This window comes from Arthrobacter sp. Sr24, assembly GCF_054511175.1.
The window spans coordinates 1-56,204 of record NZ_JBTNDB010000013.1 but is presented as its reverse complement, the minus strand read 5'-3'; the positions used below and the strand labels follow the sequence as shown (position 1 = coordinate 56,204).

The 56,204-nt window shown below is 60.2% G+C and carries 56 protein-coding genes (1 of these 56 running past the window's edge); 23 read left to right on the top strand and 33 right to left on the bottom strand.

From position 1 onward, the window contains the following. Window positions 1–545 carry the 5' portion of a hypothetical protein gene (locus tag ACX80D_RS10370; RefSeq protein ID WP_459322584.1) on the bottom strand. 112 nt of this gene lie to the left of the window's left edge, so only the first 545 of its 657 coding nucleotides appear in the window; the start codon lies at window positions 543–545; its stop codon lies off the left edge, out of view. 174 nt (window positions 546–719) lie between these two features. Between ACX80D_RS10370 and ACX80D_RS10365 the strand changes: the two genes are divergently transcribed. Next, window positions 720–5,681: an Lhr family ATP-dependent helicase gene (locus ACX80D_RS10365; protein WP_459322619.1), complete on the top strand. Its 4,962-nt coding sequence runs from the start codon at window positions 720–722 to the stop codon at window positions 5,679–5,681. Window positions 5,682–5,707: 26 nt separating this feature from the next. Next, window positions 5,708–6,520, top strand: a complete 813-nt coding sequence (locus ACX80D_RS10360) for a DNA-formamidopyrimidine glycosylase family protein (RefSeq protein ID WP_459322583.1) — start codon at window positions 5,708–5,710, stop codon at window positions 6,518–6,520. A 3-nt stretch (window positions 6,521–6,523) separates the two neighbouring features. On the opposite strand, the gene ACX80D_RS10355 is transcribed toward ACX80D_RS10360, so the two are convergent. From ACX80D_RS10355 to ACX80D_RS10345, 3 genes are read right to left on the bottom strand one after another with little or no spacing between them, the layout of a single operon-like run. Beyond that, window positions 6,524–7,174 carry a maleylpyruvate isomerase family mycothiol-dependent enzyme gene (locus ACX80D_RS10355; protein ID WP_459322582.1) on the bottom strand — a complete coding sequence of 217 codons (651 nt, stop codon included), beginning with the start codon at window positions 7,172–7,174 and terminating at the stop codon, window positions 6,524–6,526. 41 nt (window positions 7,175–7,215) lie between these two features. Next, on the bottom strand, window positions 7,216–8,217 hold the full coding sequence (locus ACX80D_RS10350) for a hypothetical protein (protein WP_459322581.1): 1,002 nt from the start codon (window positions 8,215–8,217) through the stop codon (window positions 7,216–7,218). Next, window positions 8,217–8,585 (bottom strand): PadR family transcriptional regulator, encoded by a 369-nt coding sequence (locus ACX80D_RS10345; RefSeq protein ID WP_459322580.1) that lies wholly within the window; start codon window positions 8,583–8,585, stop codon window positions 8,217–8,219. Before ACX80D_RS10345 ends, ACX80D_RS10350 begins: the two co-directional genes overlap by 1 nt. A gap of 256 nt (window positions 8,586–8,841) precedes the next feature. Between ACX80D_RS10345 and ACX80D_RS10340 the strand changes: the two genes are divergently transcribed. Continuing rightward, entirely contained in the window at window positions 8,842–9,768 is a 927-nt protein-coding gene (locus ACX80D_RS10340; RefSeq protein WP_459322618.1) for an RluA family pseudouridine synthase, read from the top strand. A gap of 44 nt (window positions 9,769–9,812) precedes the next feature. On the opposite strand, the gene ACX80D_RS10335 is transcribed toward ACX80D_RS10340, so the two are convergent. The 12 genes from ACX80D_RS10335 to ACX80D_RS10280 all read right to left on the bottom strand — a co-directional run bounded on the left by ACX80D_RS10335 (window position 9,813) and on the right by ACX80D_RS10280 (window position 18,398). After that, on the bottom strand, window positions 9,813–10,226 hold the full coding sequence (locus tag ACX80D_RS10335) for a hypothetical protein (RefSeq protein WP_459322579.1): 414 nt from the start codon (window positions 10,224–10,226) through the stop codon (window positions 9,813–9,815). Continuing rightward, on the bottom strand, window positions 10,223–10,831 hold the full coding sequence (locus ACX80D_RS10330; protein WP_459322578.1) for an Asp23/Gls24 family envelope stress response protein: 609 nt from the start codon (window positions 10,829–10,831) through the stop codon (window positions 10,223–10,225). The genes ACX80D_RS10335 and ACX80D_RS10330 overlap by 4 nt, the downstream gene beginning before the upstream one ends. Continuing rightward, window positions 10,828–11,397: an RNA polymerase sigma factor gene (locus tag ACX80D_RS10325; RefSeq protein ID WP_459322577.1), complete on the bottom strand. Its 570-nt coding sequence runs from the start codon at window positions 11,395–11,397 to the stop codon at window positions 10,828–10,830. The genes ACX80D_RS10330 and ACX80D_RS10325 overlap by 4 nt, the downstream gene beginning before the upstream one ends. Before the next feature lie 127 nt (window positions 11,398–11,524). Next, complete coding sequence (locus tag ACX80D_RS10320) at window positions 11,525–11,782, bottom strand: GlsB/YeaQ/YmgE family stress response membrane protein (protein WP_459322576.1); 258 nt, start codon at window positions 11,780–11,782, stop codon at window positions 11,525–11,527. A gap of 22 nt (window positions 11,783–11,804) precedes the next feature. Continuing rightward, complete coding sequence (locus ACX80D_RS10315; protein WP_459322575.1) at window positions 11,805–12,446, bottom strand: hypothetical protein; 642 nt, start codon at window positions 12,444–12,446, stop codon at window positions 11,805–11,807. Continuing rightward, window positions 12,443–13,033, bottom strand: a complete 591-nt coding sequence (locus tag ACX80D_RS10310; protein ID WP_459322574.1) for a hypothetical protein — start codon at window positions 13,031–13,033, stop codon at window positions 12,443–12,445. Before ACX80D_RS10310 ends, ACX80D_RS10315 begins: the two co-directional genes overlap by 4 nt. Next, on the bottom strand, window positions 13,030–13,497 hold the full coding sequence (locus ACX80D_RS10305) for a hypothetical protein (RefSeq protein ID WP_459322573.1): 468 nt from the start codon (window positions 13,495–13,497) through the stop codon (window positions 13,030–13,032). Before ACX80D_RS10305 ends, ACX80D_RS10310 begins: the two co-directional genes overlap by 4 nt. Continuing rightward, the gene (locus tag ACX80D_RS10300) at window positions 13,494–13,685 is read right to left on the bottom strand and encodes a DUF2273 domain-containing protein (RefSeq protein ID WP_459322572.1); all 192 of its coding nucleotides are present in this window, start codon (window positions 13,683–13,685) and stop codon (window positions 13,494–13,496) included. The genes ACX80D_RS10305 and ACX80D_RS10300 overlap by 4 nt, the downstream gene beginning before the upstream one ends. Next, on the bottom strand, window positions 13,682–14,215 hold the full coding sequence (locus ACX80D_RS10295) for an Asp23/Gls24 family envelope stress response protein (RefSeq protein ID WP_459322571.1): 534 nt from the start codon (window positions 14,213–14,215) through the stop codon (window positions 13,682–13,684). Before ACX80D_RS10295 ends, ACX80D_RS10300 begins: the two co-directional genes overlap by 4 nt. A gap of 179 nt (window positions 14,216–14,394) precedes the next feature. Beyond that, complete coding sequence (locus ACX80D_RS10290) at window positions 14,395–14,700, bottom strand: hypothetical protein (RefSeq protein ID WP_459322570.1); 306 nt, start codon at window positions 14,698–14,700, stop codon at window positions 14,395–14,397. A 125-nt stretch (window positions 14,701–14,825) separates the two neighbouring features. After that, the gene (gene ppc, locus ACX80D_RS10285; protein WP_459322569.1) at window positions 14,826–17,699 is read right to left on the bottom strand and encodes a phosphoenolpyruvate carboxylase; all 2,874 of its coding nucleotides are present in this window, start codon (window positions 17,697–17,699) and stop codon (window positions 14,826–14,828) included. A gap of 141 nt (window positions 17,700–17,840) precedes the next feature. After that, window positions 17,841–18,398, bottom strand: a complete 558-nt coding sequence (locus tag ACX80D_RS10280; protein WP_459322568.1) for an SRPBCC family protein — start codon at window positions 18,396–18,398, stop codon at window positions 17,841–17,843. Between the two features lie 126 nt (window positions 18,399–18,524). Between ACX80D_RS10280 and ACX80D_RS10275 the strand changes: the two genes are divergently transcribed. Continuing rightward, a complete protein-coding gene (locus ACX80D_RS10275) occupies window positions 18,525–19,334 on the top strand; it encodes a DUF1684 domain-containing protein (protein WP_459322567.1) in 810 nt (269 codons plus the stop codon). Between the two features lie 132 nt (window positions 19,335–19,466). On the opposite strand, the gene ACX80D_RS10270 is transcribed toward ACX80D_RS10275, so the two are convergent. The 4 genes from ACX80D_RS10270 to ACX80D_RS10255 all read right to left on the bottom strand — a co-directional run bounded on the left by ACX80D_RS10270 (window position 19,467) and on the right by ACX80D_RS10255 (window position 22,339). Beyond that, window positions 19,467–20,696 (bottom strand): acyl-CoA dehydrogenase family protein, encoded by a 1,230-nt coding sequence (locus ACX80D_RS10270; protein ID WP_459322566.1) that lies wholly within the window; start codon window positions 20,694–20,696, stop codon window positions 19,467–19,469. Further along, window positions 20,693–21,472 carry an SDR family NAD(P)-dependent oxidoreductase gene (locus ACX80D_RS10265; RefSeq protein ID WP_459322565.1) on the bottom strand — a complete coding sequence of 260 codons (780 nt, stop codon included), beginning with the start codon at window positions 21,470–21,472 and terminating at the stop codon, window positions 20,693–20,695. The genes ACX80D_RS10270 and ACX80D_RS10265 overlap by 4 nt, the downstream gene beginning before the upstream one ends. 247 nt (window positions 21,473–21,719) lie before the next feature. After that, entirely contained in the window at window positions 21,720–22,067 is a 348-nt protein-coding gene (locus ACX80D_RS10260) for a hypothetical protein (RefSeq protein WP_459322564.1), read from the bottom strand. Window positions 22,068–22,069: 2 nt separating this feature from the next. Continuing rightward, window positions 22,070–22,339: a hypothetical protein gene (locus tag ACX80D_RS10255; protein WP_459322563.1), complete on the bottom strand. Its 270-nt coding sequence runs from the start codon at window positions 22,337–22,339 to the stop codon at window positions 22,070–22,072. Between the two features lie 371 nt (window positions 22,340–22,710). Between ACX80D_RS10255 and ACX80D_RS10250 the strand changes: the two genes are divergently transcribed. Continuing rightward, window positions 22,711–23,793, top strand: a complete 1,083-nt coding sequence (locus ACX80D_RS10250) for a glycoside hydrolase family 76 protein (protein ID WP_459322562.1) — start codon at window positions 22,711–22,713, stop codon at window positions 23,791–23,793. 38 nt (window positions 23,794–23,831) lie between these two features. Here the strand turns inward: ACX80D_RS10250 and ACX80D_RS10245 are convergent, their stop codons facing one another. Then, entirely contained in the window at window positions 23,832–24,422 is a 591-nt protein-coding gene (locus tag ACX80D_RS10245; protein ID WP_459322561.1) for a YdeI/OmpD-associated family protein, read from the bottom strand. Between the two features lie 47 nt (window positions 24,423–24,469). Between ACX80D_RS10245 and ACX80D_RS10240 the strand changes: the two genes are divergently transcribed. From ACX80D_RS10240 to tgt, 4 genes are all read left to right on the top strand, one after another. Then, window positions 24,470–25,066: a VOC family protein gene (locus ACX80D_RS10240; RefSeq protein ID WP_459322560.1), complete on the top strand. Its 597-nt coding sequence runs from the start codon at window positions 24,470–24,472 to the stop codon at window positions 25,064–25,066. Between the two features lie 55 nt (window positions 25,067–25,121). Next, window positions 25,122–25,661 (top strand): NUDIX hydrolase family protein, encoded by a 540-nt coding sequence (locus ACX80D_RS10235; protein ID WP_459322559.1) that lies wholly within the window; start codon window positions 25,122–25,124, stop codon window positions 25,659–25,661. A 99-nt stretch (window positions 25,662–25,760) separates the two neighbouring features. Then, window positions 25,761–26,477, top strand: a complete 717-nt coding sequence (locus ACX80D_RS10230; RefSeq protein WP_459322558.1) for an SRPBCC family protein — start codon at window positions 25,761–25,763, stop codon at window positions 26,475–26,477. A gap of 103 nt (window positions 26,478–26,580) precedes the next feature. Then, on the top strand, window positions 26,581–27,927 hold the full coding sequence (gene tgt / locus ACX80D_RS10225) for a tRNA guanosine(34) transglycosylase Tgt (protein ID WP_459322557.1): 1,347 nt from the start codon (window positions 26,581–26,583) through the stop codon (window positions 27,925–27,927). A 130-nt stretch (window positions 27,928–28,057) separates the two neighbouring features. Here the strand turns inward: tgt and ACX80D_RS10220 are convergent, their stop codons facing one another. Next, window positions 28,058–28,783: a queuosine precursor transporter gene (locus ACX80D_RS10220; RefSeq protein ID WP_459322617.1), complete on the bottom strand. Its 726-nt coding sequence runs from the start codon at window positions 28,781–28,783 to the stop codon at window positions 28,058–28,060. A gap of 155 nt (window positions 28,784–28,938) precedes the next feature. Further along, the gene (locus tag ACX80D_RS10215; protein ID WP_459322556.1) at window positions 28,939–29,547 is read right to left on the bottom strand and encodes a hypothetical protein; all 609 of its coding nucleotides are present in this window, start codon (window positions 29,545–29,547) and stop codon (window positions 28,939–28,941) included. 122 nt (window positions 29,548–29,669) lie between these two features. Here ACX80D_RS10215 and ACX80D_RS10210 point away from each other — a divergent pair, with 122 nt between their 5' ends. Both ACX80D_RS10210 and ACX80D_RS10205 read left to right on the top strand, forming a co-directional pair. Then, window positions 29,670–30,911, top strand: coding sequence for an alpha/beta hydrolase (locus ACX80D_RS10210; RefSeq protein ID WP_459322555.1), 1,242 nt, complete (start codon window positions 29,670–29,672; stop codon window positions 30,909–30,911). Window positions 30,912–31,085: 174 nt separating this feature from the next. Then, entirely contained in the window at window positions 31,086–32,312 is a 1,227-nt protein-coding gene (locus ACX80D_RS10205) for a hypothetical protein (protein WP_459322554.1), read from the top strand. A 200-nt stretch (window positions 32,313–32,512) separates the two neighbouring features. Here the strand turns inward: ACX80D_RS10205 and ACX80D_RS10200 are convergent, their stop codons facing one another. Continuing rightward, window positions 32,513–32,674 (bottom strand): hypothetical protein, encoded by a 162-nt coding sequence (locus tag ACX80D_RS10200; RefSeq protein WP_459322553.1) that lies wholly within the window; start codon window positions 32,672–32,674, stop codon window positions 32,513–32,515. Between the two features lie 16 nt (window positions 32,675–32,690). Between ACX80D_RS10200 and ACX80D_RS10195 the strand changes: the two genes are divergently transcribed. Both ACX80D_RS10195 and ACX80D_RS10190 read left to right on the top strand, forming a co-directional pair. Further along, window positions 32,691–34,382, top strand: coding sequence for a plasmid pRiA4b ORF-3 family protein (locus ACX80D_RS10195; protein ID WP_459322552.1), 1,692 nt, complete (start codon window positions 32,691–32,693; stop codon window positions 34,380–34,382). Window positions 34,383–34,546: 164 nt separating this feature from the next. After that, window positions 34,547–34,675 (top strand): hypothetical protein, encoded by a 129-nt coding sequence (locus tag ACX80D_RS10190; RefSeq protein ID WP_459322551.1) that lies wholly within the window; start codon window positions 34,547–34,549, stop codon window positions 34,673–34,675. Window positions 34,676–34,786: 111 nt separating this feature from the next. Here ACX80D_RS10190 and ACX80D_RS10185 read toward each other — a convergent pair whose 3' ends face one another. Beyond that, window positions 34,787–35,569 carry an SDR family oxidoreductase gene (locus tag ACX80D_RS10185; RefSeq protein ID WP_459322550.1) on the bottom strand — a complete coding sequence of 261 codons (783 nt, stop codon included), beginning with the start codon at window positions 35,567–35,569 and terminating at the stop codon, window positions 34,787–34,789. A 631-nt stretch (window positions 35,570–36,200) separates the two neighbouring features. Here ACX80D_RS10185 and ACX80D_RS10180 point away from each other — a divergent pair. The 3 genes from ACX80D_RS10180 (at window position 36,201) to ACX80D_RS10170 (ending at window position 38,430) form a co-directional block, all read left to right on the top strand. Then, entirely contained in the window at window positions 36,201–37,022 is an 822-nt protein-coding gene (locus tag ACX80D_RS10180) for an alpha/beta fold hydrolase (protein WP_459322549.1), read from the top strand. A 71-nt stretch (window positions 37,023–37,093) separates the two neighbouring features. After that, window positions 37,094–37,387 carry a DUF4287 domain-containing protein gene (locus tag ACX80D_RS10175; RefSeq protein WP_459322548.1) on the top strand — a complete coding sequence of 98 codons (294 nt, stop codon included), beginning with the start codon at window positions 37,094–37,096 and terminating at the stop codon, window positions 37,385–37,387. A 317-nt stretch (window positions 37,388–37,704) separates the two neighbouring features. Further along, on the top strand, window positions 37,705–38,430 hold the full coding sequence (locus ACX80D_RS10170; RefSeq protein ID WP_459322547.1) for a hypothetical protein: 726 nt from the start codon (window positions 37,705–37,707) through the stop codon (window positions 38,428–38,430). A gap of 251 nt (window positions 38,431–38,681) precedes the next feature. Here the strand turns inward: ACX80D_RS10170 and ACX80D_RS10165 are convergent, their stop codons facing one another. From ACX80D_RS10165 to ACX80D_RS10155, 3 genes are all read right to left on the bottom strand, one after another. After that, a complete protein-coding gene (locus ACX80D_RS10165; protein WP_459322546.1) occupies window positions 38,682–39,200 on the bottom strand; it encodes a GIY-YIG nuclease family protein in 519 nt (172 codons plus the stop codon). A gap of 20 nt (window positions 39,201–39,220) precedes the next feature. After that, a complete protein-coding gene (locus ACX80D_RS10160; RefSeq protein ID WP_459322545.1) occupies window positions 39,221–39,862 on the bottom strand; it encodes a DMP19 family protein in 642 nt (213 codons plus the stop codon). A gap of 166 nt (window positions 39,863–40,028) precedes the next feature. Then, complete coding sequence (locus ACX80D_RS10155) at window positions 40,029–41,552, bottom strand: helix-turn-helix domain-containing protein (protein WP_459322544.1); 1,524 nt, start codon at window positions 41,550–41,552, stop codon at window positions 40,029–40,031. Window positions 41,553–41,680: 128 nt separating this feature from the next. On the opposite strand from ACX80D_RS10155, the gene aceA reads away from it, so the two are divergent. From aceA to ACX80D_RS10140, 3 genes are all read left to right on the top strand, one after another. Continuing rightward, on the top strand, window positions 41,681–43,003 hold the full coding sequence (gene aceA / locus ACX80D_RS10150) for an isocitrate lyase (RefSeq protein WP_459322543.1): 1,323 nt from the start codon (window positions 41,681–41,683) through the stop codon (window positions 43,001–43,003). An 86-nt stretch (window positions 43,004–43,089) separates the two neighbouring features. Beyond that, window positions 43,090–44,745, top strand: a complete 1,656-nt coding sequence (gene aceB, locus ACX80D_RS10145; RefSeq protein WP_459322542.1) for a malate synthase A — start codon at window positions 43,090–43,092, stop codon at window positions 44,743–44,745. A gap of 184 nt (window positions 44,746–44,929) precedes the next feature. Continuing rightward, on the top strand, window positions 44,930–45,631 hold the full coding sequence (locus ACX80D_RS10140) for a DsbA family oxidoreductase (RefSeq protein ID WP_459322541.1): 702 nt from the start codon (window positions 44,930–44,932) through the stop codon (window positions 45,629–45,631). 114 nt (window positions 45,632–45,745) lie between these two features. On the opposite strand, the gene ACX80D_RS10135 is transcribed toward ACX80D_RS10140, so the two are convergent. The 5 genes from ACX80D_RS10135 to ACX80D_RS10115 form a co-directional block, all read right to left on the bottom strand. Beyond that, window positions 45,746–46,585, bottom strand: coding sequence for a carbohydrate ABC transporter permease (locus ACX80D_RS10135; protein WP_459322540.1), 840 nt, complete (start codon window positions 46,583–46,585; stop codon window positions 45,746–45,748). Further along, window positions 46,578–47,552 carry a carbohydrate ABC transporter permease gene (locus tag ACX80D_RS10130; RefSeq protein ID WP_459322539.1) on the bottom strand — a complete coding sequence of 325 codons (975 nt, stop codon included), beginning with the start codon at window positions 47,550–47,552 and terminating at the stop codon, window positions 46,578–46,580. The genes ACX80D_RS10135 and ACX80D_RS10130 overlap by 8 nt, the downstream gene beginning before the upstream one ends. Before the next feature lie 119 nt (window positions 47,553–47,671). Next, window positions 47,672–48,976 carry an ABC transporter substrate-binding protein gene (locus ACX80D_RS10125; RefSeq protein WP_459322538.1) on the bottom strand — a complete coding sequence of 435 codons (1,305 nt, stop codon included), beginning with the start codon at window positions 48,974–48,976 and terminating at the stop codon, window positions 47,672–47,674. A gap of 483 nt (window positions 48,977–49,459) precedes the next feature. Further along, on the bottom strand, window positions 49,460–50,575 hold the full coding sequence (locus tag ACX80D_RS10120) for a LacI family DNA-binding transcriptional regulator (protein ID WP_459322537.1): 1,116 nt from the start codon (window positions 50,573–50,575) through the stop codon (window positions 49,460–49,462). Window positions 50,576–50,580: 5 nt separating this feature from the next. Next, on the bottom strand, window positions 50,581–51,858 hold the full coding sequence (locus ACX80D_RS10115) for an ROK family transcriptional regulator (RefSeq protein WP_459322536.1): 1,278 nt from the start codon (window positions 51,856–51,858) through the stop codon (window positions 50,581–50,583). Between the two features lie 138 nt (window positions 51,859–51,996). Here ACX80D_RS10115 and ACX80D_RS10110 point away from each other — a divergent pair, with 138 nt between their 5' ends. The 4 genes from ACX80D_RS10110 to ACX80D_RS10095 are packed head-to-tail and all read left to right on the top strand — an operon-like array spanning window position 51,997 to window position 56,097. Continuing rightward, complete coding sequence (locus tag ACX80D_RS10110) at window positions 51,997–52,746, top strand: sugar phosphate isomerase/epimerase family protein (protein WP_459322535.1); 750 nt, start codon at window positions 51,997–51,999, stop codon at window positions 52,744–52,746. A gap of 5 nt (window positions 52,747–52,751) precedes the next feature. After that, the gene (locus ACX80D_RS10105; protein ID WP_459322534.1) at window positions 52,752–53,858 is read left to right on the top strand and encodes a Gfo/Idh/MocA family protein; all 1,107 of its coding nucleotides are present in this window, start codon (window positions 52,752–52,754) and stop codon (window positions 53,856–53,858) included. Between the two features lie 11 nt (window positions 53,859–53,869). Next, window positions 53,870–55,099, top strand: a complete 1,230-nt coding sequence (locus ACX80D_RS10100) for a Gfo/Idh/MocA family protein (protein ID WP_459322533.1) — start codon at window positions 53,870–53,872, stop codon at window positions 55,097–55,099. Next, window positions 55,096–56,097, top strand: coding sequence for a sugar phosphate isomerase/epimerase family protein (locus ACX80D_RS10095; protein ID WP_459322532.1), 1,002 nt, complete (start codon window positions 55,096–55,098; stop codon window positions 56,095–56,097). Before ACX80D_RS10100 ends, ACX80D_RS10095 begins: the two co-directional genes overlap by 4 nt. Window positions 56,098–56,204: the final 107 nt, after the last annotated feature.

Genomic DNA, 56,204 nt, shown 5'->3' with positions numbered 1-56,204 from the left:
GCGCCGATGGCCACAATGGCTGTGGCCAGCAAGTGCAACGCACCACCCCAAATATCGGCACGGATCAGAGCAACTAAAAGGCCTGTCAACACCACACCGGACCCAACGGTCATCAGAAGCCGCAAGCGTTCAAAATAGCCATAGACCACAATGGCCGCGCCCAGTACCAGCCAAGGTCCTGCCCCATTGAGGAATGGCAGGAGGGCGGACAGTAAAACGCCCACCGCTGTTCCAGCGGCAAGATATAGATAGTGGTTACGCGGAGCAATCCACCATGACGGGTGCTTCCACAGCCAAGCAGCACTCAAGGCGCCTACCAGCAGGGTGCCTAGGGCAAAGAAACGAACATCAACACCGTTGCCGCGGTCAGCCACCATACTGAGGGCGCCAGAGGTCAAAAAAAGTAGCGCCAAACCCACTAAGGGAACCCAGTTGTTCCCCACATGCCGTGTCTGCACGATCCCTTGACCTCCCCCAAATTTTCCTCGCAGGAGCACCGTCAGGCACGTTGCAAAGAACGGACCGGCATCGGCAATCGTTGCCACTCCTACCGATAGATTACAGCGCGGTACCGACACTGCCCGACCAGAGACCAATTCGTCATGTATTTTTCGGTCAGGAACGGCCTTTCCCAGCATTTTTTCTTCACTTTCTCAACGCCTCGAGCAGCCAATGTCGGTGGCATACGGCATGATGGAGCCGTGGACGCAACAAAACAAATGAGCGGAATGAGCCAGTTCGCGGAACCGACCCGCGAGTGGTTTCTGGGCGCCTTCGGCTCACCCACTCCAGCTCAAGCCGGCGCCTGGGACGCAGTATCTAATGGGGCGCATTCTCTGGTGGTGGCACCCACCGGCTCCGGCAAAACTTTGGCCGCTTTTTTGTGGGCTTTGGATGGCCTCATTGCCAGAAGCAGCTCTCCTGAAGTGTCGGCCACAGCTCCCAAAAAGGGCACGAGCGTCTTGTACATCTCCCCTTTGAAAGCCTTGGGCGTGGACGTGGAACGGAACCTCCGCGCGCCATTGATCGGCATCACCCAAACCGCTGCCCGGCTGGGCCTGGATGCCCCCCTCGTCAGCGTAGGTGTGCGCTCCGGAGACACCCCCACCAATGAGCGCCGCCGTCTACTCAGCCACCCGCCAGACATTCTCATCACCACGCCCGAGTCGCTGTATTTGATGCTGACTTCCAAGGCACGTGAGACCCTCACCGACGTCCACACGATCATCATCGACGAGGTTCACGCCGTCGCCGGTACCAAGCGGGGGGCGCATCTGGCCGTGTCCCTTGAGCGTCTCGATGCTTTGCTGGAAACCCCGGCCCAACGCATCGGGCTGTCTGCCACGGTTGAGCCGCATTCCACCGTGGCCCGCTTCCTAGGCGGGCAGGCCCCGGTCACCATCGTTGCCCCGGCCAGCACCAAGACCTGGAACCTGGGCGTCACGGTCCCGGTCGCGGACATGACGGAACTACCCGCCCTCGCCGCCGCCCACGATCTTGGCCCAGCCTCAGGACTGGCACCCAACGCCTCCATTTGGCCGCATGTGGAGGAGAAGATCGTGGACGCCGTCCTAGCCAAAAACTCCACCATCATCTTCGCCAACTCCCGCCGACTTGCCGAGCGGCTGACTGGGCGGCTCAACGAAATCTACCTAGAGCGGCTGGAGCTGGCAGAGCTGGAAGCACTGGCGGATGGGCCCACGCCAGCGAGGGGCACCGGCCGAACTGGCGAGGCTGGGGAGCTGGTGGGGACCGACGGCGCACCCGCCTCCCCTTCTCCGTGGCGGACCGCGCCGTCCCCCACCCCGCCCGATGCTCCGGCGCCGGGAAACCTTGGAAGCAGCCATCCGGCGTCGTCCCCCACACGTCTGCCCGCAGAAATGATGGCGCAGGCCGGGGCTGTTACGGGCGCGCCCAACGTCCTGGCCAAAGCTCACCATGGCTCCGTATCTAAGGAGCAGCGGGCTCTGATTGAGGACGATCTGAAATCCGGGCGACTGCGCGCCGTAGTGGCTACCTCCAGCCTGGAACTGGGCATCGACATGGGCGCCGTGGACTTGGTGATCCAAGTGGAGTCACCGCCGTCGGTCGCTAGCGGGCTCCAACGTGTGGGGCGTGCCGGACACCAAGTAGGCGAAATTTCCGAAGGATTGCTGTTCCCCAAACACCGGGCAGATTTGCTGCATTCGGCCGTCACAGTAGAGCGGATGCTGGCCGGGGAAATCGAGCCGCTGTCCATACCGGCCAACCCGCTGGACATCTTGGCCCAACAGACCGTGGCTGCCACGGCGCTGGAATCCATTGGGGTGGAGGAATGGTTTGAGACCGTTCGCCGTAGCGCACCCTTTGTGGCCCTCCCACGCTCAGCGTTCGATGCCACGCTGGACCTGCTGGCCGGACGCTACCCCTCCGACGAGTTCGCGGAATTGCGCCCCCGTATTGTCTGGGACCGCACGGCCGGCACCATCACCGGACGTCCCGGCGCGCAACGGCTGGCCGTCACCTCCGGCGGAACCATCCCGGACCGCGGCCTATTTGGTGTCTTCATTATTGGCTCCGAAGAAACCGGCGGCGGAAAGGCAGCCAAGGGCGGCCGGCGCGTGGGCGAACTCGATGAGGAGATGGTCTACGAGTCCCGGGTGGGGGATGTCTTTGCCCTTGGCGCCACAAGCTGGAGAATCGAGGACATCACCTTTGACCGAGTGCTGGTCTCCCCGGCCTTCGGCCAGCCCGGCAAGTTGCCGTTCTGGAAGGGCGATTCCCTGGGCCGCCCGGTGGAGTTGGGCCGGGCACTGGGCGCGTTCATCCGTGAAATAAGCGCTGCCCCACGCAAAAAAGCTCTGGCCCGCTGCGAGGCCACCGGTTTGGATGAATGGGCTGCCAATAACCTGCTCAGCTATCTCGACGAGCAAAAGGCCGCCACCACTTCCGTCCCGGATGACAAGACCCTCATGGTTGAGCGTTTCCACGACGAACTCGGCGATTGGCGCGTGGTGTTGCACAGCCCCTTCGGCATGCCGGTGCACGCACCGTGGGCGCTCGCCGTGGGTGCGCGCCTGCACGAACGCTATGGCTTAGATGGCTCGGCGATGGCCTCCGACGACGGCATTGTGCTGCGCGTTCCCCTCATGGATGATGAGCCGCCCGGCGCCGACTTGTTCATGTTTGACCCCGAAGAATTGGACGGGATCGTCACGGCCGAGGTGGGCGGATCAGCCCTCTTTGCCAGCCGTTTCCGCGAATGTGCCGCCCGTGCGCTGCTGCTCCCCCGGCAGAATCCGGGCAAGCGATCCCCTCTGTGGCAGCAGCGCCAGCGCTCGGCCCAGCTGCTCGATGTTGCACGGAAATACCCGCAGTTCCCGATCGTGCTCGAAACCGTGCGCGAATGCCTGCAAGACGTTTACGATCTCCCAGCCCTAAAGGACATTGCCGCCTCGATCGAGCGGCGCGAGCTGCGGATCGTTGAAACCACCACGAGTGAGCCGTCCCCCTTCGCCCGTTCTCTGCTGTTCGGCTATGTGGCCAGCTTCCTCTACGAGGGCGATTCCCCGCTCGCCGAACGCCGCGCAGCTGCCCTCTCCCTAGACCCGGCGCTGCTCGATGAGCTGCTAGGCCGCGCCGAGCTGCGTGAACTTCTTGATCCTGCAGTTATCGCCGCCACCGCGGCCCAACTGCAGCGGCTGGCCGGTGCCGGTGGCGACGCCGATCGCCGTGTGCGTGGGATGGAAGGTGTGGCAGATCTGCTGCGGCTGTTGGGCCCGCTAAGTGTTGCCGAAGTTGCCGCCCGGCTGCTGCCAGAGGTTCGCCAACCCCAAGAAGCGTCCGACGCCGGACACTCACCCGATGCCGCCGCCTCAGCTGATGCGGTGGCCGAATCGGAGGCTTCGGCTGAATCTGAGGCCCACCTAGCGCTGGCCGAATCGGAGGCCCACCTAGCGCTGGCAGCGGCCCATCTCGCCGGGCTCGTCACTGCGAACCGCGCACTGCGGGTGAACATGGCGGGCCAGGAACGGCACGCCGCCATTGAAGACGCCGCGCGGTTACGCGATGCCCTCGGCATTCCGCTGCCTATGGGTGTTCCGCTGGCGTTTATTGAACCGGTGGCAGATCCGCTCGGTGACTTGCTAGGCCGCTATGCCCGCACCCACGGACCCTTCACCGCCGCAGAAGCGGCTACAAGGCTGGGACTCGGTGTCGCCGTCGTCCATTCTGGGCTGGCCAGATTAGCTGCTGACAGGCGTGTCACCGAAGGCGAATTTTTGCCCCTGCGTGCTGAAAATGGTGCCAGCGAGTGGTGCGATGTTCAGGTGTTGCGGCAATTGCGAAGCCGGTCCTTGGCGGCGCTGCGGGCTGAAGTTGAGCCCGTCGACGCGGCAGCCTTTGCACGGTTCCTGCCAGCCTGGCAGCATGTCACCTCCGCCGCGGGAACCCCTGCTCTGCGTGGTTTGGACGGCGTGCTGACGGTGGTGGATCAGCTGGCTGGCGTACCAATCCCGGCGTCCGCGTGGGAACCGCTGGTACTCGCCGCGCGAGTGGCTGACTACTCCCCCGCCATGCTGGATGAGCTGACGGCCACCGGTGAAGTGCTCGTTTCAGGTGCTGGTTCGTTGGGCTCAAATGATGGCTGGTTGAGCCTGCACATTGCCGATTCAGTGGATCTGACGCTGCAACCATCTACGGAATTCACGCCCACCGAATTCCACGAACGCATCATGGCCGCGCTACACACGGGCGGCGCCTACTTCTTCCATCAGCTGCGCGAAATGACCGCAGATGGCCCAGATTTGCCCGCCTCTGATACCGATCTGATGTCTGCGCTGTGGGAGCTATTCTGGGCAGGACGGATCAGCAATGACACCTTTGCCCCGGTCCGGGCCCTCTTAGCTGGCGGGCATACTGCGCACAAGCAAAAAACCCCGCCTTCTCGACTGCGTCCTGCCCGTTCCGGCCGATACGGGCGTCTGCCGGGAAGGGCCGCAGGCGTGCAACGCGGCGCCCCGCCCATGGGCGCCGGGCGATGGAGTTTGTTGCCTGTTCCTGGCGCCGAAGTGGACACCGCCCAGACCACCCTGCGCAGTCACGCCCTCGCCGAGCTGTTCCTGGACCGGTACGGGGTCGTGACGCGTGGTTCCGTCATGAACCACGGGCTTCCCGGCGGTTTCGGCCTCATGTACAAGGTCCTGGCCCGGTTGGAGGAGAGCGGAAAATGCCGCCGCGGCTACTTCATTGAGCACCTGGGTGCGGCGCAGTTTGCCGTGCCGGCCACCGTAGACCGGCTGCGCACCTTCAGCGAGGACGCATCGCTGAACCCGCGTCCGCCGCATGCTTTGGCTCTGGCCGCGACCGATCCCGCCAACCCCTACGGCGCAGCTCTGCCGTGGCCTCCGTTGGAATCCGGTCACCGGCCCGGGCGCAAGGCGGGCGCCTTGGTGGTGATGGTCGACGGCGTCCTAGTCCTGTATGTGGAGCGCGGTGGGCGCACGCTGTTGTGCTTTAGCGACGATGAGCCCTTGGTGGCACTAGCTGGGACGGCGTTGGTCAACGTGGTCAAACGCGGCGCGATCGACAAGATGGCCATAGAAAAAGTCAACGGCGGTGAGGTTTTGGGCACCCCGCTGGCCGCGGCAATGCTCGCCTCAGGGGCTTACAGCTCCCCACGAGGAGTGCGGATCCGTGCCTGAGACTTGCCGAACATACGGAGGAACCCATGCCTGAGGGAGATACAGTTTGGCGCCAGGCACGGGATTTGCGGGCAGTCCTTGAAGGACAAACCCTGACTGCGACCGATTTCCGCGTGCCAGCATACGCAACGCTAGATCTGTCCGGCTCAGTGGTCACCAGCGTTGCGTCCCGAGGGAAACATTTACTCATGTTTGCAGGCGAGCTCGCGATTCACTCGCACCTGTCCATGGAGGGACACTGGGATATCTATCCCCGAGGCGCTGATGGCCGCACAGCCAAGTGGCGGCGCCCGGCGTTTACCGCACGCGTGGTGCTCACCACCGAACGGGCTGTGGCGGTGGGCTTTTCGCTCGGAACACTGGAGGTCTTGCCAGAGGCCTCAGCAGAGGACGCCGTTGCACATTTGGGCCCCGATTTGCTGGGGTCTGATTGGGATGCCGAGGAAGCATTACGCAGATTGCTGGAGGCGCCGGATCGCGCGGTTGGATTAGCACTACTGGATCAGCGGAATCTGGCCGGAATTGGCAATGTTTACCGCAACGATCTGTGCTTCTTGGGTGGCATTCACCCCACTGCACCGGTACGAGATGTACCGGATCTGCCCCGTATTATCGCCCTATCTAAGCGCCTCTTGGAGGCCAACAAAGACCGTTCGGCCCGTTCCACCACAGGTGGTCCGGCTCGAGGGGAGTCGGCATCGTGGGTCTACGGACTGGCGGGAAAACCGTGCAAACGGTGCGGGGCCCTGATTCGGCATGACAAGTTGGCCGATCCGGCATTTCCAGCACGTGGAGCCCGCGATATTTACTGGTGCCCACGCTGCCAGCCGGTGGTGTGAGGCCTACATTCCGGATTTGCTGAGGCGTTCCTTCAGAGTGTCCACACCAGGGCCTTGGAGATCACCGAGATACGCCGGGCGCCCGGCCAGCACCATGACGAGAGCCAGCGTAGAACCTGTGACGGGTGCGCCGTCGCCCGCGGCAAAGGGTCCGTCGTCTGCTTTTAGGCGCAGGCCTGCGGCATTGCGGCGGCTGGGGACAGCGAAGTCGCGGCGAGCATAGAATTCCGCAACCGCCGTCAGGGCTTCGAGGCCGGGGGTGCGGGCCAGACCCAACGGACGGCTGATGTCTTGGGCGTGCACAACAACTTCCCCGAGGTAAGCGGCGGTGTCAGACGTGGGCGCGGTGGTGCTGTCAACGATAGTGCGGAATCGCGCCAGAGTTTCAGCTGGTGTGGCTCCAAGGTGTTCACGCAGGCGGCGCAGGTTGTGCACGTCGGGGCGAAACTGCGCCCCGATCATGCTGCGGATCCAGCGCCACTGGCCAATGCTCGCTGCTGCTGTCAGATGCGCCAGCACCTGTTCAACATCCCAGTCCCCGCAGAGGGTGGCGTGGTGCCACTGCTCCGGCTCAAGCCCGGCGAGGTCTTCGGCGAGCGCGGCCCGCTCAGCATGCGCCAAGGCCCACAGCTCGTTGTCCAGAGATTTTCCCATGAGTAGCTCATTTCATAGATTGTGCAGAATACTTCGATCGCTCAGCTTTGCGATTTCCGATGAACCTTCACCGATGGGCGATGGACGCGGCGAGCTTTGACGAAGCCGTCAATTGGTGTGGCCACCGCGACGCCGAGGGTCATGAAGGCGGCGAGTATTGCTAGGACACCGCCCGGTGCGATCATACCGGCCCAGTCGGTCCAGCCTGTGCGCTCAAGGAACGCGTGGTTGAGTAGTTGGTCGTTGGCGAAAGCCCACGCCAGCGGAACTCCGAATGCCAGGCTGGGCACGGCACTGGCCAGGGCGAGCCCAAAACTCCAGCGTCCGTGCTTAGCGAGCATGCACCAGAACACGAGCTCAACCGCCAGTGCCCCGACTAGCCACCATTGCAGCCAGACCCAGGTGCTGCCATTGAAGAGCGGCACAGTCTCACCATTGGCATCCCGGAACGGCAGAACGAGTGGGTGAAAGATGATGCCAAGCACGAGCATGACGATGAACACCAGGTGGGCAATGAAGTCGCTGCGCATTTCGTGACGGGGCGCGGCGGTGATCTCCGGCAGTGACTCGGGCTTCCACTCCATCAGTGGCGCGCCCCGGAGGGTCCGTTCCAGGACCACGAAGACGAGCGTGGTCCAGAAGCCGAGGTGCACGGTAAGGGTAATGAGCGTGACGATGGTTGAGCCCACGATCTCGCCCAACGACTTGTGGGCCAGCAGTTGAGCGAAGACGAAGATCGCCCCGACCGTTGGAATGACGGTGAGGGCAATGACGCGAAGGAGTCGTTTCCAGACGGGGAACAGACGCGGGCCGATGAGGAACTGCGGATGGTCCCGGTAGCTCCCAACGAGCAGGTCCGGGTCACCCAGTTCCATCAGCGTCTGATATTCGGCGGCGGCGGAGCTTGTACCAGCCTCGAGGCGAGCATCGATGTCGTCGGCAATGCGCTCGGCGAGTTCTCGCTGGAACTCCTCGCGCTGGGCGTTAGGCATGCCCCGGACAGCGACAGCAAGATAGCGCTCCGTGAGGGTCGAAGTAGTCATCAGAAATCTCCTTTGCGGCTGCCGGCGTCGCCAGCAGTCAGATTGCGGACTGCGGCGTTCAAGCGGATCCAATCCTGGGTGAGGGTGTGGGCCAACTCCTCCCCCGCCGGACTGGTGGTGTAAAACTTGCGGGGCCTGGACTCGTCCGTGTTCCAGCTACTGGCAAGCAGACCCTGCTTCTCGAGCCGACGCAACAAGGGGTACAAGGTATTTGCGTCGACAGCCATGCCGAGGTCCTTGAGGGATTCCAGCAGTGCGTAGCCATAGCCGGGTTGACGCAGGCGCACCAGGCAAGCGAGCACCACTGTGCCACGCCGCAACTCGGCAAGGTGCCCGCTGATGGTCTCTTCGGAGGATGGATCGCTCATATCCATCACTATAGTGTGTCTGACACAGTATTGCCATAGAGGCACTAAGGAGCCGAGTCAGCCACCGTGGTGCGGATGCTGGTCCATGTACCTGCTATTCCCGCAGGGATGGGACCATCGGCCGGCAATGTAACCGTTCGTTCGCCGATCATGAGCCCTGTCCCCGCTGTTGCGCGGAGCACCCCGATGATCTTTTTTCACCTTAGCAAGCCGCGTGGTCACCACCCTCCGCAAGCCTCGGTACCCTTGAAAGGTGATGAATTCTCCCCTTCCCGTGCGTAATGGCGTCAATGCAACACGCGTCCGCATCCCCGACGAAGGTCCGTGGGCAACCGCCATGGACTTTGTGCTGGACAAGTTTGGCCACGTGGATTCTGCTGGCATTGTCGATAGGTTCGTTCGCGGCGAGGTCCGGGCCATTGACGGGGAAATCGTCACACCTACCACCCCCTTGAACGAACACATGTTCATTTGGTACTACCGCGAGCTGCCCGTTGAAAGACGCCTCCCCGTGGAACTATCCATCTTGCATCAGGACGAAAATCTGGTGGTGGTGGATAAACCGCATTTCCTGCCCACCACCCCCGGCGGCATGTATGTTCAGGAATCAGCGTTGGTCCGCTTGCGGGTTCTTCTTGACGCACCAGATTTGGTGCCGATCCACCGTTTAGACCGCATGACAGCTGGCGTACTGCTGTTTTCCGCCAACCCGGAAACCCGTGGCAAGTATCAAATGCTCTTTGAAAAACGGCGCATTGAAAAGACCTACCGCGCCGTGGCTCCGGTGCGCCAGGACTTGGAATTTCCACTGGTAGTGCGCAGCCGCATGATCAAATCGCGTACCTATCTGCTAGCCCAAGAAGTTGAAGGCGAGCCCAATGCGGAAACCCGCATCGAACTCATGGATACCCGCGTGGAGGCCGCCACCGGCCAGACGTTGGGCCTGTACGATCTGGCACCGCACACCGGTAAGACCCACCAACTCCGCGTGCACTTATCTTCCCTGGGCATCGGCATCATGAACGATCCGTTCTACCCCGTGCTGTTCGACCAGGCCCCGGACGATTACAGCAAACCGCTGCAGCTGCTGGCCCACAGCATTTCCTTCACCGACCCGCTGACCCGCGAACCGGTGAAGTACTCCTCAAAGTTAGAATTGTCCGAGTTCCCCGACCACAAGTAGGTGTCTCTCGCACTAAAACAGGGCGGGTTCAGCGTGCAAAACGCTCAAACCCCGATCGCGGAAATCTCTACTACGGCCTTAACCTGAACATTCGGGTGCAGTGCAGCGACAAAGGTGCGGATGGCACCGGCCACCGCCCGAGCCATGGCAGGGGCCGGCAGCGAACCATCGGTACCGATCCGGATCTTGACGGTCATGACTGTCTTGACGGATCGGCCACCTGCGGCACCTCCGTCCCCCAAGGATTCCGCACCCAAGGTGCCGGTGCCACGTTCCTGGGTGCCGACGTCGTCCGCGTCAGAGCACACCACAAAGGGAACCGGCGCCGCGGCACTGCCGGAATCCACCAGAGATCCCAGCTGTTTCAGCGCGCTTAGCCACACCGGGTCAGCGGCATAGACCGTGGCCACACCCTCCAAGGACAACACCAGCTGGTGAATATCGTCTTCTAGGCTCATTGCGACCCCTTTTCTGAGCTACCAAATTCATCAAGGATCGGTGGGCGCATATCCGTAAACGCCACATGAACAGCTGTCACATTAAGCTCGGTTTCCACCATTAACTCGGCAAAAACGGCGTCGCGCAGTTCCTCGGCCAGCGTCGGTAGCGGGTACCCGTAACGGGCCGAGACGTTGATCTTCACTTCCACCGGAGCTCCGGCTACGCTGACGTCGCCATCGAGCTGGCAGCGTCCAATGAGGACCCCGCCCAGCGAGTCGCCCACTGTACGGACCAGCGCAATGACGGCACCTTCGGTTTCGCTCAACTCATCCAGCTCGGCACCAGCCGCGCCACTTCCACCGAGCGGAATGGAACGTCCCGCCCGTGTTTCCAAACGGAGGTTCGCCATGATGCCATCAAGCCAGCCGCTGTCCTCGGAAGCTGCGGAAGCAACGTCCTCGTCCATCATCAATAGCGCGGCGGCACTGAGGCTCTGCAGCCCGGCAAGGTGCGCCTGACACTGCGGGCAATGCTCAATGTGCTCGGCATCGGCTGAGGTGACGTTATCCAAATAGTCGCTGAGGGCTTCGATGTGCCGACCGCAATCATGCGTGGGGTTCATCGCCATTCCTCCATTTCCTTCATAAGCGTTGTCCGCGCCCTGGCCAACCGGCCACGGACGCTGGCGGCGCTAATTCCCAGCACCTGGGCGATCTCCTCATAGGATTGACCACCCATTTCCTTCAAAACCCAGCATCTTCGCTGTTCCTCGGGCAGCCTGGACAGTGCGGTATTCAAGGCTCGACGCGCGGATCCGGCCACCGCTACCTGCTCCGGACTGGGCAAACGGTCTGGCGCTTCAGGCTGGTCATCGAGGTTGTCGTGGGACTTTCGACGCCGGCCAGTGTCCACAGCGCGACGGGACACAATCCGCATGAGCCATGCCTTCGCGGCCGCGCCGTCCTGCAAATGAGTGATGTCTTTCCATGCCGCAATGAGCGCTTCTTGCACAACGTCGTCGGCCTCGGCATGGGAGTTAACCAGGCGCCGGGCATAGGCGCGCATGAGCGGGGCGTGCCTGCGTGCCAGCATTTCAAAGGCGGCAGCATCCCCGTCGCCGGCCCGTTCAGCTAAAACAGCGTCCGGGGCATCGGCAAGTTTGTGGGGCAGGTCCTGCAGTTGTTTCACCGGCGTGTACCTTTCGGGGTTCGCGGGGCGAGTAGGAGCCGCGGGCATGAACACTCACGGACGAGCCTATATGTGCCGAGGGCCGGCAGCGCGAATGCGTCTACCGGCCCCCGGCCGAACATGTTTCTTACTTGCGGCCCTTGATGGCGCCATAGGCTGCTGCAACTACCAGACCGCCACCGATCGACAACAGCCAGGTCTTGATGTTGAAGAACGATCCTAGATCAGCGTTGAAGATGATGGACCCCAGCCAACCACCAACGATGGCGCCAACCACGCCCAAGATGATGCTGGTGATCCAGCCGCCCTGCACCTTGCCCGGCATGATTGCCTTGACGATGACTCCGACGATCAAACCCAAAATGATGAAGCTAATGAAACCCATAAGGTACTCCTAGTGCGATTGTTTATGCCACGCGTTCTGTGCGGGCAAAGAGTGAGCGTGTGCCGGCCTTGATACGGACCAGCACAGGTAGGCGGAAACCTAGAAGATGATCCAGGCCCTCTACCAGATGTTCGACGGCGGCCATCACCTCTACAGGTGAGGCACCTTTCCGGGTTTGGATGCTGATCTTCAACCCGGAGTTGCTACCGCCGCTTGTGTTTTTCCAAGACTTAGTGGTCCAAGACTTGTTATTCCAAGACTGTACGGACGTCGCCAAGACCTGCGTGTTATCAGCCAGCGCAGCCTTGATGGCTTGAGCCGCCACGGCAGTGTCCACGGTGGTCTTGCCTTCGGCGGTCTTCTGTTGAGCCAACTGGTTACTGCGGCCGGTGCCCTGTGAGGCGATCCAGCACACCAGCAACACGGCCACGAGGACGAGCGCGGCAAGAACTCCCACGCTCCACCAGCTAACGTCTGCGCCAGGGATCTTGGCGGCAGCTAAGTTGTCTCGGATTCTGGCCCAAAGATCGGTACCAGTAGCTGTCCAGCGTTGGGCGAATACCGGGCTAGTGCCAGCCAAGATGGCGATGGCTCCTACCGCGGCAAGGACCAATCCGAACACCCCCAACAATGCTCGGTTCACACCGCGACGGGTCCCGTTCATGAACCCACCGCCGTGCTGGTACTCACGCCAACATCCAGAGGCTTGCTCAGCCCGTAGGCCTTCACTTCACGTGCCACGGTTTCCTTGATGGAGTCGGTGTCCACGGCCCGGCCTGAGCTGGGGTGGACGCTCACGTCAATGCGTTTCCGGCTGACACTTGTGGCCACTTGTTCAGGAGCCAAGTGCGCCGCTGTGCGGGCAGCCCGGGAGAGCGCCGACGCGAGAACAGCATTGTCAACCACAACTGCCGAGCGGTTATTGGCAATAATGTGCCGAGCCTTAGTTCCTGGCAGCACCGCCATAGCCATCAGGAAGATCCCTAGCAATGCAGCAGCCACGCCCGCAACAACAAGTGCCCCGGGGACAAGCTGCGTTGCCAGCGACGCGAAACGTCGAGCCAGCTCTGCAGGGCTCATCAAAACTGGTAAATTCTGTGTTGCCGAGAGCACCATTTCAAGAGCCAGCCACAGTGTCACCACCAACAAAACCGCCGCGCCCGTGATGGACACCGCCGCCCGGCTGGAACGAGTTTCACGCATGTTCAGCCTCTTGATGATCCGCGCCTCACGCGCTTGTTCATCACTCATTGGACCCTCCCTGCGTTCCTTTGATCTGGCTCATGAATACCGGTGAAACGGACATCTACCCGGCCCACCGTTGAGCCAGCCAGCGCCTCAATGCCTTGCGCAATACGTTGCCGGCCCGAGGCGGCCCGCTCAAACACGGTGCCACCATTCATGCCAGCACCATCTGCTGCATCAGCGCCAGTGTTCAGTCCGCTGCGGCCGTTCAGTCCACTAGTCCGGTTGAACTCTGCGCCGGGGCGGAGCGTCAAGGGCACGGCGAGCGAGACGCTAACTTGCCCCGATTCGTCGTGCACCCCGGCCCGCACGTCCTTGAGTGGAACGTTGAAGGCGTCAGCTGCAATAGCTGCTACCAACTTCTCCATGGTGCCGGCGGAAATGCTGGTGTACCCGGCACGCAGTTGTGGGCTGCTGCGCACAGTGGATTGCTGCGCCAGCCCCTTAATCTCCAGCGTGCCGGCACTCATGAGGACGTGCGCTTCCCGCGAAGGGCGTCAATGGCACCTCGTAGGTCCAGGCTGCCGTCAATGCTGCGCCCGATCACTGCGCCTACACCCATGAAGAGAGCAACCAGCAGCATGCCCCAAAATCCGAAGGCCAAAGCCGAGATAGCGAGGGTGGCGGCTATTGCCGTACCTGCCAAAGTGGCACTCATGAGACGCGGGTTTCGCGCTGGTGCACCTGATCGTCGGCAGCGCCGTGGGTGCGCTTGTTCGCAGCAGGCTGCTCATCGTCCTCGGACGGGATGTGGATGTCGGTGATGGAGACGTTAACTTCTGTCACTTCCATGCCAACCACGTCTTCAACGGCAGCATAGATGGCGTCCCGCACAGCGTCTGCCACCTTCTGCAGCGGATGCGGGTATTCCACCACGAGTGTCACATCCACTGCCACTTGGGTCTGCCCGACCTCGACGCTGACGCCCTGAGTCAGATCCTTCTGCCCCACGGCTTCGCGGATGCTACCCAAGGCGCGTGCTGCTCCACCGCCGAGAGCGTAGACGCCCGCGATATCCTGAGCTGCGATGCCGGCAACCTTGGCTACCACGCCATCCGCAACCGTAGTGGTGCCGCGGCTGGTGACCGTCTGCTTGCCTAATGCGTTTGCGCTGGTGTTGGCGCTGGCGCTGTTACCTGAAGCGTTATTGCCTGATGCGTTGTTCTTGATCTGAGGCTGAGTAGTCAAAGTAATCACTCCCGAAGTTCTTCGTGTCAGTTGTCTTCAAGCTCGGAGCCGATTGGCGCCTACACAAGTAAGGCGTACCGAAAGGTAACTTCGTCACGGTCAATCTGCTGTGAGCTGCGTCACAATCTATTTCAAGCCGGGAATTACTGGGTTTTGGGTGTCATATTGCCCTAGAAAAATTAGACGGTGAGCCACTTCCCGGCCGAGCGGCGGTAGGTGCGCAAGTCACCCGTGGTGGCCACTTCGTTGACTCCCTGAGCCAAGGAGATGGCGGCGTGACGGGCAAGCTGGTTCTCGGCGTCGTACTCGCTGGCCTCCACCATGAAGCGGACGGTGATGCGCGGGATGCCAGCCACGATGTCCAGCTGGTTGGCCTCAACCACGTGCGCCGAACCCACAGCAGCAACCGCCATGTCCATGACTTCTTCGGGGGCGTGGCCGGGACGCAGGCCGGTGATTTGAATGGTGGCGCGGAAGGAAGGCATGTCTCCAGCCTATCGGCGGCGCCCGCCACGCAAAAAAGACGGCGCTTGCGGGAAAAGACAGCCGTCTACCGGTGTCTTTTCCCGCAAGCGCCGTCTTTATCCGAAATAACGGGCGAACAGGAGGATTACCCCGTGTTGCGCAGGCCGGCAGCCACACCGTTGATGGTGATCAGCATGGCCCGTTGCAGGCGCTCATCCACCTCGGACTTGGTGATATCAGCCTCGCGGACGCGGCGCAACAGCTCCACCTGCAGGTAGGAGATCGGGTCCAGATACTGATCGCGAACGGTCAAGGAGCGCTTCAGCAGCGGCTGGTTATCCAGCAATTCGCTCTCACCGGTCAGCAATTGGAGTTCAGCCACCGTGAGATCGAATTCGGCACGGATGACGGCGAACAGGTGCTGCAATTCAGCCGGCACCAGCGTGCGCACGTAGTGGGCGGCGATGTCCATATCGGTCTTGGCCAGCGTCATTTCCACATTGGAGATGGTGGAGGAGAAGAAGTGCCAGTGCTCCAGCATTTCCTTCAAATCAGCGGAGCGCCCGGCCTCACGGGCTGCCTTCAGGCCGGAGCCTACCCCGAACCAGCCTGGCACGATCTGCCGTGACTGGGTCCAGCCAAACACCCACGGGATAGCGCGCAGGCCGCCCAAACCGGAGCCCGAATCAGGACGCTTGGACGGGCGTGAGCCAATATTCAACGAACCGAGCTGCTCCACCGGGGTGGATGCCAGGAAGTACGCCGGCAGGTCCTCGTGGTCGATCAGCGTCCGGTAAGTGCCGAAGGCGGCATCGGAGATGACTTCCATGGTCTCGCCGAAGCGACCCAGATCATCCTCGGAATGGCGCGGTGCCTGGTGCAAGGCCGAACCCTGCATAACGGCGGCCAAAGACAACTCCAAGTTTTCGCGGGCCAGTTCCGGCAGCGAGTACTTATCGGAGATGACCTCACCCTGTTCGGTGAATTTGATGGCGCCTTCCAGAACACCGTTGGGCTGGGCCATGATGGCGTCGTAGGTGGGTCCGCCACCGCGGCCTACGGAACCGCCGCGGCCGTGGAACATGCGCACGTTCACGCCGTGCTTGATGGCAACATCGCGCAGCTTGCGTTGGGTTTTGTGGATCTCCCACTGGCTGGTCAGCACACCGGATTCTTTATTTGAATCAGAGTAACCGAGCATGATCTCTTGGACGTTCCCGCGCAGGCGAACCAATTCGCGGTAGGACGGGTCAGAAAGCAACTGGTCCACAATTTCGGCCGAAGCACGCAGCTCGTCAACGGTTTCCAGCAGCGGAGCAAAGCCGATCTTGGCGTAGCGGTTCTCGCCGGTGAGCTGCACCAATCCGGACTCACGGGCCAGTACGGCAGGTGCCAAAACATCGTCGGCGCCGCGGGTCATGGAAATAATGTACGTCTCGATGACGTCCGGACCGTACGTGCGCAAGGCGCGGCGCACCACACGGAAGACGTCGTACGTGCCGTTCGCTGCGCCGTCGAGCTTAATGGGGTGACCGGAGAGCGGACGGTGGCTGGCCAACTCAGTACTCAAAACGGCCAAACGCGCAGCCCGGTCAAGCTCGGCGTACGGTGTGCTGAGTTCGCCCACGCGGTCCATGAGCTGGCCGACGGCGTCGTGGTGGTAGTCGGCATGTTCGCGGATATCGAGGGTGGCCAGGTGCAGGCCGAACGATGAGATGGCGCGGCGCACCGAGGCGAGGGCGCCGTCGGCCACCAGCGCGGCCGAGTTGTTGCGCAATGAAACTTCCAGCAGTTCCAGATCGGCAATGAGCTCGGAGGTGGCGCTGTAGTCGCGGCCAGGCTCATGGTAGGCGTCAGCGGCAACACGTTTTTGGGTGTTGAACAGCTTGGCCTTGATGCAGGTGAGCTTGAGACGGTACGGCTCTTCGGCGTTGAGTTCCAAGATGCGCGGGTCAATGCCGGGCAGATTAGCTAGATCCGCTGCAATGGATTCCGTCAAGGCAGCATCGGCGCTGTAGAGGGAGCTGGAGTTGGAGAGGACGGTCAGCAGCTCATCGATCAGGACGATCGAGATCCGCACAGCGTTCTGATTTTGCAGGATTAACACGTCCCGGGTGACCTCGGGTGTCACGTTCGGGTTGCCGTCGCGGTCGCCACCAATCCAGGAGCCAAAGCGCAGCGGGGCGGCGTCGGCCGGCAAGGAAACGCCGTGCTCGCCGAGGAGGTCGCTGAGCTCGGTCAGCACCTCCGGCATGGCGTCGGTGAGGATGTTGCGCAGGTAGTAGATGGCGTTGCGGGCTTCATCCATGGGGGTGGGGCGGACCTTGCGCAGCTCATCGGTCTGCCACATCTGGTCAATGATTTCAGCGAGCTTGCGGTCCTGACGGCTCCGAGCAGTGCTGCCTTCCTCTGACGGGGTGGCCAAGATGTCAGAGAGCTTGCGGATCTTATCCAGCACCGAACGCCGTGATGCTTCAGTGGGGTGAGCGGTGAAGATGGGGCGAACATCGAGCTCGTTGACCACCTTCTGCAGCGCCTCGGTGCCGGCCTGTTCAGCGATTTCGGTGACGGCCTTGGCCAGCCAACCGTCTTTTTCCGGACGGGAGCGCAGGCTGCGGACGCGGTGAACCTGCTCGGCGGCGTTGGCCAAATGGAAGTAAAACGCAAAGGCACGGACCAGATCGGTGGCCTGCTCCAGCGGCAGGGAGGCGAGGACTTCGCGGACCTGTTCTGCGACGTCGTTGGCACTCCACGGCCCGGTGCCGGACTCGCCGCGGGCGGCTTCCTTGGATTCCTTGGTCAGCAGGCGAACCTGTTCCACCAAGGCGAGCAGCTCCGGACCCTGTTGGCGGACCAAGGAGTCACCTAAAAGGGTGCTGACGCGGCGCACATCGGCGCGCAAATCGGTGTCCTGCTCCTGGTCTTCTGCCGGGGCTGCCAGGTTCTCCGGGGTCGCCGAGAGTGCCGGGTTCTCCAAGTTCTGGGTGTCCTGAGGGCTTGCTTGCAAATCTGAGCTCATGAGTCATTGTCCTTACGGTCTGTGATTCTGGGGTGCTCGTATGCGGCGTTGAATACGGTGTTGGCCCAATAGCGGGCCTGTTGGATCCTACGTTGGCATCCGTAGCAGGCGCCAGTCCGTCTCACATAGTTGCGAAGGTATTTACGGTTGGCCAGCTTGGTACGTGGCATGAATTTGCTCCCAGCAGGGGTAAAAATCATCCCACCAGTGCTGCCAGTCAACACTTTTCCCTTCAAGAGCATCGTGCAGGTGGTCAAGATGTACGTGCCAGCCAGCCAGCGACATCAGCACCACCTCCGCCGGCACTGCCACCGTGTTGGTGAACGTCATCTGGGTGCCCAGTCCAGTAGGCGTTAGCTCGATCCGGATCCGCCCATGCATGGAGTTGGAAATTTCCAGCAGCCGTGGCGCCTCCGCGTTAACCACACGGCCATTCCACCAGTCAGTTTCAATCCCGTGCCCTTCGTCTTTGACGTTGAGCCACTTCAGATCAAAAGAGGACCCCGACTTCGCCTGACCACGCACCTTAGCCCACCACTGAGGGGTCTTCTCCGGCTCGGTCAGCATGGCCCAAAGATCCTCCGGTGCCGCTGCGTAATGCCGCGTGAAAACCAATTCCGTGCGCTCGTGATCCACTGCCGCTGCGGTTCCCAGCGGGAATCGTGTCATGTCCTTGTTGAAATCTGCGTTCGATGCCATATCCTCATTCTTCCATCACCACCCGCCTCCCCAACCGCTTTCCTCCTCCTGTTCGCCATCGGAATATGCGCCCGCAGCCTCCCGTTGCACTTGACAGTGATTTATCCACGCACCCGAAGGAGCACCATGAGCGCCACCACCGCTGCCGAGCTGGACCGCCTCACCCAACGCTGGGAACGCTTCCGAACCGGGCGCAATACCTCCTTGGCTGACGATCACGGCTGGCTCACACTGACCTCCTTCCACTGGCTCCCTTCCTCACCGACCACCCTTGCCGGTGTCCCGGGCTTGTGGAGTTTTGAAGGTACGACGGCGTCCCTCACCGCCACTGCCGAGGAGAACCTGACGCTGGTGGAAAGCGGCGAAACGGTGGTAGGAACCATCGCGGCAGAGCTCGCCGATGAGCAATCGCTCATGTGGGTTTCGTGGGGTTCTGTGGTGGTGGAACTGGGTATGCGCGCCAACCGCTACATGATCCGGACCCGGGATTCCGCCTCCCCTGTCCTCACAAATTACTCTGGCGTGCCCGTTTTTGACTACGATCCCGCTCTGGTGGTGACGGGAACTTTTGAGCGCTGGGATACTCCCCGCCGCGCGGTGATTGATACGGCCAACCCGCTGGTTCCCGGAATTGCAGAGCTGGTGGGTGAAGTGTCCTTTGAGCTCAACGGGAAGCAGTACAGCTTGGCCGCTGAAGAAGGCGGTTTGGGATCACTGGTACTCACCTTCCATGACGCCAGCAATGAGGTTTCTACCTCTCATTGGCGCAAGGTGGAACTCACCAGGCCCCGTCCGGACGGGTCTGTGGTGATTGATTTCAACCGCGCCATCAACTATCCCAGCGCCTTCACCGACTACGGCACCTGCCCCGCACCCGTTACCGGCAACTCCCTGGACGTAGCCATTGACGCCGGCGAGCGCGACCCTCGGAAGTAGCCAGCGCCGTCGATCCGTGAGTTTATGCACCGGACTGAATGTGAGTGGTGCGCATAAACGCTTATGCGCACCGTGAGAGTTAGGCCCGACGCATAAACTCACGGTGATCTTCGTATACACCGCTTGGCCCGCCTAAACGATGGCGCTGATACCTGTGATGGCACGTCCTGTGATCAACGTATTAATCTCGTGTGATCCCTCATAGGTGTAGATGGCTTCGGCGTCGGCAAAGACCTTCGCCATGCCGTAGTCGCTGACGATGCCATTGCCGCCCAAAATAGAGCGGCCCAGCGACACGGTTTCGCGCATGGCCGCCGTGGTGTGTGCCTTGGCCAGCGCCACCTGCGCCATAGTCGCTTCCGTACTTGCGCTTGCGTTTGCACTTGCACTTGCCCCATCTTGCAGTCCAGCGATCCGCACCATCATGGCCAATGAGGAGGTGGCGTTACCCAGCATCCTCACCAACTGCGACTGAATCATTTGGAACGCTGCAATAGGCCTGCCAAACTGCTGGCGTTCCAAGGCGTAGGCGCGGCCAATATCAAAGGCAGCGAGCTGCTGGCCCACGGCCTGCCAAGCCACAGAAATCCGCGATCCCAGCAAGAGGTGATTGGTGTCCTCAAAGGAATTGACCGTCACGATCCTGTCCGTGTCAGGCACCCGCACCTCGTTCAGGGTGATATGCGCGTTTTGCACGGTACGCAGGGCAATCTTGTTTTCAATCTTTTCCCGCACCACGCCGTCAGTTGTGGCGTCGAGCAAGAAGCCACGCACCTGCCCGGTGTCAGCATCCCGCGCCCACAGCAACACCCGGTCGCAAAACGTCCCATTGCCAATCCAGCGCTTGGCGCCGTTGAGCACCCAGTAACTGCCGGCGTCGTCCGTGATGTGACGAGCGGTAGTTTCCATACCGCCGGCCACATCACTGCCGTGGTCCGGCTCAGTGAGGGCGAAGGCGCCGGTGGTGCGCAGCGCGAGTGCGTCCGGGAGCAGCCGCTCACGCTGTTCATCGGTGCCAAAATCCAGCAACGCTTGGACGAAGAGGTCATGGTGGACCAGAAAAAATGTAGCCAGCGAGGTGTCTACCCGGGTCATCTCCGCAACCACGAGGCCGGTGAATAGATGGCTGAACTCGCGCCGGTCCGGGGCAGCCAGGTCCAGCGCGGCGATCTTGGGCAGGATATGTTCGGGGAACTGCGCATCGTTCCACCAGCCGACGGCGTGCGGGGCCACTTCCGCGGCCAAGAACTCGCGCAGCTGCGCCAGCTTGGCTTTTTCCGCGGCGCTGAGCAGTGCCTCGAAATCGTAGAAGTCCGCGGCTGGCAGTGCAGTGGCCGGGACAGCCCTGTGCGGCTTGCTCATTTCGGCGACATCCGAATGGCGCCGTCGAGCCTGATGGTCTCGCCGTTGAGCATGGCGTTGGCGACAATGTGCTCCACGAGTGCCGCGTATTCGGCCGGTTTCCCCAGCCGCGAGGGGTGGGGGACCTGCTGCCCGAGTGAGTCTTGCGCGGCTTGCGGCAGCCCGGCCAACATGGGAGTTTCGAAGATGCCAGGGGCAATGGTCATGACCCGAATTTGGGAACGGGCCAATTCCCTGGCGATGGGCAGCGTCATGGCAGCTACGGCACCCTTGGATGCTGCGTAGGCTGGCTGACCGATCTGCCCGTCAAAGGCCGCAACAGAGGCGGTGTTTACGATGACGCCGCGCTCGGGACCAAACTCACCCTCCAGCGCGTCGGCAGCGGCCATGGCTTCGGCACACAGCCGAACCACGTTGAAGGTGCCGATCAAGTTGATCTGAACCACGCGGCTGAACTGCTCCAGCGGCAGTACTCCCTCGCGGCCCAGCACTTTTCCTGGAGTTGCAACTCCGGCACAGTTGACCACGATCCGTAGTGTGCCCAAATCAGCGGCAGCTTCGATGGCGGCACGCACCTGATCTTCGTTGGTGACATCGGCCGGAGCGAACACGGCCCGCTCCCCCAACTCCTCGGCGAGTTCGGCACCCTTGGAGTTGGGCAGATCCACAAGCACGACGGCGGACCCTCCCGCATGCAGGCGCCGCGCCGTTGCGGCCCCTAGCCCCGAGGCGCCTCCGGTAATGAGTGAAACGGTGCCGTTTTCAAAAATGTCCATGGTTCCTCCTCGTTGAGGTGCATGCTGCCCCAGCTGGCACAGCAAACTTGCGTTAATGAATACTAACCGAAATTCCCCCGTGACCGCCGGTCCAGGAGTTCAGCGCTGTCTGCGGCGCAGGGAGTATGGACCGCGGCCGACGCCGGAGTCCGCTATGAGCAGGCAATCCCGGTGAACCGGGCCGTAGAGAGACTGGGGCAAAAGAGACTGGAGCAAAGAGGTCAGCAGACAATGACCGGATAGCTTGTCAGCTAGCTACTTGATACTTCTGCAGGAGCATCTGAATAGCTTCGCGAACCAGCGCACTTTCGCTCTTCCCTGTCAGCTGCCCCACCTTCGCCAGCGACGCATAATCGCTATCGGCGATGCGGCCGCGAACTACTGGGGAGGGGCCACGCTTGGCATCGCCGACGCGGGGTCGGCCTGAACGGATAGCCTGGTTTATTGCCTTGTCACTGCCGTATTCACCCAGCAACAGGGCACGCCCAGCAGCGGCGGCCGCGTCACCGTGCAGCCTCGCTTCTCCGGTGTACAGAAGGGCATCGCCGAGCAACTTTTCGGTGAGTGCGTTGTAGTCGATCTCTTGTCCAGTCATCTCTAGCTCTCCTCTCGTAAGCGCCGGAACTTGGGCCCAAGTTCCATGGCGTGGAAGATAATAGCTTCTCGGCCGGTTTCTGGGAACTCGTGCACGAGAATTTCTAGCTCCCGATCGGTCTGATCGTGTGCCGCACCGATGTAAAGCATGATGCGGCCATCCTGCGCCTCCCCAACAAGTTCCGTGGCGAAACTCGCGTTCAGGATCGCATGAATTTGGTCCCCCTTGGGCACTCCATGCTTCTCACTTGATCCCAACCATTTCGGCACCATAAGACAAGCATAGCTTTGTGTGACCGTAATTTGTAGCTTTTAATTGTAGCCGCTTTTATTTACAATAGATCCTTGACTTGCGTGGCCGCCGCGATCTCTTGCCCGCCCAAAGAGCGCCGCCCATCAGGCTGATCCGCTCTTGCTTTTCTCTTACGCAGGAAATTTTGAGGGCAAAGTTTGTTCTCATGATGCAGACGGTGGGAGCTGGCCATCATCTGCTCCAGTCCGTGTCTCAGAACGGTCCACCAGTGCCGCCACAGGGTCAGTGATCCTGAGCCTGCCCAGTCTCGGTTCCGGATGAATGCGCTCAAGGCTTAGCTCTCTCCCCGGAGCCCAACAAAGCAGTCACTGCGAGACGTAGGCTTGAACGCATGACAGGCCTCGACACACACGCCGGAGAACCACAGCCCGCCAAGAATTGGTCGGTGCTTGCCGCTGAGGCTGCTGCTGAGGTGAATACTCGCTTCGGCCACCGGCTCATGGGCTTGCCCGGCACATGGATAGGGTCCCTGACAACCCGCTCCGCCACTCCGGAAAAGCGTGCCTTCCTTTGGTCCGGAATGCCTTGGTCTGAATGGCATTACTGGTGGCAATCGCACTACCTCGACGCGATTGTTGACACCGGTTACCACGCGCTAGCTCAGGACGATTCGGACAACGCCCGGAGGGAATTACAGCTCGGCAAGGCCCTACTGCGCGGCATCTTGATCCGCAATTTCTTCCGTTTCCCCAACCACTACTACGACGACATGGCCTGGCTGGCGCTCGCAGCTACACGGCTCAATGAGCTCTCGCTCCAGCTGACGTCCAAGCCCGCGAGGCTGGCCCGATTTGCTGTTCGTTCTCTCACCAAGCAGCTCCACAAAGCCCATGACCCAGTACTAGGTGGTGGCCTCTACTGGTCCCGCAAACGTGATTACAAAAACACGCCAGTCAACGGCCCTGCCGCGGCACACTTTGCCCGGCTCGGGGAGCTTCAGATTGCCGGGGCGGTGGCGGACTGGTTGCGTACCGAGCTTTTCGACGCGGAAACCGGGCTCTATTTGGATGGCATCCACCCTTCTACCGCTGACCGCGACCCAGAGTTGGGACGTGATGTGGAAGCCGCTATCTACACCTACAACCAGGGGCCAATTCTCGGAGCACTACTCAAGCTGGGCCGTCCCCAGGATCTCATCGACGCGGCGACCCTGATCGATGCCATCGGCCGCCATCTGCACACCCCCGGTCAAGGCCTGCGCCTAGAACCAGGCGGTGATGGCAGCCTGTTCACAGGCATCCTCTGCCGCTACCTGGCCCTCGCCGTTCAGGAGGAAAGGCTCCCGGCGCACTCTCGGGCCATGGTGGAGGAACTCATCCAGGAGACGGCATCCACCGTTGCCAATGAGCACCCGGAGATTCTCTCGGCGGCCATCCAGCGCTGGACCATCCTGAACGCTGCCGCAGCCATCTAGACGAGTAGCACTTCAGGCCGGGAGAGCCCTTCTCGTAGCTATTCCGGGCGTCGCTTCTGCGGGTAGGGTGTCTCGTGCGCCGCCAGCATGGCCACGAACCGGGCAATATTTGCGTCCCGGGCTGTCTGCGTTTTGACGTTGGCAATGCGATGCAGGAACGCGTACCGGTTGGTGGAACTGAGGACTTCAAACATGGCCGCAGCGTCCGGGTTAGCGGCGATGGCTGCGGCAAAATCTGCCGGCACCTCGATCGTGGCCGATCCGGCGTAGGCGGCTTCCCAGCGACCGTCAGCTTTGGCAGCATCTGCCGCTGCCACCCCGGCCGGCTGCATGAGGCCCGCCGCTGTCAACCGCTCGTAGTGCCCCACATTGATCTTGGACCACTTGCTGGCCTTGGTGCGGGGCGTGAAACGGCGCACAAAAGAATGCTCGTCACGCTTGCCCACCACTCCGTCAATCCATCCAAAACACAGGGCCTCCGCAAGCGCTGCGGCGTAGTCCAACTCCGTGACAGTGCCACCCTTTTTGTGCAGCACCAACCGCACACCCGGACTTGCCGTGTGGTGTTCGGTCAGCCACGCACGCCATGCAGCAGCGTCCGGGACCAAGAGTTCAGGAAGTTCAACCATGGCTCAACATTAGTATTGGGGGCATTGAAAGAACCACAAGGAGAACCATGCTGCGCATCCGCCCCATCATTCTGACCTCGAATTTCGAACAGACTCTCGCGCAGTTGCAGGGACTGGGCTTGAGCACTCTAGAGAACGACGACGACTGGGCCGAGTTCGATTCCGGCAACGGCAAGGTGGTGTTGCATCGCGCGCCAGTGGATAGTCCCGCCAAGGTCAGATTCCGCACTTCGTTGGCTTTTGAGGTGCGTGATTGTGCGATCTTTGTTCGCCGTACGCTCGAAGACGGCACTCACGCCGAGCTGAATGGTCCGGGAAACACCGGCGCCCGGGTCACCGCGCCGGACGGTTTCAGTTTTGAGCTGGCCGCCTCCGGGGATCTGCGTTTGCCCGAACCTGATGCCGACCCTTGCGCTCCATCATCCGTGACAGCTATCTGGCGCACGCCGGATCTCGCTGCGGCGAATAAGGTGCTGGAAAACATCGGCGCTAAGTTCGTGCGAGACAACCCAGACGGTGGAGCCCTATTCCGGGCCAAGAATGGCGGCTTCGTGGCCACAGCGAAAGGGTCGGTGACCGGCGTCGAACTTGAAATAGAGCATCATGCTCAGATGCTCACTTTTGGTGCCGAGAGCGAATCCTGAGAATTTTCGGGGGCGGCGGGAAGCGCGCGGGCCGCGGATGGGGTAGAACTTAGATATGAGCGTGCGCACCCCTGATCCGTATCCCGGCTGGTTGTCCCCTGAGGACCTATACGAGGCCCGAAACCGGCTTCCCATGGTCTATGTTGAGGCCGTTCCCGTGCGGCTCGATCCCTTGGGCTATGTCAACGAGGTTGGCCTGCTGCTGCAAGCCGACGAGAACGGTTCCATGGTCCGCACCCTGGTCTCCGGACGCGTGCTGTACCGCGAGACCATTCGTGCCGCGCTGATCCGTCACATTGAAAAGGACTTGGGGCCGCTCGCTTTCCCGCAGCTGCCCGTCAGCCCGGTGCCGTTTACGGTGGCCGAATACCTGCCGTCCCCGTCGCAAACAGGTTTCACCGACGAACGCCAGCACGCGGTGGCCCTGGTCTATGTCATCCCCGTGACGGGAGAATGCGAACCCCGTCAGGACGCTCTGGAACTGACCTGGATGACACCTGAAGAGGTTCTCAGCCCCGGTGTGCAGGAAGAATTTGTGGGAGGCCGCGGCGCATTGGTACGTCAGGCGATCTCCTACGCAGGGCTGGGCCGCTAAGCGGTTCCGGGCCTGTTCGGGATTCGTTCACATTTTGTTACAGCTTCGTTCCGGGATGAACGCTAGCCGGTTCAGCTGATCCAGCGTAGATTACCTGTCATGGCGACCACTCAGCTCTCAGTCCTTGTCAACGCCGATGCCGAACAAGTGTGGCTCATGCTGCGCGAGCCGGCCCGGACCGCCCAATGGCATGGCTGGGAGATGGAGGGGCTCGACACCGAGATCCAACAGATCTTCCACACCAACGTGCGAGAAAGCAATGACCACCTGCGCCTGGAGCTGGAAATGGGGGATGTTTTCACCCTTGAGCCCCGGGCCGACGGCACGCTTTTGACCTTGACGCGTGGTGAATCGATCGGCGAATGGACCAAGTACGACGCCGATATCACCTCAGGTTGGTCCATGTTTTTGCAGCAACTCAAGTTCGCACTGGAACGTCATCCCAGAACCGCTAGGCGGACCGTTTTTGTCGACGGCACCAGCGAAGCTCACAGCAATTTATGGCACGCGTTGGGCATAGACACGGGCTGGCTTCCAGAACCGGGCCAACCCTATGAGGTCACCTTGAATACCGGAGCCACACTGACCGGCAAGGTCTGGTACCGCAATGAGACCCAAGTGGGCTTGACGGTGGAGGCCTACGCAGAACACGGTGACGGGTTGTTGATCATCTCCGAACAAGCTCCGCTGGACGGAGTTCGGGAACATCCGGGCGCCCAGATCATTGCCTCCACCTACGGGCTCGGTGCGGCGAGTCTTGACGCGATCGGCGATCAGTGGGACGCATTCATGGAAAAGCACTACCCGGACGAATAACCTGCCATCACAGAAGGTCCGTTTCAGCGGTGCGTGCGTGTGCGGCTGGTTGCCTTGGACACCTTCGGAGTCAACCGCTAACAAAGACTGGCAAAATGGAGGAATGCCTTCCCCAGAAAATGCCACTGATCTTCTTGTCCCCGCACCCGTTGCTGCACCCGGAACACCCAGCCGTCCGGCGTCGCAGGCTGAATTTGGCTTTGAAGTCACCACGCGCCTGAACGAAACGTGCGCACCAACACCAGCAGCCATTGCACAAAACGGCGGCGAATTTCAGGGCCGTACCGGCGTCATCACCACCCCTCACGGGACCATTAAAACCCCCGCATTCATTGCTGTGGGGACCAAGGCCACGGTGAAGGCTGTCTTGCCGGAAGCGATGAAAGATCTGGGCGCTCAGGCCTTACTGTCTAACGCCTACCATCTGTACTTGCAGCCTGGAGCTGACATTTTGGATGCCGCTGGTGGCCTCGGCGCGTTCATGAACTGGCAGGGCCCAACCTTCACCGACAGCGGCGGATTCCAGGTCATGAGCCTCGGTTCGGGCTTCAAGAAGGTCATCAACATGGATGCCGTGGCCGCTTCACCGCATGCCGGCGCCGACGATTCCGTAGCCGTGGGCAAGGAGCGTTTGGCCCACATTGACGACGACGGTGTCTGGTTTAAATCCCACCTCAACGGTGACATGCACCGTTTCACCCCCGAGGTTTCCATGCAGGTTCAGCACCAAATCGGTGCCGACATCATGTTCGCCTTCGACGAGCTGACCACGCTGTTGAACTCCCGCGGATACCAGGAAATGTCGCTGGAACGTACGCGTTTGTGGGCGCTGCGGTGCATCGAGGAACACTTCCGCCTCACTGAGGAACGCACCGGCAAGCCGTACCAGGCGCTCTTTGGCGTGATCCAGGGTGCTCAATACGAAGACCTTCGCCGCAAGGCCTCGCACGATCTCGGCGAGATGAACTTTGACGGCTTCGGCATTGGCGGTGCCCTCGAGAAGGAAAATCTCGGCACCATTGTGCGCTGGTGCGCCGAAGAACTTCCGGAGAACAAACCCCGCCACTTGCTGGGTATTTCAGAGCCGGATGACATCTTCACCGCGATTGAAAACGGCGCCGACACCTTCGACTGTGTCTCCCCCACCCGGGTGGCCCGCACCTCCGCGTTCTACACCCCGGATGGCCGTTTCAACCTCTCCGGCGCGAAGTACAAGCGCGACTTCACGCCGTTGTCCGAGGAATGCGATTGCTACACCTGCGAGAACTACACGCGCGCCTATATCCACCACCTGTTCAAGGCCAAGGAAATGGTGTCCTCTACCCTGGTCTCCATCCACAACGAACGCTTTGTGGTGAAAATGGTCGACGACGCTCGGCTCGCCATTGAGGACGGCACGTTCTTCGAGTTCAAGGCCGAGACGCTGCGCCGCTACTACCCCAAGCGTTAGGCGCCTCGACGGGAAACGCGTCGACGAATAAACGAGTTCGGCGGGCGTTTGCGTGAAAAGACGGTCGTAGAACTCCGTCTTTTCACGCAAACGCCCGCCGAAGTTACAGCAGCGTAGGTAGCAGCGTCAGTCAGTCAGAATGCGCAGCCTGGTACGTCGGTTCGTTGCGCTTAAACCAGGCGATCGCCATCGAGGTAAACGGGATAAGCGCGTACTGCACGCCCACCTTGTACAAGAAGCCCACCAACACGTAGTTCGCAAACATTCCGAAGCCTACGATCCCGATAACCGGCGCCGCTATGGCACAGAAAATCAGGGTGTCCAGGAACTCGCCGGCACCACTGGAGCCCATGAGCCGGATCCACAGTTTCCGCTCCCCGTGGTGTGCCTTCAGGCGAACCATGATCCAGGAGTTAACGGTCTGCCCCGCCAAGAATGCCAGGAGGCTGGCCAGCACAATCTGCGGCACCGGGCCCAGCGCATCTTCAAGCGCTTGTTGCTTAGCGATACCGTAATCGTCGGTGAATCCAGGCAGAAGAATGATCACCCAGTAGCTGAGGGATGCAAAAATGGATAGCGCAAACGTGGTCAGCACGGCCTTACGATTGACCTTGAAACCGTAAAGTTCACTAATTACATCGCCCAGAATGTAGGCGAACGGGAAGAGGAAAAAGCCGCCGTCGGTGATGATTGGGCCAAATTGGACACCCTTGGAGGCGCCAATGTTGGACAGGATGACAATGACAGCCATGCATGCCAAGAGAATGCCGAAATAGCGGCTTCCTACAGCGGCAAAGGCCGTGCTCGAAGTGGTTTTAAGAGGGGTTGCCGAAGCGTTGCTTTGCAGCGGGGACATGTTCAGTCTCAAATTTCTATAGCTAAGTGGTTCGCTCATGCCGCACCCCGCAGGGCCCGGCCGGCTGTATTATCACTGGACCCGTCTGCACCCGGGCCACCCTCTATTCTGCCATGTCCAGCATTTTCTGCCCACCCGCCCCCAGTGGCTCGGCGTTACCGAGCGAAAGTCAGGACATCCGCCACTTTGCGCCAGCCTTCAACGGCGGTAAAACGCTCAGCCTGTTCCGGCCCAGCGATCAGGTACAGCGTATGGGCGCCGTGGGTGAATGCTTCTTCGCCCAATCCTGCCACCATGGCCTGCTCGAATACAGGGATGTGCTCATCCTGTCCGTCTTCGACAACCAGAGCGGCTATGACAGCCAGCTCCACGCCTAGGCTCATTCGCCCCCTAGCCACCGGCCGGTCAAAAAGTGCCACTTCAACAACGTCGTAATTCTCCATGGGAGCTTCGGCAAGGTAAGCATCTGCCGGCAAGTTCGGGACCAAATCTAGGTCCTCTGTCTCGGCGCACAACAGCACGTTGGAGGAAATGGCGCGAAGCACCTGCGACCGGGCAAATTCGGTGGCCCCGGCGGGATCATCGGTGACCAAAACCAGTTCGGTGTCGGCAGGAACTGACTCAAATGCGGAGCCATCACCGGGCCACATCATCACCTGCTGCGTCCCGATCGTGACCACGGCGCCGGCCACGGTTGACTCCACGTCCTGCAAAGAAGCCCAAGCGTGGGCCCAGTCGTGAAAAGAATCCTGCCAGAGAGCCATGTCCTCACCTTTCTCGCACATGCCAACGTCATGCAAACCTCACAGTCACAAAAACTGGCCGCACAGAGGGCGCATCATCAGGATACAACTGCTTCTAGGCCTGCTCCGGCTACCATCGAAGCATGACCTCATGGCAGCAAGATGTCCTCGGCCCAAACTTTGAGCAACTGACCCTGGACCTACCTGCCGGATCGCCCGCCACGCTGATCCGGCGCGTTGGCGAGGCGCCACCGGGGGCCTCCCCTGTGCTCGCTGGGGTTGACATCCTCTACGTGCACGGCTGGTCCGACTACTTTTTCCAACACGAACTGGCCGATTTCTGGCACCGTGCGGGCGCGAAATTTTATGCCCTTGACCTGCACAACTATGGCCGCAGTCTCCGTCCGGGCCTGCTTCCCGGCCAAGTTTCCTCCCTCACCGAGTACGACGACGACATCGCCGCCGCGCTTGCGGCTATGGGGCGCAGCGTGGTCCCCGAAGTGAGCCTGGCTGGGCGTAGGGCTGAGAATGGTGCCGGGGTTCAGCCCTCAGTCGTGGGCGGCACAATTGCGGAAGGCACAGCCGTAGACGGCCCCGCCATAGACGGTCACGATGAGGAGGCTGAGCAGAGCAGTTTTGAGATGGCTTTCTTGGATGAGGCCCGGCACCGACTCAGTGCGGCCTTTGATGCTTTGACCGGGCGGGAGCGTGTTGAGGAAACACCCGAACCCAGTGGAGAACGCCCTTTGGTGTTGTTGGGTCATTCGGCCGGCGGTCTGACCTTGAGCCTGTGGGCCGCGCGGCACCCGGGTGCGGCAGCCGCCGTCGTGCTTAATAGTCCGTGGCTGGAATTCCAGGCTAGTGAGGTGGGCCGGGCCATGGTGGCGCCGTTGATTCAGGCGCGTACCAAGTTCAGGCCGATGGTTCCTTTTCCCTCGATCGATCCTGGGTTCTACACGCGGGCCGTTTCCAAGCTGTTCGACGGCGAATGGGAGTATGAATCGCAGTGGCGGCCGGACCGCGGATTTCCCGTAACGGCGTCGTTCCTGCACGCTATTTTTCAAGGGCAGGCGCATGTGGCGCAAGGGTTGGGGCTCGAGGTTCCGGTGCTGGTGATGCTCTCCGATAAAAGCTATCTGCAGCCAAAATGGTCCTCTACTGCACTGGCCGCGGATGTGGTTTTGAATGTGGACACGGTTGCTACACGGGCTCCGGATCTGGGGTCGAAGGTGACGCTACACAGAATTCCTGGTGCCTTTCATGACGTTTTCTTGTCCCCGGCCAAAATTAGGGAACAGGCATACGCTGGCATGGGCCGCTGGGTCGAGGCGGCGCTGGATTCCACTGCGCGAGAGCGGTGGCGGGAGTACTCGATGCGGAGCTGATGGCGCTGGGTTTCCGGGCTAGTCCCCCACAACCGCGCCCAGTAGAGCGGGGGCGGATGTGGGGGGCGGGGCAGAATTGATCCCGGTCCGGCTGGACTGAGGTGGGCCGCGGGCACTTGAGAGTCAGTGCGGCTACGGTTAAGGGGTCTCATCACGCCGACACCAAGGAATCCAGTGGCCAAGAAGACCAAGAAGTCCCGATTCGGCAACCCTGCCAAAGCCAGCGCCGACGCCGCCACCCGTTCGGTCAACCGCCCCTCTCTCGAGGCTCGCTTGGACCGAGCCATGGAATCACTCTCGCCAGGGTTCGTAGCGTGGTTGGAAGCGCAGAGCCGCCCGGACACATCAATCGATATGAGCCTGGCGATCTTGGACGATTTCTTTGACATGTACCGCATGCTGGAGCCCCACACCGACCCCACAAATTTGGATCCTGCCGCTGTTCAAGAAGTCATGGAGGTCACCAGTCATGCAAACCCGCTGGGAGTTTTGACGTTGCGTGCGGGCGTGCGGGATTACGTTGATTATTTGACGCAGGCCAAACTCTGGACCGGGCACGCTGAGGATCTAGACGCGGTCCAAAGCGAGCTCGCGCGAACGGGTGTAAATCCCGCCGAGAGTGATTGGGCCCCTGAGGACTACGAATTCGCAGACGTTTTTGTCCCGGAGCTTTCCTCCGAAGAGATCCTTGAGACCGTGACAAAGACCCCCCTGTGGCAGAACACCATGGCCTTGCTGGAGTGGATTGGCGACGGTAGAGATCTCGATGAAGACCACGCGCTGGCTGATGCGGAAGGCGCCGCAGCCACGCTGGTCCACAGTGGTTTGGGGTTGCTGAGTGATGCCGCGAAGTTCACCACTGCCGAGGACCGTAGTGCTGCCCGGCTTGCACTGTACTTAGAAATGCTGGATGTCACGGGGCTGATTACCTTCACCGAGGGGCAGCTTCATGTCACCAAGCCAGCCCTCGATCCCGAGTCCGACGACGACGTCATCGAGACCATGCGTGAACTGATGGGTTTGTTCATTTTCACGGTGACCTTGGCCGGTTCTGACAGCGGTGAAGAGGACGGCGAAGAGGGTGAGCTGGAGTATTGGCAGCTGGAAATGACTGACTGGTTGACGCAGTGCTCTTCCGTTGAGCCGCCGGAATCTGCGGTGTTGATCCAGGCGTTGGCTGAGCCCGATTCGGTCCACCCGGATCTGCTGGCCATCGCAACCAACATTGCCCACTGGGCCGATGAAGGCCTGGTCATCGTGGACGAATTCGTTTCGGTTCCGCCTGCCTACCGGGCCGATGTGGTGGACATGCTCAGCGATGACGTGCCGGTTCAAGCCGTGGGTCCCGGCGCGAGTTCAACTAACTCGGCGAGTCCGCTGAGTTCGACTGAGTTCGGCTGAGTTCGGCTGAGTTCGGCTGCGCAGGATCTACCAGAGGCTCACTGACATCCCTTTCTCACTGAGCGTTTTCCACCAAGTGTTTTCACGAGCACCTTTCCCGAGCACTTTCCCAAGCGCGACGCCGGCCCCGCACCTTTCGCGAAAAGGTGCGGGCTTGCGGTTGTCCAGCTAGCGTTCCACACGACCCTCCGTCCCTATCTTTAGGAACCCATGGCCAAAAAGTCCAAGCCCAGCAAATCATCCCGTTTCGGCAACCCAGCAAAAGCCGCCGCGGACAAAGCCAGCGGCTCAGAATCAAGCACAGGCGCTGGCTTAGCCACGGTCATAAACTCAGGCATAAACTCAGGCACGAACTCAGGCACGAACAAAGCCTCAAACGTGGTGTCCTTAGCCGACGCCGTTGCTGCGCGGGCACTTGCTCCGGTGTTGCCAGGATTTAAGATCTGGATGACTCAGGCTGGTGTAGATGCTGAAGAAGTCGATTGGCTTATCTCCCTGCTCCAGGACTTCTTCAAGAACTACGCCCAAAGCGTTCAGGCACCGGATGCAACCAATCTCGAAGTCGATATGACCTCAAGGATTCTGGATTCGGCTGGCGGGTTTCATCCGGAAATGCGTAAATCCATAGCGCTGGCGCTCAATAGCTATGTGAAATTCCTCATGACAACCCAAGCATGGACTGGCACCGGTGATGACCTGATTCAGCTAATCACTATGACTTCCCCCGAGGAAACCCGGGCCGCCAATGCGAAGTATGCTCAGCGCGTGTTCCGGCAACCTCAAACCGCTGAGCTAGCAGCCGAATCCGCCGCGGAACTGGTATTTGTCCGCCGGGTTGGGGCGCTTCTGGACTGGATAGGAGAGGGCCGCAAAACGACCCCGTCAGGGTTGCTCCCCCGCAAAGACATTCAGGGAGCTGCGGCCTGCGTCGAGGTGGAGGCCGTCGGGGCAGCCACCCGCAGCACGAGGCCCGGTGACGGCGAACCTAACCAAGTGACGTCAATGACCCAGGTGCCGCGTTTAATGGAGTACTGGCAGGTGCTGACCGAGGCCGAGTTGATTCAAGTAGACCGTCAGCGTGTGAAACTGACCGGCCACGGCCAAAGATTCCAAAGCGACCCTGACCATAGGGCCAGATACGCCGCCATACTGGCCTATTACTTCCTCTACGACGCTTTAGTTCCGTACGACGACTCTCAGCCGGAAAACCCTGTGCGGACCCAGGTTGCAGGAATCATTGCTGCTGCCGCTTCTGGCAATCCCCCGCAGACATCTGAGGTCTTCGGGCAGGGGCCGGCAACTGGCCCCGAGAAGTTCACGGCGATGTTTGTTGAGGAAAGAATCCGAGACGCCGCTGCCAACGGACTAGTGGAGATAGATACTCACATCATTGTCCCTCCGGTTCTGCGTCACGCCGTGGAAGAACTTCTGGGGCTCTTGGACAAGCACATTGCGAAGCAGTCTAGGCTGACTCGTGGGCCGTCGCAGGCCACGTTCCAGCTGAAAATTCAGATTGACGGGATCACCCCTGGCGTCTGGCGCCGCGTCACCGTTCCCGCCGAGCTGGGCCTTGATGAGCTCCACGAAATCATCCAAAATCTCTTCGCGTGGAATGAAACTCATCTACACGAGTTCATGCTGGGCACCCACCCCAACGTAATCCGATACGCTCCGGATGACCCCGAAGCGGAGCACTTGGGTGACCCTCCCGCCGATGAAGAGGGCGTAGCGTTGAACACCCTCTTACACGCCCCTAAGGACACACTGCTGTACACCTACGATTTTGGTGACAACTGGGAGCACACCATAACCTTGGAGAAAATCCTTCCCGCAAAGGCTCCTGGAATTCTGCCGCTGTGCGTGGCCGGCAGCGGTCATCCCCCGCAAGAGGACTCCTTCGGGCCCCATGGTTGGATGGAAAAACTTGCCACGTCCAGAAATCCCAGCGACCCCGACCACGCAAACATCCGCTCATGGCTGGGCTTGCGCAAGGGTCAGCACATCGACCCGACAGCCTTCGACCCCTCCACGGTCAACAAGCAATTGGGGCCCCTGCGCACCATGAGTTAGCCCCTTGCTGTGGATCAAGCACGACGCCGGCTACGCACCTTATTGAGGAAGAGGTGCGTAGCCGTGGGCTACTTCAGCGCAGGTCTACTTCATACGAGCGGTAGCCCCACGCGCGTCAGGCTCTGGTTGCTTCGGTGACTCGGGACTGGATCAGGACCAGATCAATGAGCGGGGTTGCCACGCCGAAATCGGCGGCGCGGCGCGCTAAGCGGCCCGGCCACGATCACTCCGCCCAAGCACCAGTGGCTAGCGGCATGGACCTGCTCGAGTTCGAAGTTGTTGATCTGGGATAGTTAGCGGCCCACACCCAGCAATACGGGGGCCCCGCAGTGGTTTCACTGCGGGGCCGCCGTATTACTGGCCAGTTTGCCCGTTTCAGTCTGGCTAGGGCAGAAGGCTACACATCAGTACTTGTAGGACTGCCCGCCGTCGATCGGAACCACTGCTGCGTTGATGAACCCGGCGTCACCGGACAACAAGAAGGCGACAAGTTGGCCTACTTCTTCCGGCTTGCCAAAGCGCTTCATGGGGTTTGGCTCCACGAATGAGCGGCCCACTTCTTCCCAGTTTTCCGGGTCGATCTGCTTCAAGGAGCCCTCAACCATGGGTGTCATGATCGCACCCGGAGCAATGGCATTGATCTGTACGCCGAACTGGCCGTATTCAATAGCGGAGTTGCGGGTCAGGCCCACCACCCCATGTTTGGAGGCGGCGTAGCCGGACTGGTTGCCGACGCCGCGAATGCCGCCCACCGAGGCAGTGTTCACCACGGCACCGGAACCTTGTTCCTTCATCACCTTAAGTACGTGCTTGAGTCCGTAGAACACTCCATTGAGGTTGATGGAGACCACCTTGTCGAACTCTTCCGAGCCGAACTCCTCTGTCAGGTTCTGCTTGCCTTCAATTCCTGCGTTATTGAAGAAACCGTCAATGCTTCCGAAACGCTTGAGGGCCTGCGCCACGTAGCTCTGGACCTCAGACTCGTCGGCCACGTTCGCTGTCACTGAGAGAAGCTCGGCTTCCGGTGCGATCTCGCGGATCTCCCGCTCGGTCTCCGCCAAGCCCGTGGCGTTCAGATCTACAAGGGTGAGCTTGCCGTTTTCCTTGGCGATCTGGAGTGCCGCGGCACGTCCCAGACCTGATCCTGCTCCGGTGATGATGACTGACTTGCCTGTAAACCTCTGCATGGTGTGGTTCCTTTCAGTGAGCCAGCGGAGTACCCGCCGTTATATATGCAAACGCATATACCCCACTAACTATTACCACCCAAGTAGTACGACGACGGCCAGGGCATGGTTTAGCTCTGCGGCTGCAGGAGAATCTGCGAAAGCGTAAATACGCCAGGGTCTTTCGGCGCGGTGATGGCGCCGCGATCACTGCTTCATCCACGGCCGGACTGACGACAGTGAGCTTCTTCATGCAGACTCAGCCAGGCATTCCGGCCGCAACAGCTAGGTGCAGAACCACTCTTCTATAAGCCTTTTGTAAAGTCCCGAGTTAGCTGTCACCATCCAAACACGCTGACCAGCTACGATGCTCAGGCCAACGCCACCGTGAGTCTCACTTTCGTGAAACTTTCCCACAGCCGACCTCAAGGGCTCGAAACCCCCGTCCCGTATAAGCAAGCCCACCGGACATTATGCGGGGCGTGGCATACGGAAATAGAGAGGCCGCTGGATTGCGGGACGTTCCTGAACGCTTATCCGGACATACCCCTTGCGGGGCGATGAGACGACTCCGGAGCTAAAATGCGCTCATTCCGATTCCCTGTCTGAGGTGTTGTCCGGCACCCGGCTCGCTGGGAGCTACCTTTGAAGAGTGGATTCCAATACGCGACCGTTGCGCGAGTTCATTATTGACGTGGGATCAAGTGTGCAGATTAGCTATTTTGATTCGGGTGGCGACGGCCATGCTGTCGTGATCTTGCACGGACTCGCCGGCAGCGCCAGGGAATTCTTCCAGACCGCGGCTGCGCTCCCTGAATTCAGAACGATCCTCATCGACCTCCGCGGGCACGGCAGAAGCACCCGCCATCCCGAGGACCTTTCCAGAAAAGCCTTCATCGACGACGTAGTTCACGTCATTGAAACGGCCGTCGGAGAGTCTGTGACACTTGTTGGCCAGTCAATGGGCGGTCACACCGCAATGCTCGTCGCCGCGGCCCGCCCGGATCTAATTCACCGGCTGGTGCTGCTCGAAACCGGAGCCGGCAGTGGCAACCACATCCAAAACGAGGCCATGGGCGAATTCTTCCATTCATGGCCAGTGCCCTTCGCTAACCATACGACGGCCCGCGCATTCATCGGCGATGGTGCACTCGAAAAAGCTTGGGCAGAAGACTTGGAGGAACGCAACGATGGATTGTGGCCCAGGTTCGATCCAGACGTGATGGTCTCGGCAATCAAGGAAGTGTCGGTGCCCAGATGGGAGGAATGGGAATCAATCGAGGCACCGACGTTGGTGGTTTACGGGGAGTACGGCATGTTCACCTCGGACGAAAAGTCCGAGTTTGTCCTGCGCGGCCACAACACCCAGCGCCACGATCTACCCGGAGCCAGCCACGACGCGCATCTCGACGCGTTCGATGATTGGGTATCCGTCCTGAAGTCTTTTCTTCCCAACAAGCCAAGTGCCCGTTAGCCGTTCCGCTAGCGAACTCCCAACATATGCGACACAATGGCCCTAAAGAAAGGACAAAAGAAAGGACATCGATGTCATTCCAGGCCTACCTCGACACGGTTGAGAAAAAGACAGGCCTTACCCCGCGCCAGTTGATCGAACTCGCTCATCAGCGCGGTTTAGGTCCAGAAACCAAGGCGGGACCCATCCTGACATGGCTGTCTGAGGAATACGGCCTTGGGCGAGGGCACGGTATGGCCATGGTTCATGTCATCACGAAAGGCGACAGGATCGGTAGCAAACACGTTGGCACGGAGAACACCCACAATGACCCGAAGGACCACCTGTGGATCGATGGTGCTGCCACCAAGCCAGAAGGATACTAAGCGGCCGCGGCTTGCGCCGAGCACAGGCAGTACATCTTGCGTCTTATCGTCCCGTTAGCCATTCCCGCTGGGGACGCAGAATCCTAGTGCCCGTGACTATCGATCTTTGTACAGTCGCCTTCTGAAGTCTCACTAATCTTTTTGGGTATTCAGCGTACTCGCTGCGGTGCTTCGGTTAAGTCGGACGCCAGCATGAAAAGAAAGGGCTCATCGTGACGATGAGCCCTTCGATTCTTTCTATGCACCACGCTGCCTAATCGAATGGCGAACCATTGAACAGAGGACCGATCCCGTAGTGCCCCTGTAGTTTACTACTCATGCCTGAAGGATCGCCACACGCCACCATTCCCACGCCAAATCAGGCCACAGCATGGCTATCGCAACACCGGTACGACAAGTATCTGACTTTGGCATCCGGGGACCACCTGTTGGCCATGGAGATCTACGCATGGAGCTCAGAACTATCGTCAGCAATCCTCCGCGACCTGGCCCATGTGGAGGTCTCGGTTCGGAATGCCCTTGACGCGCAGTTGGCGCCAGCTTTTCCTGATTGGGCGGCACAGTCAGCACCTGAGTGGTTGTATCTGGAAAACGGCACACAGCGAGTACGTCTCCGACAGCAGAGACTCAACAGCGACGGGCTGAAGCTGCTTCGCAGCGCTCAACGCGATATCGGTGCCGCAGCTACCAACGGTATGGTCATAGCCAGACTGTCTTTCGGCTTTTGGCGGTTCCTCATCACGCCGAGGGCACGAGAAAGCACACTCTGGACTCCTTATCTACACAAGGCTTTTCCACGCGGAACAACCCGGGCCGACGTCGCAAAGTATCTGGATTCCGCAGTCAGCCTACGAAATCGGCTGGCCCACCTCGAACCCGTCGCCAGCGCCTCAACCAGCGTCACGAGGCGCCTGGAAGATATGAATTCCCTCTTCAAACTCGTTTCACCAGAAGTCCATGACTGGATCACGGACATCAGCGACGTTACAGAGATCATCAACCGCGCACCCCTCACCGGACTGATATCCACGAGCATCACCTGAACCTCATAGAACGGGCGGGTAAATATTGGCCAGCGAAAAAGTGCCATTCCACCCGCAGATTCCAGTTGCATCCCGACAACTCTTGCTTGCTGTCCCGCAGGAGATTCCCCTTAGGGAGCGTCAACCAACTCGTTCAGTGCCCACTCCGTCATGCCAGCATTGCCAGCATTGCCAGCATTGCCAGACGATGGTGACACGAAACTGAGAATAGTGACATCCAAAACGGGAACCTACACCTGTTGCTCGAGCCCTCAGCCCTTGTCGCGCAGAGCGTTGCGTTGAGCCGCCGTGGCAACACTCGAGACGTACAACTGCTCTGGCGTCAGCCCATCGCGGTTAAAGGGCGGCTGAAGTTCCGCGCGCAGGCCGTCCTCGAGCTCGGTGAGTTTGTCCAAGTCCAGCACCAGGCAAAAGGATGTGCCTAGATTGCTGACTATCCATGCGCTGAGGAGCTCTTCGTCAGCATCGGTCAGCCGCGGGTGTGCGGAGCGCCCGTGCCACTGAGCCTGGAGGCCGAGGATGGCTGCGAGCGAACGGCGAAAAGTGGACTTCGATGTTTGCACATCATGGTGCCGGGCCCGGCTGCGCAGGTTCGTTGCCCGGCCCACATAGATCAGATCCCCTCGTTTCAGTGGCTGCAATTCTGCGGGCCACTGAACATTCTTGGGCAGGCCGCCGGTCAGAAAACACTTGTACATGCCGGGACCAAAGGGCATCTCCTGCCACGCAGTTTTGGCGGGGGCAGTCTTGGTCCATTTGAGTTCGTTCATGGCTCGACCTTACGGCAAATTCATGCAGTGGCGCTGCCGGAATCCCCTCCGAGCACGATGAGTTCAGACTCATCGAACTCCTCGGTCTCAGCTTGGCGTTCTGCCATATCTGAAACCTGTGCCACGCGGTCACTGATGTGGGTCACCAGCTCTGATTCCTCCAACACCAGCAACCCGGGCTGACTGCGCAGCCATGCGGCATTGAGCCCGGTGACGTCCTCAGCCTCGAACAAATCCTCAAACTCAGCGTCCAAAGTTTCCATAGCGAGAGCCCCATCTGCGCGGTTACCTTGGATCTCGGCGCCGTCTTCTAGATAGTCCTCCAGCTCAGTTTCAGTGAGCAAATCATAGAGCGCAGCCGTGCGGTTGAAGAGTTCCAGGTGAGCCGTAGCTCCCATCGCCTCGAGCCCCTCGCGGACATAAGTGTCTAACTCGTCGCGGTCAGGCGACATGAAAACATACTGGGCGAATCCGCCGTCGAGCGCTTGAGTGATGTAAAAATCTACGAAGTAGCTGCGCAGCGCGTTCGGTGCAATCTCCGGCACGTTCAAGAGCGCCTGATACATGTTATTGACCACGGAGACATTGTCCCCGAGCACGTCTTCGTCGTTACCGGCAGCACCCGCCGCGGTCAGGACAACGGGAATGTGGTGGGTGGTCATGGGAGTTCCTCACTTTTGGCAGCGCTGGCACTTCTAAAGCTATGTTCCAGCTCGGGCCAGCAACCCCTTGCCCGAGTGAACGTCAGGCGAAGAAAGCGGGAACTTTTCCACGCTTCCTTCCCCAGCCCAATTCCACCCCCAGCCAGCCCAGGACAACCCGCACTCCCTATTTACCTTCGTGAGCGGCCAAGAACCGGTATACCTCGGTCTCATCAACACCAGGGAAAGCGCCCTGGGGCATGGCCGCTAACAGGTGTGAGTTGGCCCTGGTGGACGGCCATGCATTGCCAGCCCATTGCGCCGAAAGATCCGCTGGCGGACGGCGGCAGCAATCCGGATCCGGACACCGCGACTGCGAACGTTCCGTAGTTTCCCGGCCACGAAACCACTTCACATGCTCATACGGCACACCAATACTCAGTGAGTATTCTCCAGAGGAATGCCGCTCTGTGCGGGCCGTGCACCAGAATGTTCCCATCACCGTATCCGTGTACTGGTTGAAAGCACGGAACTTATCCGGCACATCAAATACCGCCCGGGAGGTCCACAGCCTGCACACGGCTTGGCCCTCAATCGCGCCGGTGTGATCGGCGGGGAAGTTCACGCCGTCGTTCTCGTAGGCCTTGTGAATGATCCCGGATTCATGCACCTTCTGGAAATGCGTGGTGATCCCCAGATGTTCCGTAGCCAAGTTTGTAAACCGGTGCGCGGCCGTTTCGTAAGAGACAGCAAAGGCATCCCGAATGTCCTCAATGGCCAGCTCCTTGGCCGATTTTGCGGTCTGCAGGAAGTCCACGGTGGCGCGTTCAGGCATGAGCAGCGAGGCCGCAAAATAATTCGTGTACACGCGCTGGCGCAGAAAGTCCGAATAATCCTTCGGCGTCTCATGCCCCAACACGTAGTGGCCCAGCGCCTGCAACAACACCGAGCGCGGGTCATGATCCGAGCGTTGGCCCTGCGTGAGATAAATTCGGCGATTCTTCAAATCCGTCACGGACCGGGTGGAATGCGGCAAATCCCCCACGTAATGCAGGTCGAAACCGAGGTGCTCGGCAACGTCCGCCGCCACATGGTGGGAGAGCGGACCATGGTCATGCCCCACCGCCTTCAACAGGTCCTGCGCCTGCCGCTCAATCTCCGGGTAATAGTTGTTGCGTTCACGCATTTCCATCCGCAACTCATTGTTGGCCCGGCGCGCTTCCTCAGGCGTGGCCGACTGCTCATCCAGCCGCCGTTCCAGCTCATGCTGCAGCCCCACCAACGACTCCAAAACTTCCGTGGATAGCCGCGAGCTGACACGCACTGTGGGCAATCCCAGCGATTGGTATAGCGGGCCGCGCTGCGCCCTTTCCAACTCAATTTCCAGCGCTGCCCGACGGCTGGGCGGCTCGTTCCCCAACAACTGATCAAGCCCGACGCCGAGTGCCCCAGCGAGCGCCTGCAGCAGCCCCAACTTGGGTTCCCGTTTACCGTTCTCAATCAAGGAAAGTTGCGACGGCGCAGCCCCCACCTTTGCGCCCAAATCATCCAGAGTCATGCCCTGGGTTTTGCGAAGATGACGCACTCTCCGGCCCAGGGAAATGATGTCCAATTCATGGGTGGCAGCCGCTATCTTGCCACCTGCCCCGAACGCTTCGCCTGTGTTCCAGCCCACATTGATCATTTCTTGAGGATACGTGAAGAACTGCAAATCTTTCCACCAATTTGCTCTAGTAACCCCTTGAAAAGCTCGGAATAGTAGAAATCACGAAGAAGGAACACGGAACTACACGGTGATCCTCGGTCTTCGAGAATCAAACTACTAAGGAGCTTTCCATCATGACTGCAGCACATGAACCCGCAATGACGCCGGAACAGATTCGTGCCCAGGCTGTTGCCGCCCTCGAGCTCGAGTGGGCTGCCAACTCCCGCTGGGACGGCGTGGAACGCTCCTTCAGCGCTGAAGATGTCATCAAGCTCCGTGGCCGTGTCCAGGAAGAAAACACGCTGGCACGCCGAGGTTCTGAGAAATTGTGGAACCAGCTGCGCAACGCAACTCCCGGCAGTTACACCAACGCTTTGGGCGCCCTCACCGGAAACCAGGCTGTCCAGCAGGTCAAGGCCGGTTTGAAGGCTATCTACCTCTCCGGCTGGCAGGTTGCCGCTGATGCCAACTCCAACGGCAACACTTATCCGGACCAGTCTCTCTACCCCGTGGACTCGGTTCCCAAGGTTGTTCGCCGCATCAATAACGCCCTCCTGCGGGCAGACCAGATTGAATTCTCCGAGAACCTGCAAACCGTTGAAGACTGGCTGGTGCCGATTGTGGCCGACGCCGAGGCCGGCTTTGGCGGCCCCCTGAACGCGTACGAGCTCATGAAATCCATGATCGGCTCCGGCGCCTCCGGCGTTCACTGGGAAGATCAACTTGCCAGCGAAAAGAAGTGCGGGCACCTGGGCGGCAAGGTTTTGATCCCCACGGCCCAGCATGTCCGGACGCTGAACGCGGCAAGGCTCGCAGCCGACGTCGCCGGTGTCCCTACAGTCATCATTGCCCGCACGGACGCCGAAGCCGCCACCTTGATCACCTCGGATGTGGATGAGCGCGATCAGCCGTTTATCACCGGCGAGCGCACAGCCGAAGGTTTCTACCACGTCAAGAACGGGCTAGAGCCTTCCATTGCCAGGGCCCGCGCCTACGCACCCCACTCTGACCTGATCTGGATGGAGACCGGAACCCCGGATCTTGAGCACGCGGCGAAGTTTGCTGAAGGCGTCAAGTCCGAGTTCCCCGACCAGATGCTGGCCTACAACTGTTCACCGTCGTTCAACTGGAAAAAGCATTTGGATGACGCCACCATCGCCAAGTTCCAACGAGAGCTCGGCGCCATGGGATACACCTTCCAGTTCATCACCTTGGCTGGTTTCCACTCCCTGAACTACTCGATGTTTGATCTTGCCCATGGCTACGCCCGCAACGGCATGAGTTCCTACGTCGAACTGCAGGAGCGAGAATTCGACTCCGAAAAACGCGGCTACACCGCAACCAAGCACCAGCGCGAAGTGGGCACAGGCTACTTCGATCTGGTGGCGACCGCCCTGAATCCAAACAGCGGCACCCTCGCATTGGCTGGTTCCACAGAAGCCCAGCAGTTCCACTAACCTTTTTGGCTCATGGCGCGTGTTCTGGACTCCACGGATCCAGAACACGCGCCATCACCGGCATTTTTTGCTCAGGAGACTCTCCCATGAACTCAACGAATAGCTTGAACGGCATCACGTTCAATGGCATCACCATGACCGCACCTCCCATCCACCGTCAAGATGAAATCCTGACCCCTGAGGCCCTGGACTTCATCGCCGCGCTCAACCGCACCACGACGGCGCGACGCACGCAATTGCTCGAGGCTCGCCGCACACGTCGCTCCCAGATCCTCAGCGGTTCCGATCCACGGTACCTGCGCGAAACCGCACACATCCGTGAGGATCACCGCTGGCGCGTTGCTCCTCCGGCACCTGGTTTGGAAGATCGCCGCGTGGAAATCACCGGTCCTGTTGACCGCAAGATGACCATCAACGCCTTGAACTCCGGTGCCAAGGTGTGGCTGGCGGACATGGAGGATTCCTCCACCCCCACGTGGGGCAATGTCATCCGTGGCCAGTTGAATTTGATTGATGCCTTGGAGCGTCGGATCGACTTCACTAGCCCGGAAGGCAAAGAGTACAAGCTGGCGCCGCAGGAGGAAATGCCCACTATAGTGGTCCGCCCTCGCGGCTGGCACTTGCCGGAGAAGCATCTGTTGATCAACGGCAAGCCGATGGCCGGCGGCATTGTTGACTTTGGGCTGTACTTCTTCCACAACGCACGCCGCCTGATCGCGCAGGGCAAGGGCCCCTACTTCTATCTGCCGAAGATTGAAAACCACCAAGAAGCCCGCCTCTGGAATGACATCTTCATTCAGGCACAGGAGCTACTCGGCATCCCGCAAGGTACCATCCGCGCTACGGTTTTGATTGAGACCATCACCGCTGCCTTCGAGATGGAAGAAATCCTGTACGAACTGCGTGATCACGCTGCCGGCCTGAACGCTGGCCGCTGGGACTACTTGTTCTCCGTCATCAAGAACTTCCGCACCCGCGGCCCGCGCTTTGTGCTCCCGGACCGCAACCAAATCACCATGACGGCACCGTTCATGCGGGCCTACACCGAGCAGTTGGTCCGCGCCTGCCACACCCGCGGCGCCATGGCCATTGGCGGCATGGCAGCGTTTGTTCCGAACCGTCGCGATCCGGAGGCTAACGCCAATGCCATGGAGAAGGTCCGCGCAGATAAGACCCGTGAAGCCAACGACGGCTTCGACGGATCCTGGGTGGCCCACCCGGATCTGGTCCCCGTAGCCATGGAGGTCTTCGATGAGGCCTTGGGGTGGAACCCGAACCAAATCAACCGCACCCGCGAAGAGGTGGAACTCGATGACCGTGCCTTGTTGAACATCGCTGGCACTCAGGGCAACATCACTGAAGAGGGCATCCGGGACAACATCTGGGTGGGCGTCCAATACATCGAGTCCTGGTTGCGAGGCCACGGAGCCGTCGCCCTGAACAACCTCATGGAGGATGCCGCCACCGCGGAGATCTCCCGCTCCCAGATTTGGCAGTGGATCCACAGCCAGGCCATCACGGACACTGGCGAACTCATCACCTACGACTGGGTCAAGGAGATGCTCGAAGAAGAGTTCGCACGGCTCCCCCGCTTCGATGCGGACCGCTTCGAAGACGCCCTGGAGATCTTCACGGACGTGGCACTGGGCGAGGACTTCCCCGCCTTTTTGACCACCTCGGCCTACGCCAACTACCTGCACGCGAGCTCCGAGCAGCCAGAACTGCAGCTCTCAGCAGCATAAGTTTGGTTGCCGCACCGGATGCGACGCCACTGCACACCCGAAATCCGGGTTCCGGTGGGGCAGCCTTAATTTCACATCGAGTTGACGGATGATGTTGATGTTTCACGGAAACATCAACATCATCCGTCAACTCGATTCTGTGTGACGCCGGAATATCCACCGAACCACCCCCGTTACCGCAAGTATGAAGATTGAAATCTGGTCCGACGTGGCCTGCCCCTGGTGCTACATTGGCAAGCGCCGTTTTGAAACCGCTCTCGAGGCTTTCCCGCACAAGGAATCCGTGGACGTCCAGTGGCGCAGCTACCAGCTGGATCCCACCCTCCCGGAACACTATGACGGCACTGAGCTCAGCTACCTCAGCGAGCGCAAGGGCATGGACCCGGCGCAGGTAGCTGGCATGTTCGCGCACGTCACCGAGCAGGCCGCGGGTGAAGGCCTCAACTACAAGTTCGACGACGTGGTGGTGGCCAATAGCTTTAACGCCCACCAGCTGCTGCATTTGGCCAAGGCGCACAGCTTGGGAGACGTCGTCAAGGAATCGCTGCTGTCGAATCATTTTGAGCACGGAGCGGACATTGGCTCCCGCGATGCGCTCGTGAAGATCGGCACCGAGGCTGGCTTGTCAGCTGCTGACATCAACGAAGCGTTGGACACCGATAAGTACGCCGATGATGTCCGCCATGACATTGCCGAGGGCCGCGCCATTGGTGTTCAAGGCGTTCCGTTCTTTGTCATTGACCGCAAATACGGTATCTCAGGAGCTCAGCCTGCCGAAGTATTCGGCCAGGCGCTGGATCAGGCCTGGCAGGAAGCAAACCCGCTGACGATGGTCGCGTCCGGTTCCGATGCCGAAGCGTGTGGCCCGGACGGCTGCGCCATTTAGCGTTCCCCTTTTGCCGCCGATAATGCCCGGTGCCGCTGATATATCAGCGGCACCGGGCATTATCGGCGGCATTTTTCATTGGAGCCGGTGCGTGCCGGCGTCGAACGTAGCGGATTACTTAACGGCACCAGCGGTCAGGCCGGCCACGAAGTTCTTCTGCAGGAGCAAGAAGCCAATCACGATTGGGATGGAGACCACCACGGAGGCGGCCATGATCTGGTTCCAGTAGACGTTGGTCTGTGTCGAATAGAGCTGGAGGCCAACGGCAAGGGTTCGGTTCGCGTCGGTGGTCATGACCGAGGCGAACAGGACTTCACCCCAACTGGTCATGAAGCTGTAGATGGCGACCGCGACCAGGCCCGGGCGGGCTGTGGGCAAGATAATGGTGAACAGGGTCCGCATTGGCCCGCAGCCATCCACCTTGGCGGCCTCATCGAGTTCGCGCGGAATGCCGTTGAAGTAGCCGGCGAGCATCCAGATGGAGAATGGCAGCGAGAACGTCAGGTAGGTGATGATCAGACCGGCTCGCGTTCCCACTAGCTGGACACCGAAGTTGGTGTTGATGTTCACGAAGATCAGGAACAAAGGCAGCAAAAAGAGGACGCCGGGCAGCATCTGGGTGGAGAGCACCGCACCGGAGAACAGTGACCGGCCGCGGAAGGTGTAGCGCGAAACTGCGTAGGCGGCGAAGATCGCGATGATGAGCGAGAGGATCGTGGCTACCGTCGAGACCACCACGGAGTTCATGAAGTAGTCGGCTAGCGGGACGGTCTTCCACATGTCAATGTAGGGCTGAATGGTCAACGATTCAGGCCACCAGGTGAATGCACCTTGGACATCTTTAAGCGGCTTCAATCCCGAGATAACCATGACGTAGATGGGGATGATCGTGAAAATGCTGAGTGCGGTAATCGTGACGACTCTAAAGATCTTTGTTCCGGTTGTGTCATGCATTGTCTTTCCTCCGGTTCATGAAGAGAACGTAGATTCCGCTGACAACCGAGAGGAAGAGCAGGAGCAGTACTGACATGGCGGCACCCGAGCCGAAGTTCCACGTCAAGAATGAGGCGTTGTAAATGTGGAAAGAGATCAGGTCGCCGGCGGGCGGCTGCGAGCCGCCGAAGAGAACGAATGGAGTGTTGAAGTCGTTGAAAGTCCAGAGGAACATCACCAGAACCAGGGACATGTTCACCGGGCGCAGCATCGGCAGCGTAATGTTCCACCACTGGCGTAGCGGCTTGGCGCCGTCGACGGATGCAGCTTCGTAGATGTCGGTGGGGACGGACTGGAGTCCGGCCATCAGCATCAAGAACGCGAAGGGCCAAAGTCTCCAGATCGCAACAATGACTACGGCGACGAAGGCGTTATCACCGATCAGCCAGAAAGGCTTGTCGCCGGGGAGTCCCAAATTGTCGAACAAGAGGTGGTTAAGCGCTCCGTTATCCTTCTGCAGGATGAACTTCCAGGCGATGACACCGGCGTACATGGGCAGTGCATACGGAATCAAAAAGAGTGTGCGGAAGACTGCGCGTCCGGGGAAAACCTTCTGCAGCGCTACAGCCGCAGCCATGCCCAGCAACCATGAGAATCCGACGACCAGGATGGTGAAGGCTACGGTGATCCCGAAAGATTTCAGCAGCCCCATGCCTACAGCGGAGTTGAAGTCGAGAGCGATCTCGTAGTTTTTGAAACCGACAAACGGGGCGTTGCCCCAGTTGGAGATATACATTTTGGTGAGCTTGAGGAAGCTCATCCAAATGCCGGTCACCATGGGAACAATGTGGATGACAAGTTCAAAGATGACGGCGGGGGCCAGCAGCGCGTACGGCAGCCACCAGCCGGCACGACGAGGCTTACGCTCTCTCCGTTCGGCTGCCCCGGCGGAGGAGCCGGAATTTTTTACGGCGGTGGAAGCAGACACTGCGGACACACACCTTTCTACAAGAAATTGAGGGTTGGAAGCGGCGGATTATTGGGTCCACACTGGCCAGGGCCCCAGTTACAGGTCTTTGGTGACCCGAAACTGGGGCCCGGACGGTGTTACATTGCTGCTTCGACTGCCTGCTGTGCTGTTTCCAGGGCCTTCTTGATGTCTTCCTTGGTGACCGTACCGCCGGAGGCGATGGTTGCGAACATCTGGTTCATTGCCTTGCCGACCGTGCTTTCGAACTGATCCTCGGCCGCAACTAGGGGAAGCGGTGCTGACTTGTTCTCATAGATGTCAGAGAACGTTTTGGCCAGTTCTGCATCTTCTGTAAAGGTGGGTGTTACGCCAGCCAGCACAGGAAGGGCTGCAAACGGCTTGTCCAAGGCAGCCTGAGTGTCTTCACTGGTCATGAAATTCACGAACTCCAGTGCAGAATCCTTGTTCTTCGTGTTCTTGAAGATAGACATATTGATACCAGCCACCATGGTGGCAATATTCTTGCCCGCTGCAGGTGCCGGGAAGGCTACAACACCGAAGGCGTCATCGGCCATGCCCTGTGAGGCGATGGAGCTATTGGCGTTGTTCTGGCTGATGACCATGGCAGATTTGCCGGTGGCGAAATCGTTGATGGCCTGTGTTGCATTGTCGTATTGGGCGTCCCCGGGAGCAACTACCTTATCTGTCTGCATCAAGTCCAAGTAGCGGGCAATGCCGTCTACGATTCCATCCGAGGTGAAGGTGGGATTGCCGTCGGCATCGAAGAACTCTGCACCGTTCTGGGCTGCGTTGATGAAGGCAAAGTGTGAGTTCTCGGTGTAGCTGCCTGCCGCGAGTGAGAATCCATGGACGTCACCGGTGGTCAGTTTCTTAGCAGCTGCAACCATTTCTTCCCAGGTGGTGGGAGGAGTCACGCCGGCATCCTTGAACATTGCCTTGTTGTAGTACAGCCCGTAAGCCAATCCATAGAGCGGCACCGAAGTGGGGTCCTGACCAGGCATGCCACCGGTGTCCATGGCGGTCTTGACGAACTTGTCCCTGCCACCAATTGCGGTAAAAGCTGCATCGTCGAACGGCAGGAAAGCTCCGGTGGACTGCAGTGATGCAGCCCAGGTGTTGCCAATGTTCAATACATCCGGCGCCTGACCGGAAGTGACAGCCGTCTGGATGCGGGTCTGAAGATCATTCCACCCAATAACTTCAAGGTTGACCTTGATACCGGTTTCTTCCTCGAACTTTTCCAGCTGCGGGGTGAGGACTTCTTTATCGTTGTCCACGCTGGTGCCCTGGTTGCTGGCCCAGTAAGTGATGCTCTTGCCACCTGCATCAGTGGAATCACTGCCGGTGCCGCCGCTGCAACCGGTGGCTGTAATGGCGAATGCTGCGATGGCCGCGACTGCGGCAAAAGTACGTCTTTTCACTTCCGTGACTTCCTTGTCTGTGGGAGAACTGTTCGTAAAACTCGAACTGTGGGACCTTTTCAGGCTCGCGTTGCTCGATATTGAACCAAACCTAGATGAACTTATGTCGAGGGTCAATCAAAAGTAAGAAAATCTTTGAAATAATAACTACTTGCAACTTCATCAGCGCCCAAAAGTACCAACCAAGAGAAAGTGACCGCCTCAGTCGCATGCCCCATAATCCGCTAAACGAAGGGAAATTCTCACTATGAAGCCTGATGTAACCACCATAACTGAACCGGTTCAGCGATGGCCCCTTGTTATCAATCCGTTATAACTTCTTTGGATAGTGCGCCCGTCAAAATATGTGGGCAGAACAGTGGTAGGCGCGCGCCTCTTCGGCGCCCCTCGCTGATGCGTCTGCCCGGGGCGGGCCGTGCACCCGGGCAGGCACCTGCCAGTTCCCGGTAGCCGCAGCTACCTCCGGCTCTACAGGAATCCGCCCTAGCGGGAGTTGCGCCCTAGGCTCTCGCGTACCTTCAGGAGGCCAGGTGCTGCCTCGATATTGCGTGGTTCATGGCCGGAAATCAGTTCCAGCAGCAGCTGGGCGGAGTTGCGCCCCAGATCGGCCACGCTGCGGCCCAAAGCTGCCAGACCGGGGGAACTGACACGGCACAAGATTGAGTCATCCCAGCTGACTGCAGAAACTTGCTCGGGAACACGCAACTTCAGTCGCTGGAGAGCCTGCAAACCGCCCACTGCCATGAGGTCATTGCCGTAGATGATTGCCGTGGGGAAATCAGGTGACCCTGGGACCAAGCCGGCCATGACAGCGACAGTTGCAGCGCCGCCGTCGTCCGCGGAATAATCCGAGGGACACAGCACCACGGTCATTCCTAGACGTGCTGCATACGCGCTGATGTACTCGGTTTTACGTTCCTCATGCAGGAAATCCACCGGCCCGGAAATGAAGGCAATGTGTCGGTGCCCGCGCTCATGGAGAGCCTGCACCACAGTGGCCGCGTCCGCCGCCTGCGAGACGGTGACATTGGAGCTTCGGGCCGCGGGGAGCACCTCCGTGCCAGCCCCTAAACGCACAAAGGGCATCCCGAATCGGTTGAGCACGGGTGGGCGAGGATCATCGCGGACGTGATCAAAGAGGATGACCCCGTCAACCCGCCCCTCCCCCGCCCAACGCTCATACACGGCAAGGTCTCGGGTGTGGGAATCCGGCACGGTGAGGGGGTTGACCATACGCAGCATCAGACTCATGTCGTGCGCGCCGAGAACCCCTTCGATCCCGGCGAGAATGCTCATGTAGAACGGTTCAACACCAATTTGTTCGGGATCGCGGAACAACACAATGCCGACCGCATCGCTACGAGATTGCGAGAGCGCCCGGGCGCTGGAACTGGGGTACCAGCCAAGCTCGCCAGCTAGCGCAAGCACGCGCGCTCTGGTGGTTTCGCTGACACCGGACTGACCGTTGAGCGCATAAGAAACCGACGCTTTGGAGATGCCCAACGTGGTGGCTAGATCACTGATGGTGACCTTGCCCGGCTGGGGCTTGCTTGCCTGGACCTTTCCGGGCTGCGGACTTCTCGGCTGCGCGGCGTCCATGCCACTCATCCTTGCGCGTTGGCGGCGACGATCCGCTCGACCGACGCCGGTGCGAGGATGTGGTCAATCACCATGCGGCCAGCACCTAGTACCCCGGCATGGTCACCGGCCATTGATTGGACGATTCGCAGCCGCGCTGTAGCAAGCGGCAGGGAGCGTTGATACACGATCTCCCGCACTCCTGCCATCAGATATTCTCCCGCCGAGGACAGCCCTCCACCAATGACAATCACGGACGGGTTAAGCAAGTTTACGGAGGCCGCCAAGACATCGCCAACATCGCGCCCGGCCTGCCGCATGGCTTGAATCGCGACCAGATTCCCCCTGCGCGCCAACTCCAAAACATCCTCGCCACTATGCGCCGGAACACCGCCGGCAGAGAGTGCTGCAGCCACGGCAGGCCCCGACGCCATGGCCTCCAAACAACCGAAATTACCGCAGCGACACAGCACCTCGCCACCACGGGGAACCCGCACATGGCCCATGTCCCCGGCCGTCCCATCGGCGCCGCGTTGCAGCCGTCCGCCGCTGATAATGCCAGCCCCAATGCCCGTGGCCACCTTGATAAAGAGCAGATCCTGCGCGTCAGGCCAGTAGTGCGCGCGCTCCCCCAAAGCCATAATATTGACGTCGTTATCCACCAGCACATCCGTGGGAAAACGCTGTTGCACGTAGGCCGGCACATCAAAACCGTCCCACCCCGGCATGATGGGCGGGCTCGCAGGCCGCCCTGTGGAATGTTCCACGGGCCCAGGAAGACCAATGCCGATCCCCACGAGTTCTCTTTCGTGGCGTCCAGCCGTGGCGAAAACCTGCCTACATTGCTCCAGCACCTCATCCAGCACCGCGGTGGGCCCGGCAGCAATATCAATGGAAGTCCGCAGCTCGCTCAACACCCGTCCGCCCAGGTCCGTCAGCGCAATCAAAACATGGGTGGCCCCAATATCCACAGCCAGAATCACCCTTGCTGAGGGATGAAAAGCAAAGCGCGACGGCGGACGTCCACCAGAGGAGATGGCCTCACCTGCCGGGCCAATCAGGCCAGCAGCGGTGAGCGCGTCAATGCGTGCGGCAACCGTTGAGCGGGCCAACCCCGTGACCTCTGCCAGTTCCGCTCGGGTACGAGCTTGGCCGTCTCTTAGGATTTGAAAAACGTCCCCGGCTCGTGCGTGGCCGACTTGCTCGGGGACGCGCGATGCAGTGCCATCGCTGGTGGCCACTGGGCTGGCGATAGGGCTAGCGACTGAGTTGCGCGGCGTTTGCTGGAGTGGGGTCTTAGCCATTCCCAATAGATAACACATGCACTTCCATCTGTCATAATCTAAAGCTTCGTGCGTCAGTCCTTAACTTTTGCTTGACGATCGGCATAAGTTCCCCTAAGTTGAACCGTGAACACACTTTCATGCTTTCGAGGAGTTTCAATGTCGTATTCCCTTCAGCTGTACACAGTCCGCAAGCCCCTTGAAGAAGACTTGCCCGGAACCATTGCCCGCGTCGCTGAGCTTGGCTTCACCCAGGTTGAGCCCTACAACTTCGTCGCCACGGCCGATGCTCTCGCTGCTGCGTTCACGGCGAACGGCATCACCGCACCGTCAGGCCACGCGCCCTTGCTCAGCGCTGATCAGGACGAAATCTTTGCAGCGGCCAAGAAGCTGGGCATCACCACCGTGATTGACCCATTCATCCCTGCCGATCGCTGGCAGAGCGCCGAAGACGTCCAGAAGATCGCCGAAGGTCTCAACGCTGCCGCCAAGAAGGGTGCCGAATATGGAATCCGCGTGGGTTACCACAACCACCAGTGGGAGTTGGAGTCCACCATCAACGGCACCACGGCCCTGCAGTACTTTGAAACACTGCTGGATCCAGAACTCATCTTGGAAGTAGATACCTACTGGGTGTCCGTGGGTGGCGCTAACGCCGTTGACGTGCTGACTAGCTTGGGCGATCGCGTGCAGCTGATCCACATTAAGGACGGCCCTTTGACCACGGATAACCTGGCTCAAGTTCCTGCCGGTCAGGGCCAGGTCCCGGTTTGGGATGTCATTGCAGCCGCCAAGTCAATGGAAGTTGGCGTGGTTGAATTCGATGACTACGCCGGCGACATCTTCGAAGGCATCGCTGCCAGCCTTGCCTTCCTCAACGCAGGAAACGTCAAAGCCGGAAAGGCCTAATTACCATGGCAAAAACAGGACCCGTCGGCATTGCCTTCATTGGCGCTGGCAACATCAGCAAGCAGTACCTAGACAACCTGACCACGTTCCCTGATGTGAAGGTGCTGGTCATTGCCGACCTCTTCGAGGAGGCAGCAGCTGCACGCGCCGCTGAGTACGGCGTAGAAATTTCCGGCGGCGTCGAGGTGGCGCTCAACCACCCCGACGTTGAAATCATCGTCAACTTAACCATTCCGGCCGCCCACGTAGAAGTTGCCACGGCAGCCGTCCGTGCAGGCAAGCACGTCTGGACCGAAAAGCCGTTCTCCCTGGATCGGGAAAGCGGCCTGGGCCTGCTCAAAGAAGCAGACGCTGCCGGCGTTCGTCTTGGCTGCGCACCGGATACATTCCTTGGCGCTGGCCTGCAGACGGCTCGCCGCCTGATTGACAGTGGAGCCATTGGCACCCCGCTGACAGCGCTGACCATGTTCCAGTCCCCCGGCCCGGAGTCATGGCACCCGAACCCCGCGTTCTTGTTCCAGGAAGGTGCCGGTCCGCTCTTTGATATGGCTCCGTACTACCTGACCACTCTGGTCCAGGCGTTTGGCCCACTTTCCAGGGTGGCTGCCGTGGGCAACACCGCGTTCCCCACCCGCACCATTGGCTCCGGCGCGAAGGAAGGCGAGGTGTTCGACGTCGAAGTTCCCACTCACGTCAGTGCCATCGCCCAGTTCGAATCCGGCGCCTCCTCGCACAGCGTTTTCAGCTTCGAGTCCCCCCGCCCGCGTATGGGATTTGTCGAGATCACCGGCACCGAAGGCACAATTTCACTGCCTGACCCGAACAACTTCGACGGCGAGATCCAGATCTTCAAGAGCGGCGACGAAGATTGGACCACCATTCCCGCAGAAGGTCCGGACCATGGCCGCGGATTGGGCGTGCTGGACATGGCCCGTTCCATCCGCGCCGGCGTGCCGCAGCGCGCCACGGGCGAACTCGCGTACCACATCCTCGATGCCATGGTCTCGATCACGGAGTCCGTCAACAGCGGAGAATTCGTTGATGTTGCCAGCTCCGCCCCGAGCTCCGAGCCAGTGCCCGTTGACTGGGCACCCACCGCCGCAACCCTCTAGGAATCACACACATGACCTCCCCTCAATCACCGGCCGCACCCCTTGCGGAGGCACAGCCGCTGGACCCGCGTCCGTCGGCGATCCGCACCTTGGGCGTGGCTGCCATTGGCTACGCGTTCATGGGCCAAGCCCACTCCAACGCTTGGCGCACCGTAGCCAACCACTTCGACGTCCCTGACTTTGAACAAAAGGTCTTGGTGGGCCGGGACGCCGTAGCCGTTGCTGCCGCCGCCAAGAAGTATGGCTGGAGCGAATCAGCCACCGATTGGCGGGAGGTCGTTGCCCGCGAGGACATTGACATTGTGGACATCTGCGCTCCCGGCTGGCTGCACGCTGAAATTGCGACGGCGGCACTCGCTGCGGGCAAGCACGTGCTGGTGGAGAAGCCCCTGGCCAACTCCATGGCCGAATCCGAGATTATGGTGGCCGCCGCGCAGGCCGCCCGCGCGCAAGGCGTCCGCTCCATGGTGGGTTTCAATTACCGCCGCATCCCCGCACTGGCTTTGGCTCGCAAGCTCATCGCCGATGGTGAGCTGGGCAGCATCCGTCAGGTCCGCGCGTCGTACTTACAGGACTGGCTGGCCGACAGCGAATCCCCTATGACGTGGCGGTTGCGCAAGGAAACTGCAGGCTCCGGCGCGTTGGGCGACATTGCATCGCACGCCATCGATCAGGTTCAGTACCTGCTCGGCGACACCGTCACCGAGGTCTCCGGCAAGCTGCACACGTTCACCACCGAGCGGCCTGGCCCCGATGGGCTTGAACCCGTCACGGTCGACGACGCAGCCTGGGCCACGCTGTCCATGGCCAGTGGCGCTGTGGCCAGCGTAGATGTTTCGCGCGTGGCACTAGGCCAGAAAAACGCCCTCCGCGTGGAGGTTTATGGGACCACCGGAGCACTGACGTTCAACTTGGAAAACCCCAACGAGCTGTACTTCCTCAACGGCACAGAGCCGATTGAGGTCCAGGGCTTCAGGCGGATCCTCGTCACAGAACCTGAACATCCCTATATTTCTGGTTGGTGGCCGCAGGGGCACGTGATTGGCTGGGAGCATAGCTTCACGCATCAGATCCGCGATTTCCTGCTGAACATTGCCACCGGAGAAGACCCGTCGCCGTCGTTCGAGGAAGGGTACGGTGTGCAGCAGGTCTTGGCGGCCATCGAGGCCTCTTCGGAAGCCGGCGGAAGCAGCGTCACCATCCCCCAACTCATCACCACTTCAAAAGGACTGAACGCATGAGCCGCCCGTACACCTTGTTCACCGGCCAGTGGGCCGATCTCCCGCTCGAAGAAGTGGCCAAACTGGCTTCCGGATGGGGCTATGAGGGCCTGGAAATTGCGTGCTCGGGTGATCATTTGGACCCGTGGCGTTGGGACGAGCCCGGCTATGTTGCCGGCAAGCTCGCCATGCTTGAAAGCTACGGCCTGAAGGTCTGGGCCATCTCCAACCACCTCAAGGGTCAGGCCGTGTGCGATGATCCCATCGACTTCCGCCATCAAGCCATTGTGGGCTCGAAGGTGTGGGGTGACGGCGATGCTGAAGGCGTCCGTCAGCGTGCCGCCGAGGAAATGAAGCACACGGCCCGCCTTGCGCAGGCGCTGGGTGTTAAGACGGTAGTCGGTTTCACCGGTTCCTCGATCTGGCAGTATGTGGCCATGTTCCCGCCCGTGCCAGAGTCCGTGATCGAGGCCGGTTACCAAGACTTCGCTGACCGCTGGAACCCCATCCTGGACGTTTTTGACGAATGTGGTGTGCGCTTTGCTCACGAGGTTCACCCCTCAGAGATCGCCTACGACTACTGGACTACCGTGCGCACACTGGAGGCCATTGGGCACCGCCCCGCGTTTGGTCTGAACTGGGATCCTTCACACTTCATGTGGCAGGGCATTGACCCGGTCTCCTTCATTTGGGACTTCAAGGACCGGATTTACCATGTGGACTGCAAGGATACGAAGCTGCGCCCCACCGGCCGCAACACGGTCATGGGCTCGCACCTGCCGTGGGGAGATCCGCGCCGCGGCTGGGACTTCGTCTCGGCGGGCCGGGGCGATGTGCCCTGGGAATCCTCCTTCCGCGCACTGACAGCTATTGGCTACGACGGACCCATCTCCATCGAGTGGGAAGACGCCGGCATGGACCGCCTGCAGGGTGCTCCCGAAGCACTGGCAGCACTGAAGAAGTTCGATTTTGCCCCGTCCGCGTTGTCCTTTGACGCCGCGTTCAGCAACCAGGACTGATTCGCTATTCGCCGAGTCAGACGGAGAGCTGGCGAGGCACAAGGCTTACAACGTCTTCCTTAGTAGCCGTCCTTCCTACTCCGCATCCTGCGTTCAGGGGGAGTTCT

Bases quoted from the DNA above. Each gene is read 5' to 3' on its own strand.
- ACX80D_RS10365 (WP_459322619.1), top strand. From the start codon at position 720: ATGAGCGGAATGAGCCAGTTCGCGGAACCGACCCGCGAGTGGTTTCTG.
- ACX80D_RS10360 (WP_459322583.1), top strand. From the start codon at position 5,708: ATGCCTGAGGGAGATACAGTTTGGCGCCAGGCACGGGATTTGCGGGCA.
- ACX80D_RS10355 (WP_459322582.1), bottom strand. From the start codon at position 7,174: ATGGGAAAATCTCTGGACAACGAGCTGTGGGCCTTGGCGCATGCTGAG.
- ACX80D_RS10350 (WP_459322581.1), bottom strand. From the start codon at position 8,217: ATGACTACTTCGACCCTCACGGAGCGCTATCTTGCTGTCGCTGTCCGG.
- ACX80D_RS10345 (WP_459322580.1), bottom strand. From the start codon at position 8,585: ATGAGCGATCCATCCTCCGAAGAGACCATCAGCGGGCACCTTGCCGAG.
- ACX80D_RS10340 (WP_459322618.1), top strand. From the start codon at position 8,842: ATGAATTCTCCCCTTCCCGTGCGTAATGGCGTCAATGCAACACGCGTC.
- ACX80D_RS10335 (WP_459322579.1), bottom strand. From the start codon at position 10,226: ATGAGCCTAGAAGACGATATTCACCAGCTGGTGTTGTCCTTGGAGGGT.
- ACX80D_RS10330 (WP_459322578.1), bottom strand. From the start codon at position 10,831: ATGAACCCCACGCATGATTGCGGTCGGCACATCGAAGCCCTCAGCGAC.
- ACX80D_RS10320 (WP_459322576.1), bottom strand. From the start codon at position 11,782: ATGGGTTTCATTAGCTTCATCATTTTGGGTTTGATCGTCGGAGTCATC.
- ACX80D_RS10315 (WP_459322575.1), bottom strand. From the start codon at position 12,446: ATGAACGGGACCCGTCGCGGTGTGAACCGAGCATTGTTGGGGGTGTTC.
- ACX80D_RS10310 (WP_459322574.1), bottom strand. From the start codon at position 13,033: ATGAGTGATGAACAAGCGCGTGAGGCGCGGATCATCAAGAGGCTGAAC.
- ACX80D_RS10305 (WP_459322573.1), bottom strand. From the start codon at position 13,497: ATGAGTGCCGGCACGCTGGAGATTAAGGGGCTGGCGCAGCAATCCACT.
- ACX80D_RS10300 (WP_459322572.1), bottom strand. From the start codon at position 13,685: ATGAGTGCCACTTTGGCAGGTACGGCAATAGCCGCCACCCTCGCTATC.
- ACX80D_RS10290 (WP_459322570.1), bottom strand. From the start codon at position 14,700: ATGCCTTCCTTCCGCGCCACCATTCAAATCACCGGCCTGCGTCCCGGC.
- ppc (WP_459322569.1), bottom strand. From the start codon at position 17,699: ATGAGCTCAGATTTGCAAGCAAGCCCTCAGGACACCCAGAACTTGGAG.
- ACX80D_RS10280 (WP_459322568.1), bottom strand. From the start codon at position 18,398: ATGGCATCGAACGCAGATTTCAACAAGGACATGACACGATTCCCGCTG.
- ACX80D_RS10275 (WP_459322567.1), top strand. From the start codon at position 18,525: ATGAGCGCCACCACCGCTGCCGAGCTGGACCGCCTCACCCAACGCTGG.
- ACX80D_RS10270 (WP_459322566.1), bottom strand. From the start codon at position 20,696: ATGAGCAAGCCGCACAGGGCTGTCCCGGCCACTGCACTGCCAGCCGCG.
- ACX80D_RS10265 (WP_459322565.1), bottom strand. From the start codon at position 21,472: ATGGACATTTTTGAAAACGGCACCGTTTCACTCATTACCGGAGGCGCC.
- ACX80D_RS10260 (WP_459322564.1), bottom strand. From the start codon at position 22,067: ATGACTGGACAAGAGATCGACTACAACGCACTCACCGAAAAGTTGCTC.
- ACX80D_RS10255 (WP_459322563.1), bottom strand. From the start codon at position 22,339: ATGGTGCCGAAATGGTTGGGATCAAGTGAGAAGCATGGAGTGCCCAAG.
- ACX80D_RS10250 (WP_459322562.1), top strand. From the start codon at position 22,711: ATGACAGGCCTCGACACACACGCCGGAGAACCACAGCCCGCCAAGAAT.
- ACX80D_RS10245 (WP_459322561.1), bottom strand. From the start codon at position 24,422: ATGGTTGAACTTCCTGAACTCTTGGTCCCGGACGCTGCTGCATGGCGT.
- ACX80D_RS10240 (WP_459322560.1), top strand. From the start codon at position 24,470: ATGCTGCGCATCCGCCCCATCATTCTGACCTCGAATTTCGAACAGACT.
- ACX80D_RS10235 (WP_459322559.1), top strand. From the start codon at position 25,122: ATGAGCGTGCGCACCCCTGATCCGTATCCCGGCTGGTTGTCCCCTGAG.
- ACX80D_RS10230 (WP_459322558.1), top strand. From the start codon at position 25,761: ATGGCGACCACTCAGCTCTCAGTCCTTGTCAACGCCGATGCCGAACAA.
- tgt (WP_459322557.1), top strand. From the start codon at position 26,581: ATGCCTTCCCCAGAAAATGCCACTGATCTTCTTGTCCCCGCACCCGTT.
- ACX80D_RS10220 (WP_459322617.1), bottom strand. From the start codon at position 28,783: ATGTCCCCGCTGCAAAGCAACGCTTCGGCAACCCCTCTTAAAACCACT.
- ACX80D_RS10215 (WP_459322556.1), bottom strand. From the start codon at position 29,547: ATGGCTCTCTGGCAGGATTCTTTTCACGACTGGGCCCACGCTTGGGCT.
- ACX80D_RS10210 (WP_459322555.1), top strand. From the start codon at position 29,670: ATGACCTCATGGCAGCAAGATGTCCTCGGCCCAAACTTTGAGCAACTG.
- ACX80D_RS10190 (WP_459322551.1), top strand. From the start codon at position 34,547: ATGAGCGGGGTTGCCACGCCGAAATCGGCGGCGCGGCGCGCTAAGCGG.
- ACX80D_RS10185 (WP_459322550.1), bottom strand. From the start codon at position 35,569: ATGCAGAGGTTTACAGGCAAGTCAGTCATCATCACCGGAGCAGGATCA.
- ACX80D_RS10175 (WP_459322548.1), top strand. From the start codon at position 37,094: ATGTCATTCCAGGCCTACCTCGACACGGTTGAGAAAAAGACAGGCCTT.
- ACX80D_RS10170 (WP_459322547.1), top strand. From the start codon at position 37,705: ATGCCTGAAGGATCGCCACACGCCACCATTCCCACGCCAAATCAGGCC.
- ACX80D_RS10165 (WP_459322546.1), bottom strand. From the start codon at position 39,200: ATGAACGAACTCAAATGGACCAAGACTGCCCCCGCCAAAACTGCGTGG.
- ACX80D_RS10160 (WP_459322545.1), bottom strand. From the start codon at position 39,862: ATGACCACCCACCACATTCCCGTTGTCCTGACCGCGGCGGGTGCTGCC.
- aceA (WP_459322543.1), top strand. From the start codon at position 41,681: ATGACTGCAGCACATGAACCCGCAATGACGCCGGAACAGATTCGTGCC.
- aceB (WP_459322542.1), top strand. From the start codon at position 43,090: ATGAACTCAACGAATAGCTTGAACGGCATCACGTTCAATGGCATCACC.
- ACX80D_RS10140 (WP_459322541.1), top strand. From the start codon at position 44,930: ATGAAGATTGAAATCTGGTCCGACGTGGCCTGCCCCTGGTGCTACATT.
- ACX80D_RS10135 (WP_459322540.1), bottom strand. From the start codon at position 46,585: ATGCATGACACAACCGGAACAAAGATCTTTAGAGTCGTCACGATTACC.
- ACX80D_RS10120 (WP_459322537.1), bottom strand. From the start codon at position 50,575: ATGGACGCCGCGCAGCCGAGAAGTCCGCAGCCCGGAAAGGTCCAGGCA.
- ACX80D_RS10115 (WP_459322536.1), bottom strand. From the start codon at position 51,858: ATGGCTAAGACCCCACTCCAGCAAACGCCGCGCAACTCAGTCGCTAGC.
- ACX80D_RS10110 (WP_459322535.1), top strand. From the start codon at position 51,997: ATGTCGTATTCCCTTCAGCTGTACACAGTCCGCAAGCCCCTTGAAGAA.
- ACX80D_RS10105 (WP_459322534.1), top strand. From the start codon at position 52,752: ATGGCAAAAACAGGACCCGTCGGCATTGCCTTCATTGGCGCTGGCAAC.
- ACX80D_RS10100 (WP_459322533.1), top strand. From the start codon at position 53,870: ATGACCTCCCCTCAATCACCGGCCGCACCCCTTGCGGAGGCACAGCCG.
- ACX80D_RS10095 (WP_459322532.1), top strand. From the start codon at position 55,096: ATGAGCCGCCCGTACACCTTGTTCACCGGCCAGTGGGCCGATCTCCCG.